This window comes from Magnetospirillum sp. UT-4, assembly GCF_902729435.1.
Lineage (GTDB): Bacteria > Pseudomonadota > Alphaproteobacteria > Rhodospirillales > Magnetospirillaceae > Magnetospirillum.
The window spans coordinates 1-53,485 of the sequence record NZ_CACVCG010000042.1 but is presented as its reverse complement, the minus strand read 5'-3'; the positions used below and the strand labels follow the sequence as shown (position 1 = coordinate 53,485).

59 protein-coding genes (1 of these 59 cut by a window edge) are annotated in these 53,485 nt (G+C 68.8%); 16 read left to right on the top strand and 43 right to left on the bottom strand.

Annotation, left to right across the window (positions count from 1 at the left end; translation table 11 throughout):
- Nucleotides 1-629, bottom strand: the 5' portion of a protein-coding gene (locus tag MTBUT4_RS05550) for a MoxR family ATPase (RefSeq protein WP_173978680.1). Its footprint begins 307 nt before the window's first position; 629 of the gene's 936 nt are visible here — the first part of the coding sequence; its start codon is at nt 627-629; the stop codon falls past the left edge of the window.
- Between the two features lie 108 nt (nt 630-737).
- On the opposite strand from MTBUT4_RS05550, the gene MTBUT4_RS05545 reads away from it, so the two are divergent.
- From MTBUT4_RS05545 to MTBUT4_RS05535, 3 genes are read left to right on the top strand one after another with little or no spacing between them, the layout of a single operon-like run.
- Nucleotides 738-1,283, top strand: a complete 546-nt coding sequence (locus MTBUT4_RS05545) for a DUF1285 domain-containing protein (protein WP_173978672.1) — start codon at nt 738-740, stop codon at nt 1,281-1,283.
- Complete coding sequence (locus tag MTBUT4_RS05540) at nt 1,232-1,918, top strand: CoA pyrophosphatase (RefSeq protein ID WP_173978671.1); 687 nt, start codon at nt 1,232-1,234, stop codon at nt 1,916-1,918. Before MTBUT4_RS05545 ends, MTBUT4_RS05540 begins: the two co-directional genes overlap by 52 nt.
- Complete coding sequence (locus tag MTBUT4_RS05535; RefSeq protein ID WP_173978670.1) at nt 1,915-3,207, top strand: CCA tRNA nucleotidyltransferase; 1,293 nt, start codon at nt 1,915-1,917, stop codon at nt 3,205-3,207. The genes MTBUT4_RS05540 and MTBUT4_RS05535 overlap by 4 nt, the downstream gene beginning before the upstream one ends.
- Here MTBUT4_RS05535 and MTBUT4_RS05530 read toward each other — a convergent pair.
- The 10 genes from MTBUT4_RS05530 to MTBUT4_RS05485 form a co-directional block, all read right to left on the bottom strand.
- Entirely contained in the window at nt 3,197-3,691 is a 495-nt protein-coding gene (locus MTBUT4_RS05530; RefSeq protein ID WP_173978669.1) for a 3TM-type holin, read from the bottom strand. The genes MTBUT4_RS05535 and MTBUT4_RS05530 overlap by 11 nt on opposite strands.
- Before the next feature lie 202 nt (nt 3,692-3,893).
- Nucleotides 3,894-4,448, bottom strand: a complete 555-nt coding sequence (locus MTBUT4_RS05525; protein ID WP_173978668.1) for a hypothetical protein — start codon at nt 4,446-4,448, stop codon at nt 3,894-3,896.
- A gap of 109 nt (nt 4,449-4,557) precedes the next feature.
- A complete protein-coding gene (locus MTBUT4_RS05520; RefSeq protein ID WP_173978667.1) occupies nt 4,558-5,043 on the bottom strand; it encodes a cell wall hydrolase in 486 nt (161 codons plus the stop codon).
- The gene (locus MTBUT4_RS05515) at nt 5,040-5,345 is read right to left on the bottom strand and encodes a hypothetical protein (RefSeq protein ID WP_173978666.1); all 306 of its coding nucleotides are present in this window, start codon (nt 5,343-5,345) and stop codon (nt 5,040-5,042) included. Before MTBUT4_RS05515 ends, MTBUT4_RS05520 begins: the two co-directional genes overlap by 4 nt.
- Before the next feature lie 280 nt (nt 5,346-5,625).
- On the bottom strand, nt 5,626-7,107 hold the full coding sequence (gene terL, locus MTBUT4_RS05510; RefSeq protein WP_173978665.1) for a phage terminase large subunit: 1,482 nt from the start codon (nt 7,105-7,107) through the stop codon (nt 5,626-5,628).
- On the bottom strand, nt 7,104-7,412 hold the full coding sequence (locus MTBUT4_RS05505) for a hypothetical protein (protein ID WP_173978664.1): 309 nt from the start codon (nt 7,410-7,412) through the stop codon (nt 7,104-7,106). The genes terL and MTBUT4_RS05505 overlap by 4 nt, the downstream gene beginning before the upstream one ends.
- A 141-nt stretch (nt 7,413-7,553) precedes the next feature.
- Nucleotides 7,554-9,230, bottom strand: coding sequence for a hypothetical protein (locus MTBUT4_RS05500; protein ID WP_173978663.1), 1,677 nt, complete (start codon nt 9,228-9,230; stop codon nt 7,554-7,556).
- 14 nt (nt 9,231-9,244) lie between these two features.
- Nucleotides 9,245-11,161: a hypothetical protein gene (locus MTBUT4_RS05495; RefSeq protein WP_173978662.1), complete on the bottom strand. Its 1,917-nt coding sequence runs from the start codon at nt 11,159-11,161 to the stop codon at nt 9,245-9,247.
- Nucleotides 11,158-11,727, bottom strand: a complete 570-nt coding sequence (locus tag MTBUT4_RS05490) for a hypothetical protein (protein WP_173978661.1) — start codon at nt 11,725-11,727, stop codon at nt 11,158-11,160. Before MTBUT4_RS05490 ends, MTBUT4_RS05495 begins: the two co-directional genes overlap by 4 nt.
- A 268-nt stretch (nt 11,728-11,995) precedes the next feature.
- On the bottom strand, nt 11,996-12,844 hold the full coding sequence (locus MTBUT4_RS05485) for a hypothetical protein (protein ID WP_173978660.1): 849 nt from the start codon (nt 12,842-12,844) through the stop codon (nt 11,996-11,998).
- Nucleotides 12,845-12,988: 144 nt separating this feature from the next.
- Here MTBUT4_RS05485 and MTBUT4_RS05480 point away from each other — a divergent pair, with 144 nt between their 5' ends.
- Both MTBUT4_RS05480 and MTBUT4_RS05475 read left to right on the top strand, forming a co-directional pair.
- Complete coding sequence (locus MTBUT4_RS05480; protein WP_173978659.1) at nt 12,989-13,333, top strand: hypothetical protein; 345 nt, start codon at nt 12,989-12,991, stop codon at nt 13,331-13,333.
- A 55-nt stretch (nt 13,334-13,388) separates the two neighbouring features.
- Nucleotides 13,389-14,423, top strand: a complete 1,035-nt coding sequence (locus tag MTBUT4_RS05475; protein ID WP_173978658.1) for a tetratricopeptide repeat protein — start codon at nt 13,389-13,391, stop codon at nt 14,421-14,423.
- Nucleotides 14,424-14,468: 45 nt separating this feature from the next.
- Here MTBUT4_RS05475 and MTBUT4_RS05470 read toward each other — a convergent pair whose 3' ends face one another.
- Entirely contained in the window at nt 14,469-14,738 is a 270-nt protein-coding gene (locus tag MTBUT4_RS05470) for a hypothetical protein (RefSeq protein ID WP_173978657.1), read from the bottom strand.
- An 11-nt stretch (nt 14,739-14,749) separates the two neighbouring features.
- Nucleotides 14,750-15,568 (bottom strand): phage capsid protein, encoded by an 819-nt coding sequence (locus MTBUT4_RS05465; protein WP_173978656.1) that lies wholly within the window; start codon nt 15,566-15,568, stop codon nt 14,750-14,752.
- Between the two features lie 360 nt (nt 15,569-15,928).
- On the opposite strand from MTBUT4_RS05465, the gene MTBUT4_RS05460 reads away from it, so the two are divergent.
- Entirely contained in the window at nt 15,929-16,624 is a 696-nt protein-coding gene (locus MTBUT4_RS05460) for a chemotaxis protein (RefSeq protein ID WP_173978655.1), read from the top strand.
- Between the two features lie 380 nt (nt 16,625-17,004).
- Here the strand turns inward: MTBUT4_RS05460 and MTBUT4_RS05455 are convergent, their stop codons facing one another.
- The 13 genes from MTBUT4_RS05455 to MTBUT4_RS05395 all read right to left on the bottom strand — a co-directional run bounded on the left by MTBUT4_RS05455 (nt 17,005) and on the right by MTBUT4_RS05395 (nt 26,552).
- Nucleotides 17,005-17,313: a hypothetical protein gene (locus tag MTBUT4_RS05455; RefSeq protein ID WP_173978654.1), complete on the bottom strand. Its 309-nt coding sequence runs from the start codon at nt 17,311-17,313 to the stop codon at nt 17,005-17,007.
- 218 nt (nt 17,314-17,531) lie between these two features.
- Nucleotides 17,532-18,251: a hypothetical protein gene (locus tag MTBUT4_RS05450; RefSeq protein ID WP_173978653.1), complete on the bottom strand. Its 720-nt coding sequence runs from the start codon at nt 18,249-18,251 to the stop codon at nt 17,532-17,534.
- A 14-nt stretch (nt 18,252-18,265) separates the two neighbouring features.
- Nucleotides 18,266-18,532 (bottom strand): hypothetical protein, encoded by a 267-nt coding sequence (locus MTBUT4_RS05445; RefSeq protein WP_173978652.1) that lies wholly within the window; start codon nt 18,530-18,532, stop codon nt 18,266-18,268.
- Nucleotides 18,519-20,105, bottom strand: a complete 1,587-nt coding sequence (locus tag MTBUT4_RS05440; protein WP_173978651.1) for a portal protein — start codon at nt 20,103-20,105, stop codon at nt 18,519-18,521. Before MTBUT4_RS05440 ends, MTBUT4_RS05445 begins: the two co-directional genes overlap by 14 nt.
- A 1-nt stretch (nt 20,106) precedes the next feature.
- Entirely contained in the window at nt 20,107-20,316 is a 210-nt protein-coding gene (locus MTBUT4_RS05435) for a hypothetical protein (RefSeq protein ID WP_173978650.1), read from the bottom strand.
- A 167-nt stretch (nt 20,317-20,483) separates the two neighbouring features.
- Nucleotides 20,484-22,349, bottom strand: a complete 1,866-nt coding sequence (locus MTBUT4_RS05430) for a hypothetical protein (protein WP_173978649.1) — start codon at nt 22,347-22,349, stop codon at nt 20,484-20,486.
- A gap of 77 nt (nt 22,350-22,426) precedes the next feature.
- Nucleotides 22,427-22,882, bottom strand: a complete 456-nt coding sequence (locus MTBUT4_RS05425; protein WP_173978648.1) for a hypothetical protein — start codon at nt 22,880-22,882, stop codon at nt 22,427-22,429.
- A gap of 289 nt (nt 22,883-23,171) precedes the next feature.
- The gene (locus tag MTBUT4_RS05420) at nt 23,172-23,621 is read right to left on the bottom strand and encodes a hypothetical protein (protein ID WP_173978647.1); all 450 of its coding nucleotides are present in this window, start codon (nt 23,619-23,621) and stop codon (nt 23,172-23,174) included.
- A 285-nt stretch (nt 23,622-23,906) separates the two neighbouring features.
- Entirely contained in the window at nt 23,907-24,356 is a 450-nt protein-coding gene (locus tag MTBUT4_RS05415) for a hypothetical protein (protein WP_173978646.1), read from the bottom strand.
- A gap of 289 nt (nt 24,357-24,645) precedes the next feature.
- Nucleotides 24,646-25,110, bottom strand: a complete 465-nt coding sequence (locus tag MTBUT4_RS05410) for a hypothetical protein (protein WP_173978645.1) — start codon at nt 25,108-25,110, stop codon at nt 24,646-24,648.
- Nucleotides 25,111-25,241: 131 nt separating this feature from the next.
- Nucleotides 25,242-25,637 carry a hypothetical protein gene (locus MTBUT4_RS05405; RefSeq protein WP_173978644.1) on the bottom strand — a complete coding sequence of 132 codons (396 nt, stop codon included), beginning with the start codon at nt 25,635-25,637 and terminating at the stop codon, nt 25,242-25,244.
- A 130-nt stretch (nt 25,638-25,767) separates the two neighbouring features.
- Nucleotides 25,768-26,190 (bottom strand): hypothetical protein, encoded by a 423-nt coding sequence (locus MTBUT4_RS05400; protein WP_173978643.1) that lies wholly within the window; start codon nt 26,188-26,190, stop codon nt 25,768-25,770.
- The gene (locus MTBUT4_RS05395; RefSeq protein WP_173978642.1) at nt 26,187-26,552 is read right to left on the bottom strand and encodes a hypothetical protein; all 366 of its coding nucleotides are present in this window, start codon (nt 26,550-26,552) and stop codon (nt 26,187-26,189) included. Before MTBUT4_RS05395 ends, MTBUT4_RS05400 begins: the two co-directional genes overlap by 4 nt.
- A 121-nt stretch (nt 26,553-26,673) precedes the next feature.
- Between MTBUT4_RS05395 and MTBUT4_RS05390 the strand changes: the two genes are divergently transcribed.
- On the top strand, nt 26,674-27,306 hold the full coding sequence (locus tag MTBUT4_RS05390) for a helix-turn-helix transcriptional regulator (protein ID WP_173978641.1): 633 nt from the start codon (nt 26,674-26,676) through the stop codon (nt 27,304-27,306).
- 12 nt (nt 27,307-27,318) lie between these two features.
- On the opposite strand, the gene ahcY is transcribed toward MTBUT4_RS05390, so the two are convergent.
- From ahcY to MTBUT4_RS05365, 5 genes are all read right to left on the bottom strand, one after another.
- On the bottom strand, nt 27,319-28,710 hold the full coding sequence (gene ahcY / locus MTBUT4_RS05385) for an adenosylhomocysteinase (RefSeq protein ID WP_173978640.1): 1,392 nt from the start codon (nt 28,708-28,710) through the stop codon (nt 27,319-27,321).
- An 82-nt stretch (nt 28,711-28,792) separates the two neighbouring features.
- The gene (locus MTBUT4_RS05380) at nt 28,793-29,224 is read right to left on the bottom strand and encodes a cupin domain-containing protein (RefSeq protein WP_173978639.1); all 432 of its coding nucleotides are present in this window, start codon (nt 29,222-29,224) and stop codon (nt 28,793-28,795) included.
- Nucleotides 29,221-29,826, bottom strand: a complete 606-nt coding sequence (locus MTBUT4_RS05375) for a glutathione S-transferase N-terminal domain-containing protein (RefSeq protein ID WP_173978638.1) — start codon at nt 29,824-29,826, stop codon at nt 29,221-29,223. The genes MTBUT4_RS05380 and MTBUT4_RS05375 overlap by 4 nt, the downstream gene beginning before the upstream one ends.
- Before the next feature lie 243 nt (nt 29,827-30,069).
- On the bottom strand, nt 30,070-30,495 hold the full coding sequence (locus MTBUT4_RS19880) for a type II toxin-antitoxin system PemK/MazF family toxin (RefSeq protein ID WP_173978637.1): 426 nt from the start codon (nt 30,493-30,495) through the stop codon (nt 30,070-30,072).
- A gap of 173 nt (nt 30,496-30,668) precedes the next feature.
- The gene (locus MTBUT4_RS05365; protein WP_173978636.1) at nt 30,669-31,226 is read right to left on the bottom strand and encodes a gamma-glutamylcyclotransferase; all 558 of its coding nucleotides are present in this window, start codon (nt 31,224-31,226) and stop codon (nt 30,669-30,671) included.
- A 19-nt stretch (nt 31,227-31,245) separates the two neighbouring features.
- On the opposite strand from MTBUT4_RS05365, the gene MTBUT4_RS05360 reads away from it, so the two are divergent.
- Nucleotides 31,246-32,271: a DUF2125 domain-containing protein gene (locus tag MTBUT4_RS05360; protein WP_173978635.1), complete on the top strand. Its 1,026-nt coding sequence runs from the start codon at nt 31,246-31,248 to the stop codon at nt 32,269-32,271.
- 16 nt (nt 32,272-32,287) lie between these two features.
- Entirely contained in the window at nt 32,288-33,478 is a 1,191-nt protein-coding gene (locus tag MTBUT4_RS05355; protein WP_173978634.1) for an alanine--glyoxylate aminotransferase family protein, read from the top strand.
- 6 nt (nt 33,479-33,484) lie between these two features.
- On the opposite strand, the gene ptsP is transcribed toward MTBUT4_RS05355, so the two are convergent.
- From ptsP to MTBUT4_RS05305, 10 genes are all read right to left on the bottom strand, one after another.
- A complete protein-coding gene (gene ptsP, locus MTBUT4_RS05350) occupies nt 33,485-35,290 on the bottom strand; it encodes a phosphoenolpyruvate--protein phosphotransferase (protein WP_173978633.1) in 1,806 nt (601 codons plus the stop codon).
- Between the two features lie 217 nt (nt 35,291-35,507).
- Nucleotides 35,508-35,813, bottom strand: coding sequence for an HPr family phosphocarrier protein (locus MTBUT4_RS05345; RefSeq protein WP_173978632.1), 306 nt, complete (start codon nt 35,811-35,813; stop codon nt 35,508-35,510).
- Nucleotides 35,810-36,217, bottom strand: coding sequence for a PTS sugar transporter subunit IIA (locus MTBUT4_RS05340; protein WP_173978631.1), 408 nt, complete (start codon nt 36,215-36,217; stop codon nt 35,810-35,812). Before MTBUT4_RS05340 ends, MTBUT4_RS05345 begins: the two co-directional genes overlap by 4 nt.
- Nucleotides 36,218-36,230: 13 nt before the next feature.
- Complete coding sequence (rapZ, locus tag MTBUT4_RS05335) at nt 36,231-37,142, bottom strand: RNase adapter RapZ (RefSeq protein ID WP_173978630.1); 912 nt, start codon at nt 37,140-37,142, stop codon at nt 36,231-36,233.
- The gene (locus MTBUT4_RS05330; protein ID WP_173978629.1) at nt 37,139-37,573 is read right to left on the bottom strand and encodes an HPr kinase/phosphorylase; all 435 of its coding nucleotides are present in this window, start codon (nt 37,571-37,573) and stop codon (nt 37,139-37,141) included. The genes rapZ and MTBUT4_RS05330 overlap by 4 nt, the downstream gene beginning before the upstream one ends.
- A gap of 61 nt (nt 37,574-37,634) precedes the next feature.
- On the bottom strand, nt 37,635-38,183 hold the full coding sequence (locus MTBUT4_RS05325) for a hypothetical protein (RefSeq protein WP_173978628.1): 549 nt from the start codon (nt 38,181-38,183) through the stop codon (nt 37,635-37,637).
- A gap of 6 nt (nt 38,184-38,189) precedes the next feature.
- Nucleotides 38,190-38,420: a hypothetical protein gene (locus MTBUT4_RS05320; RefSeq protein WP_173978627.1), complete on the bottom strand. Its 231-nt coding sequence runs from the start codon at nt 38,418-38,420 to the stop codon at nt 38,190-38,192.
- Nucleotides 38,421-38,882: 462 nt separating this feature from the next.
- The gene (locus tag MTBUT4_RS05315; RefSeq protein ID WP_173978626.1) at nt 38,883-40,475 is read right to left on the bottom strand and encodes a stimulus-sensing domain-containing protein; all 1,593 of its coding nucleotides are present in this window, start codon (nt 40,473-40,475) and stop codon (nt 38,883-38,885) included.
- A gap of 4 nt (nt 40,476-40,479) precedes the next feature.
- Complete coding sequence (locus MTBUT4_RS05310; protein ID WP_173978625.1) at nt 40,480-41,178, bottom strand: response regulator transcription factor; 699 nt, start codon at nt 41,176-41,178, stop codon at nt 40,480-40,482.
- A 378-nt stretch (nt 41,179-41,556) separates the two neighbouring features.
- Nucleotides 41,557-42,117 carry a copper chaperone PCu(A)C gene (locus MTBUT4_RS05305; protein WP_173978624.1) on the bottom strand — a complete coding sequence of 187 codons (561 nt, stop codon included), beginning with the start codon at nt 42,115-42,117 and terminating at the stop codon, nt 41,557-41,559.
- Between the two features lie 58 nt (nt 42,118-42,175).
- Here MTBUT4_RS05305 and MTBUT4_RS05300 point away from each other — a divergent pair, with 58 nt between their 5' ends.
- Together MTBUT4_RS05300 and MTBUT4_RS05295 are read left to right on the top strand one after the other, a co-directional pair.
- On the top strand, nt 42,176-42,919 hold the full coding sequence (locus MTBUT4_RS05300; protein WP_173978623.1) for a HugZ family protein: 744 nt from the start codon (nt 42,176-42,178) through the stop codon (nt 42,917-42,919).
- A 125-nt stretch (nt 42,920-43,044) separates the two neighbouring features.
- Nucleotides 43,045-44,889 (top strand): phosphoenolpyruvate carboxykinase (GTP), encoded by a 1,845-nt coding sequence (locus MTBUT4_RS05295; protein WP_173978622.1) that lies wholly within the window; start codon nt 43,045-43,047, stop codon nt 44,887-44,889.
- A gap of 55 nt (nt 44,890-44,944) precedes the next feature.
- Here the strand turns inward: MTBUT4_RS05295 and MTBUT4_RS05290 are convergent, their stop codons facing one another.
- On the bottom strand, nt 44,945-45,319 hold the full coding sequence (locus tag MTBUT4_RS05290) for a hypothetical protein (RefSeq protein WP_173978621.1): 375 nt from the start codon (nt 45,317-45,319) through the stop codon (nt 44,945-44,947).
- A 94-nt stretch (nt 45,320-45,413) separates the two neighbouring features.
- Entirely contained in the window at nt 45,414-46,751 is a 1,338-nt protein-coding gene (locus MTBUT4_RS05285; protein WP_217424113.1) for a TldD/PmbA family protein, read from the bottom strand.
- Between the two features lie 291 nt (nt 46,752-47,042).
- Here MTBUT4_RS05285 and gpmI point away from each other — a divergent pair, with 291 nt between their 5' ends.
- From gpmI to MTBUT4_RS05260, 5 genes are read left to right on the top strand one after another with little or no spacing between them, the layout of a single operon-like run.
- Nucleotides 47,043-48,611, top strand: a complete 1,569-nt coding sequence (gpmI, locus tag MTBUT4_RS05280; protein WP_173978619.1) for a 2,3-bisphosphoglycerate-independent phosphoglycerate mutase — start codon at nt 47,043-47,045, stop codon at nt 48,609-48,611.
- A 13-nt stretch (nt 48,612-48,624) separates the two neighbouring features.
- A complete protein-coding gene (locus MTBUT4_RS05275; RefSeq protein ID WP_254434749.1) occupies nt 48,625-50,058 on the top strand; it encodes a murein hydrolase activator EnvC in 1,434 nt (477 codons plus the stop codon).
- The gene (locus tag MTBUT4_RS05270) at nt 50,055-51,443 is read left to right on the top strand and encodes a S41 family peptidase (protein WP_173978618.1); all 1,389 of its coding nucleotides are present in this window, start codon (nt 50,055-50,057) and stop codon (nt 51,441-51,443) included. The genes MTBUT4_RS05275 and MTBUT4_RS05270 overlap by 4 nt, the downstream gene beginning before the upstream one ends.
- A gap of 5 nt (nt 51,444-51,448) precedes the next feature.
- The gene (locus MTBUT4_RS05265) at nt 51,449-52,894 is read left to right on the top strand and encodes a divergent polysaccharide deacetylase family protein (protein ID WP_173978617.1); all 1,446 of its coding nucleotides are present in this window, start codon (nt 51,449-51,451) and stop codon (nt 52,892-52,894) included.
- The gene (locus tag MTBUT4_RS05260; protein WP_371737577.1) at nt 52,891-53,382 is read left to right on the top strand and encodes an RNA pyrophosphohydrolase; all 492 of its coding nucleotides are present in this window, start codon (nt 52,891-52,893) and stop codon (nt 53,380-53,382) included. Before MTBUT4_RS05265 ends, MTBUT4_RS05260 begins: the two co-directional genes overlap by 4 nt.
- The last annotated feature ends 103 nt before the right edge of the window (nt 53,383-53,485 follow it).

The following is a 53,485-nucleotide window of genomic DNA, read 5'->3' as shown; positions in this document are numbered from 1 at the left end:
AGGCGCCGCACCAGGGCCTGCGCCGCCAGCAGCTCGGTGGCGCTCATCACCGGCGCCGGCCTGTCCTCGGCGTTGCCGGTGGTGGCGATCAGCATGCGCCGCTCGGCCTCGATGTCGGGATAGCCGACGTCGATCTGCATCAGGAAGCGGTCCAGCTGCGCCTCGGGCAGCGGATAGGTGCCCTCCTGCTCCAGCGGGTTCTGGGTGGCCAGCACGTGGAAAGGGGCGGGCAGGTCGTGGTAATGGCCGGCGATGGAGACCTTGTGCTCCTGCATGGCCTGCAGCAGCGCCGACTGGGTGCGCGGGCTGGCGCGGTTGATCTCGTCGGCCATCAGCAGCTGACAGAACACCGGCCCCTGGATGAAGCGGAAGGCGCGGCCGCCCGACGCGGTCTCCTCCAGCACCTCGGAGCCCAGGATATCGGCCGGCATCAGGTCGGGGGTGAACTGCACCCGGCGGTCGTCCAGCCCCAGCACCACGCCCAGCGTCTGCACCAGCCGGGTCTTGGCCAGGCCGGGGACGCCGATCAACAGGGCGTGACCGCCCGCCAGCAGCGTGATAAGAGTTTCGTCTATGACCGCATCCTGGCCGAAGATCACCCGTCCGACGGCCGCCCGTGCGTCCGCCATGCGGGCATTGAGCGCCTCGGCCTCGCGGATCACCTCTTCGGCAGCGGCCGGTTCGACTGAGGACAGGGTGTTCAAGGACGGCTCCTCCAGCGGCCGGGTGGAACGGCAATGAAGTCCAGTGGACAGGCAGCGCGGCACCAGGGCCGGCCCGCCAAGAAGGCGCCGCAGGATTGCGGCGATCTCGGCCTTCGCATCGACCGCGGCGGCGGCTGGTTCTACCACGGCTCGCCGATCGACCGCAAAGAGATGGTCTGCCTGTTCGCCGGCATGCTGCGCCGTCACGACGACGGCAGCTACTGGCTCGAGACCGAGGACGAGACCGGCACCATCGAGGTCGATGACGTTCCCTTTCTGGCGGTCGAGCTGTTCACCTTCAGCTGCGGCCGCGACCAGGTGGTCAGCTTCCGCACCAACGTGGACGAACTGGTCACCGTCGATGACGACCACCCGCTGCGGGTGGCCGAATGTCCCGATACCGGCGAGCCCCTGCCATACGTTTATCTGCGCGACGGGCTTGAGGCGCGCCTCGCCCGGCCGGTGTACTATGAACTGGTGGCGCGGGGGGTCGAGGAAAAGGTGGGAGGAGACGATCTCTACGGCGTATGGAGCAGCGGCATATTCTTCCCCCTGGGTCGGCTGAGCGACAGCGACTGACCCGCGAGGCCATCGCGCGCACCCTGGCCGCCTCCCGCCACCCGGCGGGCGAGGCCGGGCGCGAGCGCGGCGATGCCCATCTGGAACGCCAGCTCGGCGGTGGCGCCGATGCCGGCGGCACGGCCCCGACGCGGCCGCCGGTTCCGGCCGCGGTGCTGGTGCCGCTGGTCGAGCGCCCCGAAGGGCTGACCGTGCTGCTGACCCAGCGCACCGACCACCTTGCCCATCATCCCGGCCAGATCAGCTTTCCCGGCGGCCGGCTCGAGGACTCCGATCTCGGCGATGCGGTCACCGCCGCCCTGCGCGAAACCTTCGAGGAGACCGGGCTGGAACCCGAGCGGGTCGAGGTGCTGGGCCGCCTGGACGACTACGTCACCGGCACCGGCTTCATCATCACCCCGGTGGTCGGCGCCATCGCGCCGCCGTTCGAGCTGTTGCCCGATCCCTTCGAGGTGGCCGAGGTGTTCGAGGTGCCGCTGGCCTTCATTCTCGATCCCGAGAACCACAAATTGCACCGGCGGGTGGTGGAAGGCCGCCACCGCCCGTTCTGGGCGCTGACCTGGGAGGAACGGGTGATCTGGGGGGCGACCGCCGGCATCCTGGTCAATTTGTCGGACGTGCTGGGGGGGAAGTGAGCACTCACGTGGCGAAGGGGGCGGAGCCGATCGGCCAGCTGTCGCCGCAGCCGTGGCTGAGTGCGCCCGAGACCCAGCGGGTGGTGGCTGCGCTGTCGGCCGATGGGGCCGAGGTGCGCTTCGTCGGCGGGTGCGTGCGCGACGCCGTGCTGCACCGTCCCATCAAGGACATCGACATCGCCACCCACGACCAGCCGGACAAGGTGATGGCGCTGCTGGCCCGCGCCGGCATCCACGTCATTCCCACCGGCATCGCCCACGGCACCGTCACCGCGGTGATCGGCAAGGCCCATTTCGAGATCACCACCCTGCGCGAAGACGTCGAGACCTACGGCCGCCACGCCTTGGTCGCCTTCACCGACGACTGGGCCGCCGACGCGGCGCGGCGCGACTTCACCATGAACGCCATGTTCGCCGACGCCCAGGGGCGGGTGTACGACCCCTTCGACGGGCTGGCCGATCTGGGCCGCGGCCACGTCCGCTTCGTGGGCGATCCCCAGCGCCGCATCGAGGAGGACGTGCTGCGCCTGCTGCGCTACTTCCGCTTTTATGCCCATTACGGCCGCCCGCCCATGAATGCGCAGGCGCTGTGGGCCTGCCGCCGGATGGCGCCCGAGCTGGTGCGGCTGTCGGGCGAGCGGGTGGCGGGCGAACTGGTCAAGCTGCTGCTGGCCCCCGACCCGGCCTCGGTGCTGATCATCATGCACGCCGACCGCATCCTCGCCCCCATCCTGCCCGAGGCCGAGGAATTCGGCCGCCTCAGGGTGCTGTGCTGGCTGGAGACCCGGGCCATGGTCAGGGACGACGTGGCGCCCGATTCCATGCGCCGGCTGGGGGCGCTGCTGCGGACCGATGCCGAGGGCGCGGCGGCGGTGGGCGAGCGCCTCAAGCTGTCCAACGCCCAGACCACGCGGGTGGTGGCCATCGCCGCGCCCAAGGTCGCGGTCACCTCGGAAATGGACTCCCGCGCGGTGCGCCGCGCCCTGCGCATGGTCGGCGCCGACACCTTCCGCGACCTGGTGCTGGTCGCCTGGGCCACCGCGCGGGCCACCACCGAACGGGCCGATTCGGCCGAGACCGCGCGCTGGATGGCGCTGCTCGACGCCGCCGCCGCCTGGGTGCCGGTGGAACTGCCGGTGCGCGGCGCCGATTGCCTGGACCTGGGCGTGCCCCGCGGCCCCCGCATCGGCGCCGCGCTGGCGGCGGTCGAGGCCTGGTGGGAGGCCAACGACTACCGCCCCGGCCGCGACGAATGCCTGGAGAAGCTGCGCCAGGCGATCACGACCTGACGCCCTGCTTGTCCTGGCTGCGCTTGACCACCGAGATCCCCAGCACGCCCAGGGCGATGCCCCAGATGGGCGAGGTGTTGACCAAAGCGGCGATGATGGACGGGGCCTGGGCCGGCTCGGCGACGATGGCCCAGGCGATGGCGGCCATGGTGGCGGTCCAGGTCAGCGCCATGGCGTAGCCGAAGGTCGGCCGCCAGCGCCGCACGTACCAGTCCTCGGATTTCGCTTCCGTGCGCAGACTGTCGTTGACCTGGGCCAGGGCGGCGGTGGCCTCGGCGGTGTCCAGCTCGGCCATGCGCTCCAGGTGGCGATTGGCCTCGGCCACCTGCTCGGGCGGCACGGAGCGATTGTCGAGGGCGCCGCCGATCTCGGCCAGCGCCCCGGCGGCGGTGCGCGCCGCCGGGTGCTCGATGGCCCCCATTGCCTGCCCCACCGCCTTGACCAGCAGCGGCAGCCCGATGGAGGCGAGAAGTGCGGGAATCATGTCGTTTCTCCAACAAAAAACCCCGCCATATCGGCGGGGCTGCTGAACTCTTGAAAATGAATAACCGCCGTGCTAGGCGGCCTTCTTGCCAGTATTTTCGGCGGCCTTTGATGATATCCGAAAGAACCAAGACAAGTCATGCGGATTGCTGAGCGAACGCATGGCTTCCCTGCAGGCCTCCCTGAGAGCCGCCTTTATGTCTTCACCAGCGTTCATTTTTCACTCCCTCAGTGACATTTTCCAGATGCAACCAATTGCCTTTGACGGCTGCATTAAGGCTGCTTGCGCGGTGACTCAAGCCACGCGCCAACCCAACTGCAAACTGACGGTCCACGTAGTTGCCAAGGTGCATCTTCAGACACACTGATCTCATATCAGCTTGGCAGAGTTCAACCCCTCCGTAAAGGAGGGCTGCGATGATGTCACCCACCTCGTCCGGGTCAACGTCGGCGAAATCAAATTGTGGGGCCAGCATTATCCACACCATACGAAGTGTAGCGTGCGGAGTGTTCGGCCACGCATGGTTGACATGCACCATCCCTTTGAACCGCGTTCCCACAGCCGAATCAGTATCCAGCACAATGTAAATTCCATACCTTGGATCGGAGGGCGATTCCGCCATGATCTTCCTGGCATGGTCCATATAGGGCTGGTCATATTCACCAGATTCCGCCTCGTAATTTCCGAGCTGATCGCCCCACTCCTTCTCAAGAGCTTCAAACAGGCGGTTCTCAGCCGTGGCGCGTTGCAGTTCCAAGGCCAATTCGCATCCTCCTACATTGGGCCGCCAACTGGTGCCAGATTGGAGGCCTTAATTCAACTCAAAAGCTGCGCGGGGTTCCGTCGAAAGGATGGCGGCTGCGTCCTCACTCCACGTCTTTGTAGAACAGGTGGTTGCCGATGTCGGCCGTGGGCGAGCGACCGCGCGCCCAGGGCGGCGACAGCCCGCGCACGTGGTAGTGGGTGGCGCCGCCGGTGGGGTCCTCGAGCACCCCGGCCACGGCGCGGCGGGCCACCCGCACGCACAGGCGGAAAGCGCGGTTCTCGGTGGTGATGGCGGCGCATTTGCCGGAATTGGGGTCGTTCTCGTTCCAGCACGAGAACTGCCACGGGCGCCGGCACACGGTGGCGACGTCGCCGCCCCACCAGTAGCGGCCGCCGGCGGCCTTGGCCCGGGCGACGCGGTTCATCACCACCGCCGCCACCGCCTCGATGCCGCGCAACGGCTCGCCGCGCGCCTCGCCCCACAGGGTGCGGGCGAGGATGTCGATCTCCGAGCCGGGAACCGGCGGCGCTTCAGCCGATTCGCGGTCGGGCACGGCATCGACCAGCACGATGGGGGTGCCCCTCATGGCCGCACCGCCACGCCGGACACGGCGTCGATCTTGGCCTCGATGCGCACCAGGTGCTCGGTCAGGCGGCGTTCCACGTCCTTGAGATAGCCGGTGGTGGCATAGGACTTGGCCACCTCCAGCTTGTAGGCCGACAGCGCCTCGCGCAGCTGCGCCAGCCCGGCGGCGAGACGGTCCTCGATGGAATCGTCGCGCGAGTCGCATTTCAGGCGGTTGCTCCACACCAGCCAGAACAGCCCGCCCAGGCAGGGCAGCTCGACGGCGGTGATCCACCACATCAGATCGAAGGTCCAGTGCTCCATGGGATGGGTCCTTTCAAAGGAGAAAAGCCCCTCCCCTTGATGGGGAGGGGTCGGGGGCGGGGTGAGTTCCGCGACGGCGCCGACGCGGTTCCCCCCCCCCACCCCAACCCTCCCCCGCAAGGGGGGAGGGAGAAGGGAGGGAGGGGTTTTCGCCTTTTTCCTCCCCTCCCCTTGATGGGGAGGGGTCGGGGGCGGGGTGAGTTCCGCGACGGCGCCGACGCGGTTCCCCCCCCACCCCGGCCCTCCCCCGCAAGGGGGGAGGGAGAAGGGAGGGAGGGGGTTACACCTCGAACTCGGTTTCCGCCGTATGCCCGGCCCCCGGCCGCCAGTCGCGGCGGTCGGAGACGGGGATCGCGGCGCGGCCCAGGCGGACCGGCTGCGACAGCAGGCAGCCGGCGACCGCGTCGAGGCCGTCGTCGCGGGCCTTGCCGCCAGGCAGCCATTCCCGCATCTCGGCGATGAAGGGCGTCGCCCAGACCGAGCGGTGGGCGTTGAGGGCGCCGGCCGCCAGCACCGCGTCGAAGGCCTCGACGATGCGCTGGTCCTTGGCCCGCTTGCTGGCGCTTTCCACCACCGCGCAGGGGATGCCGGCCCCGGCCAGCTCGCGCCGCAGCAGGCCGGGCAGGAAGCGGCCGATGCCGTTGGTCTCCAGCGTCACCGCCGGCAGGAAGCAGTCGCGGACGAAGGTCGCGACCTGGCGGCACAGCTGGGTCGCCTCGTCCACGTCCGACCGCGCCGGGTCGTGGGTGAGATAGGCGACGCGGTGCAGCCAGTACTGGCCGTCCTCGTCGGTGAACAATGCCGCCACCACCGAGGAATCGCCCTTGCCGGGCGCCCCGTAGGACGGGTCCCACCAGCACGAGGCGGAAACCAGGCGGCGGCCCATCAGCGACAGCACCGGCAGGCGGTTGCCCTCGGCATAGACCAGCTCGGACTCGTAAAGGCGCAGCCGGTCGGGATCGAGGCGGCCGTCGGCGATGTTGACCGGCTTCAGCATCATCTGGCTGTCGAACTTGTTGGGTCCGGTGCGCCGGCGGATCATCGCCACCTTGTCGGGCGGGAAGCGCTCGGGCCAGGCGCTTCTGCCCCTGGGGTCGAGCAGCGGCAGCTCCAGGCGGTGGAAGCCGTCGAGGAACGGGCGCTCCTCGCCGGCCTCCAGCCGGGGGCCGTCGGCGTAGATGGTGTAGTAGGAATGCGGCGTGCCGACATAGAGCTGCAGCCCGCCCGGCACCAGCACGTATTCGATCTCGCCCAGGCGTTCCCGCAGATCGGCCCGCTTGGGCGCCGAATCGCAGGTGTTGGGAACCTCGACGTCGTCGCAGATGACCATGTCGGCGCGGCTGCCGGTGATGTTGGCGCCGATCCCCTTGGCGATCATGGATGGATCGCGCAGCTCGCCCGGGCGGTTGACGGTGAACTGGTCCGAGGCCCATTGCTCGCGCCGGGCCGGCTTGAGGCCCAGGGTGAGCGGGTGGCGCTCGATGATGCGCTTGACGTTCCTGACCATCTTCTTGGCCAGGGCGAAATCGGCGGCCAGCACCATGATGCGCAGGTTGGGCTCGGCCATCAGCACCCAGGCGCAGAACAGGCCGACGATGGTGGACTTGCCGGAGTTTCGGAAGGCCATCAGCAGCAGCTCGCGTTCCGACGATCTCCAGCGCGCCGCCAGCCAGCGCGCCATCCTGAGGTGATGCCTGGGCGTGCCCTGGCCGACGCGCTGGTTCCAGATCCAGATGAATTCGGGGAAGTCGGCGGCTTTCATGTCTCGTCCTCGTCTTCGTCGTCGAAGCCGTCCAGCGCCGCCCGCGCCTCGGCCAGCAGCCCGGCGACGGGATCGTCGGCGGCGGCGGCGGATTCGCCCTGGCCGCTGGCCCAGCGGGCCAGCTTGACCAGCACCTCCACATGGCCGAGCGCCGCCTTGGCCGCCGCCTGCCAGGCGGCGAAGCCCTTGGCGTCGGCCGGCGGCTCGTCGGCGGAAAAGCGGTCGTAGGACTCGAGAGCCTGGCGGATGCGGCCGGGCAGCTGCGCCGCCAGCTCGGCGCGCAGGGAATCGAAATCTTCGGGCATGGCGTTCTCCGGAAGGCGGAAACGGAAAGGCCCCGCCGAAGCGGGGCCCTTTCCGGGGGTCACGATGCCGGAGCGGGCTCCGGCTTCTTGGGGGTCCTCACCGGCTTGGTGCCGGGGGCGATGGAAAAAGCGGGCATATCCTTACCTCCATTGCATCCAGACGCCGTGCAGGCGCTGTTCCTTGGTGTTGAAGGTCCGGTACCGCCACTTCATCGCCGTGCCGGCCGGCTGGCCGGACAGATCGACGACGGCGGACAGGATGTTGGTGGTGGCGTCGAAGGCGCCTTCGTTCACCAGCGTGCCGGCGCTCCAGGTGGTACCGTTGTCGCGGCTGGCCTCGATGGCGACGTCGGTGTTCAGCGCCACCGCCGCCACCGGCTGGTGCAGCAGGACGAGGCGGGCCTCGTCGGGCTGGGTCTGGGCGGTGAAGGCGGCGGAAACGACGGTGACGTTGGCGGTGGCAGAGGCTTCGTAGGCGTTCAGGTCTTTGACCGCTTGCTGGCCACCGCCCCAATTGTCCTCTCCGGCCGTGACCGCAACATATCGGGCCGACCACGACCCGGTCGCGGTGATCGTCTGCGCAGTCGCGGTGATGTCGGTTTCCCCGCTGCCGGCCTGGGTCCAAATCGTCCCGTCCGTCGAGTAGAACAGGCCCGCTCCGGTGTAGTTGGTGTTTTGCGAACCACCGGCGGCGGCATAAATGCCGATGGCTTCGATCTTCGTCACGGTGCGAACCGATCCGAGATCGAGCTTTGCCAGGATGCGCGCCGAGGTGGCCGTTCCCACCAGGTTGCCCAGCGCCGCACTGACGCATTCGGTCGCCGGATTGTTGTCGTTGAAATTTTCCGCGGTGCCCCCCAGCGGGGCATAGGGGGTGGCGTTGGCGATCCGGGCATAGGCGCTGCCGGCGTTATGAACGTAGTCCCCGGCCGCGTCGTAGGTCGCCCCGCCCAGCGAGGCGATGCCGGTGGTGTCCTCGAACTCGTCGGCGATGCCGTCCACCATCTTCAGCACCGACCACCCCGAATCGATCTGGTCGCGCAGGGTGTTGACCGCCAGATTGGCCTCAAGGAAGGCGAGGCGGTCCAGCACCGAGGAACCGGGACCGGCGGCGGCGATGGCGGCGTCGGTCTCGGCCGCCGAGTAGACCGCCAGATTGGTACGGGCCACCGCCGCATCGGCGAGGTCGGCCAGGTTGGCGGACCTGGCCAGCGGATCGGCGACCGAGGCGGCGGCGGCCACCGCCTGGTCGCGGGCGGCCAGGGTCTCGCCGTGGGCGCCGGCCACCGCCGCCGCAGCCGCCAGCACCTCGGTGCGGGCGCTCGCCAACTGGTCGGGATCGAAGCCGGAATTGACCAGGCCGTCACCGCCCGGATTCCACTTCAGCACGCGGCCGGCTTCGGGTTCGGGCAGGGTGAGGTCGGCCAGCGAGGCCGAGGTGGGGGAACGCTTCACCGCCCGGCCAGCCTCTTCCGCCACCTGCTGCAGCGAGGCGACCTGGTAGTCCATCTCGTCGTTCAGGGTCTTGGCGCGGATCAGTCCGTCGGACTGGAAGTCGGTGGTGCGCACCAGCGGCACCCGGCGGCGCAGGGTCACCCGGACTCCGGCGGAAGGCGGCACCGCGAACAGCACGGTGCCGCCGCTGGAGATGCCGGCCCCGGAGACGGTGAAACCGCCGCCCTGAACGGCATCGTCCAGCCACACCTCCATGTCGGAGGCGCGGAACAGGGCGAAGGGATAGGCGAAGGCCGCCTGCACCCCGTCCGCCACATAGGCGATGCGGGGGGCGACGTCGTTGATCTGGATGTGTTCGGCCATGGTTTGTTCCTTTGCTAATCCGTGATCTTCATCTCGGTGGCCACCGCCAGGATGGTGCAGGGCAGCGGCGTGTCCTGGTGCACCCGCCACAGCGGCTGGAAGGCGTCGCGGCGCCAGCCGATGGCGCGGATCTGGACGTCGCCCGAGAAGGTGGGCGGCGCCGCGTCGAAGGCGGCTCGGCCGAAGCGGCGGAAGGCGACGGGCGTGAGACCGCGCCCGGTGTCGATGTGCAGCGCCTGGGTGTCGAGCAGGCGGAAATTGGCCCGCACCAGCCGCACCACCGTTCCCGGCCCGCCCGCCCCCTGCACCACCGGCGGCAGCGGCGCCACCTCGTGGGCGAAGGGCAGGCCGACCTGAACGGTCCGGGCCGGCTCGGCCAGGGTGACGGCGCCGTCGGTCACCACCGCATTCTCGATGGCGCCGCCATCGGCGAGGATGCGCACGCTGCGCCCCTCCAGGTGGTCGAGTCCGTCCCAGGTGACCTTGGGCTCGGCACTCTCGCCGGTCAGGGCCGCATCCAGGGCGAGGGCAGGATCGAAGCGCTCGACGGTATGGACACCCTCGCGCTCGACCAGCAGGTAGACCTCGCTGTCCACCACCGCCACCGAGCGGAACCGGCCCTCGGTGGAGTGCTGGGTCCAGGCGGTCACCTTCTCGGAGCGGTAGACGGTGACGGTCCCCAGGGTGCCGTCGTCCATCACCACATGGAACAGCCGCCGCCCCGAATCGTAGTCCATGTCCACCGGCGTCTTGACCAGGTGCTTGGCCAGCATGGCGAGGTCGGTGGACTGGTACGCCTGCTCGACGTCGGCGAACAGGAACTCGCGCAGGTCGTTGCCGTCCCGGGAGACGAACAGGGTGGCGCCGTCCACGTCGCGGGGCGACACCGTGCGGTCCACCGGCGAGCCGACCCGGGTCTGGCGGGTCAGCTGGATCTTGGACGGGGTCAGCGGATCGCCCGACACCATCCATTCGGCGCCCGAGGTGAACACCTGCAGATGCCGGCCCGAGAACACCGCGCGGATGGCGTTGACCTGGTCGGACAGCAGGGCGAACTCGATGGCCTCGTCGTCCAGGCCCTCGCCCAGGTCGAAGTTGAACAGGTCCGACGATTTGGACAGGAACAGCCGGTTGGGCAGGTCGCGGGTGCCGCCGATGACCAGGCGGTCCTGGTGGAAGCAGGCCGAGACCGGCCAGCCGCGCAGCGGCGACAGCGCCTGTTCCTCCCAGTCCTTGGTCGCCTCGGTATCGACCAGGGTCTGCTTGACCTCGGCCGTCACCTGGGTCGCCGAGGTGAAGGCGGTGACCTTCACCTCCTTGGCCTTGAGGCGCAGGCGCAGGCCGACATGCCCGGCCTGGAACACGGATGCCGAGGCGGTCAGCGTCACGCTGCCCGAAATCCCCGACGGCTGCAGGGTGACGTCGTCGCCGGCGAACTTGTGGTAGGGCTGCTGGATGACGTCGGCGTCCTCGTCGTCCGCGGTGCCGGCGAAGAACGTCCAGGGGGCGACGGTCCAGGCGGCATGGGAGGTGCGGGTGATGCGGCGCGGCTCGACCTCGGGATGGACCACCAGCAGGGTGTCGGCGGTCTGGGTCCAGGCCAGCTGGCCGACCTGCGCCCCGGTCCACGGGGTGGCGAAATCGGCGACGTGGATGCCGTCGGCATAGACGTCCATGCGCAGGTCGGTCAGCACCAGCAGGTAGGTCTGCTCGGTGTTGAACTCGAAGGCGATCAGCCGGCCGGGGCCGCGGGCGGTATCCACGTGGCGCAGGCCGGCCCGCCGCGACACCCCGCCCACCGGCGCGATGGTGACGTTGCGCAAGCGCATGGCGCCGTTGGCATAGGCGGCGAGGTCGCCGCGCCCCAGCATGTCCAGCGACAGCTCGCCGGCGGTGAAGTTGGTCTTGGTGAGGATGGGCAGGCCGCTCATGACCGCACCTCGACCAGCGGGAAGTCGGTGATGGCCGAGGGAATGTCCTGCTGGCCGTCGATCAGCTTGGCGCGGCGGAACTCGTCCTCGGCCAGGCGGTAGAGCATTTCGGCCCGGCTGGTGCTCTCGGTCAGCGGGATGCAGAACTCGGCGGCGAGGCGGGCGATCAGCGCCTGGTCGAAGAACGGCGGGAAGGCCATCTCGTCGGGGCGGAAGACATAGGTCAGCACCACCTGGTCCGAGTCGCAGTGCAGCCGGTTCTCGGCCAGCCGGTAGGGCAGGCCGAAACCGCGTTCGCCGATGCCGGCCGACAGCGCCCGCAGGAAGTCGGCGGGCAGCTGGAAGGCATAGGTGAAATCGGCCACCGGCGCCGCCGCCAGCCGCGCCAGGGTGGCCTGGCCGGTGGCGAAGTTCCACGGATGCGACGACACCAGGCCGTCGCGGATGGCGGGATACAGATTGGCCGAAACCTCGGCCTCGGCGGTGCCCTCGTCGAAACTGGCGATGGGGGCGGCGCCGATCTTCAGCAGGGCGCGCGAACACAGCGCGATGGCGGACATGGCCATGGCGGGTCTCCTTTGAATAAAGTGTCGTTGCTACGAAAGGGCTGGCACGATGCCCAGTGCAGACGAAGCCGCTATCGCTCTCCGTCGGCATTGCCGTGTGGACAGGGTTTTTTCACCACAGAGGCACAGAGACACAGAGGGGGCACAGAGAAGGGGAAATGTATTTTTCCTCTGTGCCTTCTCTGTGTCTCTGTGCCTCTGTGGTGAATCCCCCGCCCGACACGGGTAAGGGGGTCCGAAAGTTCCTTCCCCCCGCTGGGGAGTCTCGTCACAGCAGCCCCAGCCCGCGCCCGAAGGCCCGGGTCAGCTCGTCGGGGTCCTGGTCCTGCAGGACGGTGCGGAACGCCGCGGTGGTCTTGGGACCGATCCAGTCGTCCACCTTCAGGTTCTGGCCGAAGCCGTTCAGGGTCTCCTGCAGCACCCCGGCCTCGACCTTGGGGCCGCTGTCGTCCTTGCGCAGCAGCGGGCCGAAGATGGCGTGGGTCTTTTCCTCCAGCGCCTCCGCGTTACCGCTGCGCCGGACGTCGCGGGCGAAGGCGTTGAAGCGGCCCAAGGCCAGGCCGTCCTCCACCTTGTGCGGCCCCAGCCGGGCGGCGGCGTGCTTGAGGGCGAAGTCGGTCTGCGGGCCGTAGGCGCCGTCTTCGTCCACCGGGCCCAACGCGGTGTACGGGCCGTAGGCGGGCGAGCGGTCCGGCAGCGGATGAGCCTGGTTCAGCAGATTGAGGCCGCGCTGCAGCCCCTTCACCGCTTCCGCGTAGCCGTCCGCGCCGGCGGCATCGGCGACCTTGGCGCCGATCCGCGCGGTGGCCTGCCACAGATCCTCGCCCTGGGGCGTGGCATGGGGCAACGGCTGGTCCGGGATCGGGCGAATGGGCGTCGGCTCGACGGGCTTGCCGCCGTCGTTGCCCTGCGGGCCGTCGCCGTACATGGCGACGTGCCAATCCTGCACCTTCTCGTAGGTGTGGTATTTCAGCGGATCGCCCGAGCGATGGCCGCGATAATCGCCCTGGGCATGGTTGATCATGTCCATCATCTCGGCCTGGGTCAGCCGCTCCACCGGCTTCAGCAGGGCCGAGCGGCCGGGATTGTCGATGGGCTTGGCGGCCATCGCCACCATGGCCGCCACCTGGGGATCGGCGGGCGGCGGCGCTCCTCCATCTTCGGGCGCGGGGTCAGGGGCCGGATCAGGGGCTGGTGCCGATTCAGGCGGCAGGAACCCGGGCGGGTCGCTGGGCGAGGGAAGCAGATTGTCATCAGGCAATTGCGCCGACTGATCCCACGGGAACCCACCGTCGGCTTCCTTCTCGCCGCCATTTCCACCTTTGGCGTCTTCGAGCTTTTCGATGAGTCCCATCCGGTCTTCCTGCATCTGATGCATTTCTTTCGCTGCGTCGTTATAGGCCCGTTCGAGGGCCCCCCTTTTCTCGGGATTGCGCTCAATGTTGTATTGGCTGAGAAGGAAGCCGAGCTCGTTCTGCTTATCCGCGATCTGGGCGTCGAGGTTCTGAATCTGACCTTGAAGGATATTGACCAAGCCGGGGTTCGGGAGTTTGTTTATCTCCAATCCCGTGTCGCCGGGGTCCGTCCACGGGCGCAGGATCGGTGAATCCACATCGTAACCGGACTTGGGTCGGGTGCTGGTCATGACTGGTGCTCCTTGTATGACGAGATGGCCCCGTGTGCTGGCGGCCATGCTTGCCTTCGGCCTGGCCTGGGGTGGCGCGGCCCGGGGCGAGGAGGCTCGCCCTGCGGACTTCGCCGGGTGGAAGCGGTGGCTTACCGCTCTTATGGACTTCGAACGCTCGCCCGAGACGGCGCAGGCTCTGCTTCGCGAGGCAGCGGGCCTCGGCTATGGCCGCGCCGAATTCGCCCTCGGCGTACTGGCCGCCCGGGACGGCAATGGGCGCGAGGCCATGGACTGGTTCATCCGGGCCGCCGGGCACCGCCACCCCATCGCCATGCTCGAACTGGGTTGCGAAGCCAGCCAGCGCGGCGACGGCGCCGCGGCCGAGCGATGGTTCGGGACAGCAGTCGAAACCTGGCTGGCCCTGGTCGGCCCGCAATGGCACTCAGGGTCCACCCCGGAGCCCGGCGATTTCGCGGTCGGCGACGATTTGGCAGCGCGCTGCCCGGAGGCGGCGACGGCCCGCGACGGGTTCGAGGACCGGTTGGCCCGCCTGGGGACGGCGGCGGCGTGGTCCCGCTACGGCAGGGCGGTGAACGGCCGGACATTCGGCGGCCCCCTGCTCGGCGTCGCCGCGGCCCGGGAGCGGGCGCTGTCATGGCTGATGCGGGCGGCGTTGGCCGGCGATGTATCCGCGATGGTCGACGTCGGCGAGGCCGCCTTGTCCACGCCCGGTGCGGACGTAGCGGGGGCAGTCCGCCTGCTGGAACGGGCCGGGGAGGCCGGCCGTCCCGACGCCTATGTCGCCATCGGCATCGCCCATCGCAACGGGCGGCTGGTACATCCGGATCCCATGGCGGCGGAGCGGTGGTTCGGCCGCGCCGAGGCGCTAACCTACGCGCAGGCCCAAACGGCCGGCGAGGCGTTCCCGGCCACCCGGGTCGGCATGCTTTTCTTTCGGTTGGGCGACGGCATGGGCGAGAACGCCCGCGCCATGCGCTGGTTCCGGCTTTCGGCCGAGGCGGGAGACGCCCACGCGGCCGATATCCTCGCCACCGCGTCCGCCCGCTGACCAATGGGCCGGCCCCCGCGGACGAGGGCCGGCCCGGTTACGCGCCTAGTCGCTGTCGGTGGCGCCGATCTGGGTCATGTCGTTGACATCGACGACACCCGAGGCGGCGGTCGAGACGAAGAACAGGCCCGCCTTGGGCGTGCCGCCGGACTCGACGTTGGCGATGATGATGTCGCCGGCGCGCAGCATGTCGGCGGCCGGGTTGAAGTAGCCGGAGCCGTCCACGGTGGCGGCGGCGTCGGCGGTGGTGTAGTGCCATAGCGTGAAGCCGTTGGCATAGGCGAGGACGGACAGGTCCTTGGAGAGATAGGCCATGGTGCGACTCCTTACGCTTCCAGGCAGCGCAGGGAGACCACGCCGGTCGGATCGATCAGCGCGGAGCCCTGGCTCATCATGTTGTTGCAGAACCAGGCGGCACGGTCGCCGTGGTAGGTGATCTCGCTCTTGACCTCGGACCCCACGGCGTGGCCGATGGCGGTCTTGTGGTACCAGTAGCAGTGGCGCACCGAGCCGGCCTTGGTGAGGCCGGAATGGGGCATCCACAGGGTGCCCAGCCAGTTCTTGGCCTGGGTGCCCTTCCACGGCAGGTCCTCGTCGCCGATGTAGTCGGCGTCCGAGAATTCCGGGATGGCCAGCAGATCGGACCACTGCTTCCAGCCGACCACGGCATAGCGCTCGCCGTCGTCGGGAACGTCGGCCTCGCCCAGCATCTCGAAGGCCTTCAGCACCTTGTCCTTGGTCAGGGCGGTGGTGCCGTCGAGGGCGTAGTTGGTGGACTTGTCCAGCTCGGCGATGATCAGCTCGTCGGTCTTGCGGCCCAGCGCGTAGGCGCCGGCCCCGACCAGCACGGCGCGCTCGTCGTGCTCGACCTTGATCTCGTCCAGCTTGTCCAGCCAGTCGCCGGCGTAATAGTCGTAGAGCTGGCATTCGACCGCCTGGTGGTCGACGTTCATCACCGGCACCTTGCCGTGGCGGGCCTTGGTGCTGGCGGCACCCTTGCCGACCTTCTGGAAGACGGCGATGGCACCGGTGACGTTGTTGCGGGTGCGCACGGTGTTGCGCAGCTTGGTGCCCTGCCGCTGATAGGCGGCGTGGACCTGGGCACCGTAATCCTTTGAATAACCGTTGATGACACTCGTGGACATGGAATGCTCCTGTGGTGATGGAAAGCCATGAGGGTTGGTTCGAGCGCACGCCCGGCCGGTTCTGGCGGAAGCCGCCGTCGGGCGTGCGAGGAACCGCGCCGGGCCGCCGCGTTCCGGTCGGGAACGCGCCCGGTTCTCCGGCGCGGAAGGGAAAAACTCTTCCCTCCCCCGCGCGGAAGGGCGACGCGCGGGGGAGGGGCGGCCAGCGCTCGACGGCCCGCGAAGGGGCCGAAGCGCCGGGGCCACCGGTCGGCAACGACGAGACACAAAATTTGCGCTGTTCCGGGGCGGGAAAACCGTTATCATCCAACGCCAGAGCGGGTCCGCCCGTCAGCCACCAGGGGAATACCGGGCAGCGTCATGACACAGGTCGAAACAGCCGCGCGCACCACTTCCGGCACCCAGCGCACCGAGCGCATCGAGGCCCGCGCCAATGCCCTGCTGGGCGATTGCCGCCGCGCCTTCCACGCCTTCGGCGAGCTCGACGAACTGGCCGAGAACCTGCGCATCCTTTCGCTCAACGCCGAGCTGGCGGCCGGCCGCGCCGGCGACAAGGGCCGCGCCGTCCGCGCCCTCACCCAGTACACCCGCGAGCTGGTCAACCGCCTGGCCCAGATCCGGGGCGAGATGAACCAGCTGCGCCAGCGCACCGACGCCCTGTCCGAGAAGATCGAGGAGGAGCTGCGCCAGCTCCGCTCCATCGAGGAGAACTCGTTCGGCGGCGGTGACAGCGCCGTGTTCGCCGAGATGATGCGCTCGCTGGTGGACAAGCTCGACGACCTCTCGACCAACGTCGAGGAACTGTCGCGCCGCGCCCACGGCGTCGAGGAGGTGGTGAGCCAGTCCGACTCCATCGCCACCAACATCGCCATCGAAGCGGCCGCCGCCGGCGTCCACGAAAAGGAATTCCGCACGGTGTCCGACACCATGCGCCGCTACGTCGATAACCTGCGCACCATGATCGACGAGGCCTCGGACGCCGTCCGCCGCGCCCTGGAAAAGGTCGACAGCCTGCGCCGCCTCGGCATCGAGAACCTGCAGAGCCTGCGCGGGTAGGATTTCGGCAGTTGCTGAAACGAAGACGGCCCCGGGAGCGATCCCGGGGCCGTAAACGTCTTCATCGGGCAGAATAATCATTCCGCCAACAACCTGACGCTCTATTTTTCCTCGGAGCCTTCAGGCGGCACGGAAAAATATGGAGAATTAAGCCCGAGACGCCTGTCGAGCCGCCAAATCGTCGTGGCGTTCATGTGTTCCCGCTGATCCATGGCTTCCGTAACCCATCGCTTGCCGTCAGGCGATATAATCAGCGTAACACTTTCCGGGCCATCTGGGGTGGCAACCAGCTTGCTCTTTACTTTGCACCCTTGGGTTTGAGCCCAAACGATGTAGGTAGCGAATGTAGGGTGATCCCCAAATGGAAAGGCCATGGATGCCTACGCGCAAAGAGCCAGCTCGACTGTAACGTCGCGGTGATTGATCGGAAGGGAGAGCGTCCCTGCAAAAACTCCACTGCGCTTCTTGGTCCACATTTCGTGAAAGCGCTGCGGAGCCGGTTCGATACCGTCGAACGGCTCGCCGTTGCCACGGAGTTTGCTCTCTTGGTACTCGGAAATTAGAGTGGCGAGCAGGCGTTGATAGAGACGGTCGGTATCGTTGGCCTGCGCGCCGATGTCATACTCCAGGCACTGGGCGACCCACGCGTCCCCCTCCTGGAACACAACAACGCGGACTTGCTCAGCCATCTAAAGACCCTCCAATGATAAGAACGACGGACGTTACGTACCATAGATGCACATGGGTTGGCCTACCGTCAACACGTTCCTACGGCGTGCCACCCTGCGTACTCGGCACATCACTACAGGTGGCGTATTCCCTCGCACACGGCACAAAAGCAGCCTATTGCTAACTCGTGTGGAGTGCCCCCCTCCCCCGGCCTTGCGGCCGAGGGAGGCTCGCGCGCCTACTCCCCGTAGATCCGCCGGAAGCCGGCCGAGACCTTTTCGATGAAGGCGGGGTCCTTCTTCTTCCAGTAGCGGGGGTCCTGCATCATCTTCTTCAGCTCGGCCTCGTCGGGCATTTCGTCGCGGGGGCCAGGGGCGGAGCCGAGGCCGGGCTCGCCCGAGGCCATCATCCGGCTCATGGCGATGACGCCTTCCGGCACCTGCGCCAGCGCCTGGTAGATCTCGGGCGGCAGGTTGGTCTGGCCCCAGGCCGAGACCTGGCGGGCGGTCTCGTTCCAGCGGGAATCGCCGCCGAAATGGTCGCGCAGGCGGTCGAGGCCGCGGCGGGTCTGGTATTCGCGGTCGATCTCCTCGATCAGCGGCAGCACCCGGTCGTGGGCGAGGTCGTAGACCAGCTGGGCCTGGGCCGGGGTGAAGCCGGCCTCGTGCAGGCGCTGGTTGATCTCGCCGTCGCTGGCGAACAGCTCGTGGCGGTGGTTGATGGTGTAGCCGTCGGGGGCCTCGGGGATGCCCATGGCGCGGCGGAAGCCGGCGACCTCGTCGTCGTTGCTGTCGGGACCGGGAACGCGGACCATGCGGTGCATGCGCTGCTCCAGGTCGAGATAGGCGCGCATCAGGGCGTCGGTGCGGATACGCCCGGTATTGGCGTCCCAGAACTTCTCGGGCACCCCCTCGGGGCGGCCGGCGCCGGCGGGTTCGAGCGAGTCTTCGTAGTACATGCGGTGTCTCCTTATCAAAGTCCCTCGCGGCCCTGCTGGACCATGGCGAGGATGTGGGCGACCAGCAGGCGCTGGCCTTCGAGCATCCGAAGGGCGGCGTCGGATGAATCCGGTCCCAGGCAGCGCCGGGTGGTGAGATGGGCGAGGTGCTCCAGCACCATGTCCGCCTCGGCCCCCGAGAAGGTCCGCGCGAAGGCGCGGGCCAGGGCGAGGCGGTCGGCCTCGCCGGCGGGCCGGGGCGGCGGGTCGAACCACGACCAGCCGGGATCACGGGACGGCATGGGGCACCTCCGGGGTGGCGGTTGCGGTCTGGCGGGCCAGTCCTTGCGCCAGGGCGGCGAGGCCGGCGGCGGCTTCGGTTCCACCGGCGCCCTGGGCCGGCGCCTGGCTCATCAGCTCGGCCGGCACATTGAAGGCGCGGCCCAGCCAGTGGGCGGCGGCGGAGGCGTCCACCGCCTGCATGCCGAGCGGCCCCAGCTGGGCCAGCGAGCCCAGCCAGGTCAGCATGTTCCGGGCGTCGCGCTGGGCCTGGTTCTGGGCCAGGGGCGAGCGGTACTGCAGATCGACCACCCGGCCGTCGATGACCAGATCGGGGATCTCGCCGCGGCGGCGCAGGACGTGCATCGCCCGCATCACCAGCGGAGTCAGCAGCTCGGATTGCAGGCGGCCATAGGTGGCCCCCAGCAGCCGGGCCATGTCCGAGGCCCGCTCCAGCACCTCGGTGGCGGTCATCCGGGGGGCGTCGGGCTGGCTCAGCTTGTCGGCCAGCAAAGCGTGGCGGATGCGCCCGCGCAGATCATCGAGGACCAGCTGCGAGATGTCGAAGCGCCCGGGCGATTCCAGAGGCTGCAGGCCGGCGCTGCCCACCGCCTTGGGGATGATGGTGCCGGGCACCAGCTTGATGTTGGCCGGATTCAGCACGCCGTCGTCGTCGGCCTGCCAGATGCCGGTGACGGCGATGGTGGCGTTCTTCAACACCAGTTCCACCACCTTGTTGGCGGTCTTGATGTCGGGCAGCGCCTTCATCACCGGGCTGCGGCCATAGACCTCGCCCGGCGCCTTCAGCCAGCGGAAGTTGATGAACGGGCTGACGGCGAAGCGACCCTCGGCCAGCACCTGGTCGTCATGGCCCTCCTCCAGCACCGCGGCGTAGCGGTAGAAATGGCCCGCGGAATCGGGCACCACCGCCTCTACCACCGGATGGCGGCGATCGGGATCGTCCTCGGACTCCTTGACCAGCCGCTCCGGCAGCTCGGCGCCGGGGAAGCGGGCCTTGAGCTGGGCCAGGGTCAGCTCGGTGCGGCGGAAGCTGACGTCCAGGGCTCCGCCCGGCCCCTCCTCCAGCACCACGCTGGACAGCGGCACGGCGGTGAAGCGGAAGGCCGAGGGACCACCGGGAGCGGCCTCCTCGAACAGCAGCGAGGCGGTGCCGCCGGTGACCACGTCCAGGTAGCACTGGTGCATCTCGACGGCGAAGTTGGAGCGGTCGAAATGCGACTGCATCACCGCGCCGATGCGCTCCAACACCGGGGCCGCCTTCTGCCGCTCCTCGGGTTCCAGCTCGGAGCCGGCGGCGAAGCCGAACCATTGCGCCCAGGGCGGGGTCAGCTCCGACAGCAGGCTGGCGGCCAACTGGTCGACGGCGTCGGGGGCGGTGCCGTCGAACAGGCGGTCGCCCTTCTTCTCGCCGGGGGTCGGCTGGTTGATCACGGCGTCGCGCAGCGGCAGGGCGTAGTCGTAGCATTCCTGCCAGTGCGACTCCCACACCGCGCGGCGTTCCTTGGCCTTGCGGTAGCGCTTCAGCAGCTGGTCCGGATCGCGGTCCGGCCCCAGCAGAGTGTCGTCGTCGCTCATGTCATTCTCCCAGCAGGGTCTTGGCCTGGCCCGCCACCGGGGCGAGCACGCCGCGGTCGCCGGTGGCGATCATGCCGGCGCGGCCGCGGCGGTTGCGGGCGATGGAGTCCAGCCGCAGCTTGCGCGCCGCCTCCTCGGGGTCGGGGGCGGCGGGCGGCGGCGGCGGCGGTGCCGGCGCGGGCGGCGTGGGGGCGCTGAACAATCCACCCATGGGGCTCTCCTTCGTTGATGATTTGTTCTATTGGCGGGCCGCAAAAAACCCGCCCTCCGGGACCGGAGCGGCGGGATGCGGACGCACCTGTGGTGGTGCTGGGACCTTTTATACGCGAGGACGGAGCGCCGTGCAAGGACTTCTTTACTAGATACGATATTTTTTCCTCACAGCAGCCCCAGCCCGCGTCCGAAGGCCAGGGTGACCGCGTCGGGGTCCTGGTCCTTGAGCACGGCGCCGAACGCGGCGGTGGTCTTCGGCCCGATCCATTCGTCCACCTTCAGGTCCTGGCCGAAGCCGTTCAGGGTGTCCTGCAGCACCCCGGCCTCGACCTTCGGCCCCTGGTCGTCCTTGCGGAACAGCGGGCCGAGGATGGCATGGGTCCTGGCCTCCAGACCCTCGGCATTGCCGGTGCGGCGGGCGTCGCGGGCGAAGGCGTTGAAGCGCCCCAGGGCCAGGCCCTCCTCCACCTTGTGCGGCCCCAGCCGGGCGGTGGCGTGCTTCAGGGCGAAGTCGGTCTGCGGGCCGTAGGCGCCGTCCTCGTCCACCGGACCCAGGCCGGAATATGGGCCATAGGCCGGCGAGCGCTTGGGCAGCGGATGGGCCTGATTGAGGATGTTGAGACCGCGCTGCAGCCCGGTCACCGCGCTGGAATAGCCCTCCGAGCCGGCGGCCTCGGCCACCTTGGCGCCGATGCGGGCGGTGGCCTGCCACAGATCGCCGCCATCGGGCGTGGTGTGCGGGGCCGGCCGGTCGGGGATCGGGCGAATGGGCGCGGGCTCGACCGGCTTGCCGCCGTCATTGCCCTGGGGGGCGTCGCCGTACATGGCCACGTGCCAGTCCTGCACCCTCTCGTAGGTGTGGGCCTTCAAGGGATCGCCGGACCGATACCCGCGATAATCGGCCTGGGCATGGTTGATCATGTCCATCATCTCGGCCTGGGTCAGCCTCTCCACCGGTTTCAGCAGGGCCGAGCGGCCGGGATTGTCCACCGGCCTGCCCGCCATCTCGACCATGGCCGCCACCTGGGGGTCGGTGCCCAGCGTGTCGGGGCCCAGCGTGTCGGGGCCCAGCGTGTCGTTGCCGGCACCGCCCTTGAGGTCATCCTCCCCGGCACCGGCGATGGGCTCCGGCTGCGGGCGCGGTTCCGGGCCGGCGGGCGGAATGGGCGGTCCGTACTGGGGGAAGGTGGCGGGGAAGGTTCCCCGGTACTGCCTCACATTCGGATCGGCCTCGACCTGCCGCCACTGTTCCCGCTGCTCCGGCGTCCAGTCCTCGAACCGCCCGGCGGCGAGGTCGGCCTCGTCCTTGCGCCGGTCGGCGATACCGGTGCGGCTGGTGGTGTTGGAGGGCGGGTTGGACCCATAGAGGATCTCCTTGCGGAGCGTAACGGGATCGCCATCCAGCAAGGCTCCGGTCGCCTTGGGGGCGGGAACGCCGTTATAGGCCAGCGACGTCAGCGCGATCTCCTGCTTCGAGCCTTTCAGCGCGTCGATATAGGATTCGGTCCGCTCCTTGCTCCAGCCGCGCGCCTTGGCCTGGTCACGCACGGCCTTCATGGCGCTTTGGCGATGCTGGTTCCAGGCGGACTCCGCCTGCCTGGCGATGCGCTCGTCGCTCAAGGTGAAGCCGAACTTGTTGTCGGCGGCGGTTTCCTTGCCGGGCTTGTAGGGCGGGATGAGCTTCTGGGCTTCGGCAGGACGGTCCTTTGCTTTGACATTTGGGTCATTCAGCTTGCCCACGGTGTCGTTGAGAAGCTTCTGTTCCGTCTCCGAGAACTTGTAGGGACGCGCGGGATCACCGCTGATTTCGGCACCGATCTGGTCGAGGTCGCGCAGCTTATAGGTCTTACCGCCGTCGCCGCTGACCGCCAGGGCGATGCCGGTGCCCATGGTGGGGATGCCCTTGCCGTCGGTGTAGATTCGCGGCACCGCGCCTTCGCGGGTCTTGAGATGGCTGCCGACGGTGCGGGCATAATCCTGGGGCGACAACTTGGTCGGCGCCATGGGAAGGCGTCTGGATCTTTCGGACATGGTTGGCCTCCTGTGCAAAAAAAGGCCCGCTCCGGGATGGAGCGGGCCTGTGGGTAAAATACCCTAATGTCAAACGACTATTCAATTTTCTCCATGAGAATGTCGTGGTTCATTTTGTTGAAGATATCCCTATACTTAGCCTCGTACAGTATGTTTATATAGCATTTGTCCTTTGGATAGTCTTCGTCGGCATAGTACTGAGTTGATATCTCGGTATATCCGCCATATTTTGACATTCCCCCAAAATTGAATTCATCCTGCGTAAAACGGTCCCACCGCTTGAACGTCATCTTCTTCTTGCCGCCGAACCACACCAGCACCGCCTTGTCCTTGTCGATGCGGGCTTCCATGATCAGCCCCTCCCACCCGGGCGATGGGGCCAGCGGCTGCGGGTTGCCGAACTTGTCCATGATGTGGGCGGTGCGCCAGGTGCCGTAGACCGGGGCGCAGGGCGGAACCTTCTGGATGGTGGTCTCGGCGCGGACCGGTGTGCCGAAACCCATGAGGGCAAGCACCAGGGCGGCGGCGCACATGACCGACCTCGCCCCGCTTCCCCGTGTGAAAACACCCGCCCCCATTGCCGATCTCCAGGCGCACCTGTAGTGGTGCTGGCATCCCTTATACCCGCGCGGGGCCCACCACGTCAACGGCGATCTTCCTGTTTTGTTCCCGCTATCCGAGCAGTTGCCAGGGCGACAGCTTGGTCAGGATCATGGGGGCGCGCTTGGATGGTGCGGCCATGGCTGGCCTCCTGTGCCAAAGAAAAAGGCCCGTTCCAGGATGGAACGGGCCTGAGGGGTGAAATACCCTAACGCCGGATGGCTATTCCATTTTTTCCATGAGGAGCTCGCGATCCAACGACCCAACGCCACTGCGCTGCAGGTAATAGCTTATTCTCAGGTAGCACATGTCTATTGGATACTCAATTACCGACTCGAATTCTGTTTTTGCAATTAACTCTTTGGCTCCATTGAGGCCGTGGAATGACCCGTCCCATTGACGAAACTTGTACCACCGCTTGAACGTCATCTTCTTCTTGCCGCCGAACCACACCAGCACCGCCTTGTCCTTGTCGATGCGGGCTTCCATGATCAGCCCCTCCCACCCGGGCGACGGGGCCAGCGGCTGCGGGTTGCCGAACTTGTCCATGATGTGGGCGGTGCGCCAGGTGCCGTAGACCGGGGCGCAGGGCGGAACCTTCTGGATGGTGGTCTCGGCGCCGACCGGTGTGCCGAAACCCATGAGGGCAAGCGCCAGGACGGCGGCGCACATGGCCGACCTCGCCCCGCTTCCCCGTGTGAAAACACCCGCCCCCATTGCCGATCTCCGGGCGCACCTGTAGTGGCGCCAGCATCCCTTATACCCGCGCGGGGCCCACCACGTCAACGGCGATCTTCCTGTTTTGTTCCCGTCATCCGAGCAATTGCCAGGGCGAGAGCCTGGCCGGCACCAACGGGATGCGCTTGGATGTTTCGGACATGGTTGGCCTCCTGTGCAAAAAAAGGCCGGTTCCAGGTGGAACGGGCCTTGTGGGTGGAATATACTAATCCCAAACTGCTATTCGGCTTTTTCCATTAAAAGCTCATGGCGCAAAGACCCGACATATCCCTGGCGCAAATAGTATCCAAGCTTTAGGTAACATTTTTCCGTCGGGTAATCAGGTGCTGTATCGAACTCTGTCTTTCCAATTACCTCCTTAACACCATTTAGGCCGATGAATGACCCGTCCCATTGACGAAATTTGTACCACCGCTTGAACGTCATCTTCTTCTTGCCGCCGAACCACACCAGCACCGCCTTGTCCTTGTCGATGCGGGCTTCCATGATCAGCCCCTCCCACCCGGGCGACGGGGCCAGCGGCTGCGGGTTGCCGAACTTGTCCATGATGTGGGCGGTGCGCCAGGTGCCGTAGACCGGAGCGCAGGGCGGAACCTTCTGGATGGTGGTCTCGGCGCGGACCGGTGTGCCGAAACCCATGAGGGCAAGCACCAGGACGGCCGCGCACATGACCGACCTCGCCCCGCTTCCCCGTGTGAAAACACCCGCCCCCATTGCCGATCTCCGGGCGCACCTGTAGTGGTGCTGGCATCCCTTATACCCGCGCCGGGCCCACCACGTCAACGGCGATATTCCTGTTTTGTTCCCGCTATCCGAGCCGTTGCCAGGGCGACGGCTTGGTCGGGGTCACGGGGGCGCGCCTGGATGGTGCGGACATGGTTGGCCTCCTGTGCAAAAGAAAATGCCCGCTCCGGGATGGAGCGGGCCTGATGGGTGAAATACCCCAAATGCCAAGCGGCTATTCAATTTTTTCCATAAGAAGGTGGTGATCCAGAGACCCAACCGCGTCGCTTCTGAGAAAATACCACATGTCCAAATAGCATCTGTCGGATGGGTACTCTATTACGGTTTCAAACTCTGTGGCGACTCCAATATACCCGCCATTACTCGACAGCCCGCCAAATTCAAAATCCGTCTGCGGATATCGGTACCACCGCTTGAACGTCATCTTCTTCTTGCCGCCGAACCACACCAGCACCGCCTTGTCCTTGTCGATGCGGGCTTCCATGATCAGGCCTTCCCACCCGGGCGACGGGGCCAGCGGCTGCGGGTTGCCGAACTTGTCCATGATGTGGGCGGTGCGCCAGGTGCCGTAGACCGGGGCGCAGGGCGGAACCTTCTGGATGGTGGTCTCGGCGCAGACCGGCGACATGACGGCCATTCCGGCCAGCAGCAGGCAGACGGACAACAGGGCTCGGTTCATTCCAATCCCCTCGCGTGTGCTCGCCTGGCTGTTTCGCTTTCCAGGCGCACCTGCGATGATGCTGTCATGGCAGGCGGCGTCAAGTTTCCTGTGACCGCGTGTCCGCCGGGCCGCGGTCGCAGGGCCGGGACTCACCGCCGCGTCTGCAGCCCCTGCTGCAGGCCGGCGGCGGAGGAGCGGGAGTTGGACCAGAAGGTGCGGTCGACCTGGTCGCCCAGCGCCAGGCCGGCCTGCATGGCCGCTCCGGCCGGCGGGAACACCACCGACAGCACGCTGGCGGCCACCTGGGGGCCGTGGGTGGCGGCCAGGCTGGCCGGGCGGCCGGTGCGTTCGGCCTCGATGGCTTCCATGGTGCGGCCGGTCACCAGATGGCGGAAAAAATCCTGGCGGACCTGGGTGTCGCGCAGCGCCGCCTCGGGCGGCAGGCCCATCAACGCCGATTGTCCCACCTTCAGCAGCGAGCGGCGCGACGCGGCCGGGCCGCCCAGCGCGGTGGGGCTGAGGAGTTCACTTCCGAAACCACCCATTGTTCGTTCTCCTGTGCGAAGGAAAAGGCCCGGGCGCGCTGTCGCGCCCGGGTCCCTGTGCAAATGAAGAGGCCCGGGCGCGTTGTCGCGCTCCGGGCCGGGGACGCACCTGTGGTGGTGCTGGCATCCCTTATACCCGCGCCGGGTCCGCCGCGTCAACGACGATTTTCCTGTTTTGTTCCAGGTGGCGGAACAGCTGCCAGGGCGTCAGCACGGCTCCGGCGTGAATTCCCAGGACGCGTTTGACCGATTCGACGCAGGAATAGGGGCGCCACGGGGCGGTGCGGCGGGGTGGTTCGGCGGCGGTGGTCTCCACCACCCGCAGGCCGTGGGCGCGGTACCAGGCGGCGAGGTCGAAGCCGGGCGGCAGGGCGACGCATTCCACCAGGGTGCGGTGGGACAGCGGCTCGACCACCACCCAGGAGTCCTCGCCCTCGGCCAGGGCGACGAAGCAGTGGCGGAAGCCCGGCTTCAGCGCGCGCAGCCACCACAGATCGGTGCGGCCGCTGAACATCACCAGGGCGCGGCGGGGCAGATGGCGCAGCGGGCTCATGCCACGATGCCCTTGCCGCGCAGCACCGTCTCCAGCCGGTCCAGCGCCTCGGTCCACAGCCGCGAATCGATCTGGCTGTCGCCGGCCGCCGGATCGGGCACCGCCAGGCGGGCGCCGAAGCGGCCGAGCACCGACAGGTGGGCGACGGCGAGGATGCCGCGGCGGACCAGCCCCATCACCGCGCGAACGATGTCGTCGGGATCGCAGGGGCGCTCGGCCAGCCCCAGGCCGCCGGCGCAGCGCACCCCTTCCAGGCGCGCCACCTGGCAGCGCGAATACCATAGCCAGGCCTCCTCGGCGCTGGCGAAGGGGTCAGGCATCACCTCGGCGGTCTGCCTGGGAATGTAGCGCGCTCGACCCATTTTTCCCTCCGCTGGATAGTACAATGCAGGAACATTGATTCCACCGGTTGTAGGATTGAGTCAAGGGAAATGGGTTATTTTTCCTGCTGCGTCAGGAAGAAATTTTTGCGACCCTGATCCCATGCTGAGACATGCCGACATCTGGGCCGCCCTCGACGCCCTCGCCCGCGACCACGGGCTGACCGCCTCGGCGCTCGCCCGCAAGGCGGGGCTGGACCCCACCACCTTCAACAAGAGCAAGCGCATCACCCGCGAGGGCAAGCCGCGCTGGCCGTCCACCGAAAGCGTGGCGAAGGTGCTGGAGGCGACCGGCGCCACCCTGGCCGATCTGGTCGCCTATATCGACGGCGCGGCGCCGGCCCGGCCGGCCCCGACGGTGCCGCTGATCGGCTTCGCCCAGGCCGGCGACCGCGGCTTCTTCGACGATGCCGGCTATCCCACCGGCGGCGGCTGGGACGAGATTCCGTTCCCCGAGATCGGCGACCCCCACGCCTATGCGCTGGAGGTTTCCGGCGACAGCATGGAGCCGCTGTTCCGCGACGGTGATGTGGTGATCGTCTCGCCCGTCGCCTCGGTGCGGCGCGGCGACCGGGTGGTGGTGCGCACCACCGAGGGCGAGGTGATGGTCAAGCAACTGGTCCGCCAGACCGCCAAGCGCATCGAGCTGGCCTCGCTGAACCCGGCCCATTCCGGCCGCAACCTCGCCACCGAGGAGGTGGCCTGGCTGGCCCGGATCCTGTGGGCCAGCCAGTAACCGGAAGCGGACCTAGTAGCGGTAGGTGTCCGACTTGAACGGGCCGTTCACCGGCACGCCGATGTAGTCGGCCTGGCGCTGGTTCATGCGGGTCAGGGTGGCGCCCAGCTTGGCCAGGTGCAGGGCGGCGACCTTCTCGTCCAGGTGCTTGGGCAGCACGTAGACCTTCTTGTCGTACTTGCCGCGATTGCAGAACAGCTCGATCTGGGCCAGCACCTGATTGGTGAAGCTGGCGCTCATCACGAAGCTGGGGTGGCCGGTGGCGCAGCCCAGGTTGACCAGCCGGCCCTCGGCCAGCAGCAGGATGCGCTTGCCGTCGGGGAACTTGATCTCGTCCACCTGCGGCTTGATGTTGGTCCACTGGAAGTTCTTGAGGCCGGCCACCTGGATCTCGGAATCGAAGTGGCCGATGTTGCAGACGATGGCGCGGTCCTTCATGGCCCGCATGTGGTCGACGGTGATGACGTCGACGTTGCCGGTGGTGGTGACGAAGATGTCGCCCCGGGGCGCCGCCTCTTCCATGGTCTGCACCTCGTAGCCTTCCATGCAGGCCTGCAGGGCGCAGATCGGGTCGATCTCGGTGACGATGACGCGGCAGCCCTGGGAGGCCAGGGACTCGGCCGAGCCCTTGCCCACATCGCCGAAGCCGGCGACCACGGCGACCTTGCCGGCCAGCATGACGTCGGTGGCGCGGCGGATGCCATCGACCAGCGATTCACGGCAGCCGTACTTGTTGTCGAACTTGGACTTGGTCACCGAATCGTTGACGTTGATGGCGGCCCACAGCAGCGAGCCCTTCTTCTCCATCTCGTACAGGCGGTGGACGCCGGTGGTGGTCTCTTCCGTCACGCCCTTGATGGCGGCGCCGTTGCGGGAATACCAGGTCTTGTCGGTGGCCAGCTTGGCCTTGATGGAGGCGAACAGCACCTCCTCTTCCTCGCAGGTGGGGTTGGCCAGCACCGACAGGTCCTGCTCGGCCTTCATGCCGAGATGGATCAGCAGGGTGGCGTCGCCGCCGTCATCGAGGATCATGTTGGGGCAGCCGCCATCGGCCCAGTCGAAGATGCGGTGGGTGTAGTCCCAGTACTCTTCCAGGCTCTCGCCCTTGACGGCGAAGACCGGGGTGCCGGCGGCGGCGATGGCGGCCGCCGCGTGGTCCTGGGTCGAGAAGATGTTGCACGAGGCCCAGCGCACGTCGGCGCCCAGGGCCTTCAGGGTCTCGATCAGCACGCCGGTCTGGATGGTCATGTGCAGCGAGCCGGCGATGCGGGCGCCCTTCAGCGGCTGCTTCGGGCCGTATTCCTCGCGGGTGGCCATCAGGCCGGGCATCTCGCTCTCGGCGATGTCCAGCTCCTTGCGGCCCCAATCGGCCAGGGCGATGTCGGCAACGATGTAATCGGTCATGGCGAAGGGCCTTTGTGCTGACGGAGTTTGGCCGCTTGTACCAGCCGCCGCCGGCGAAGGCAATGGGGATATAAAGATATCTTTATACCGACATGGGTTCCCAGCCCGGTGGCGCCAGGGTGAAGCCGCCGAAGTCGAAGGCCGGCGCCACCACGCAGGACACCAGCGCCCACTCGCCCAGCGGCTCGGCCGCCTGCCAGGCGAGGGGCGGCACCACTGCATGCGGCGCCTGGCCGTCCAGCACATCGTCACCGAGGACGATGCTGCGGATCGGCCGGCCCGCGTCGGCCAGCGACAACAGCACCGGCCCGCCGGCGTGCCAGGCCCATATTTCGACGGCATCCACCTTGTGCCAGTGCGACCGTTCGCCCCGTTTCAGCAGGAAGTGGATCACCGTGCAGGCGCCGCGCCCGCCGCCGGTTCCGGACTCACGGTAGGTCTCGGCGTAATGGCCGCCTTCGGGATGGGGCTTGAGGCCCAGCCGGGCGATGATCGCGTCGGGATCGGCGCTCATTCCTTCGGCTCGGTCTCCTGGACCGAACGGCGGTTGTGCACGGTGGCGTGCCAGCGGGCCAGATGCGGCCGGCCCTGGCGCCAGTCGGGGACGATCTTGCGGAACTCGATGTAGCCCAGGCTGGCCACCACCGCGATGGGGCCGATCAGGAACACCCCGTCCCAATGGCCGACGGTCCGCTCCAGCTCGTCCAGGCCGCGGTTGACGGCGTTGGTCTGGCGCTCGACCCAGGTCGGCCAGCGCGCCCCCTCGGGCCGCATGTTGCCCTCGATGCGCAGCTGCACCGCCGCCTCGGTGATGCCGTCGGCCAGGGCCTGCAGCTTGAGCTGGGCCCAGCGCTCCGGCCCGGCCTCGGGGAACAGCTTGTGGCCGGAATGCAGGGAATCCAGGTACTCGCAGATCACCGGCGAATCGTAGAGGGTGGAGCCGTCGTCGAAGACCAGCGCCGGCACCTTGCACAGCGGGTTGTCGCGATGCAGGTCGGTGTCGGCGGCCCAGGCATTGGCGGGGGCGAGCTCGAGCTTGTCCTCGATGCCGGCCTCGATGGCGACCATGCGGCACTTGCGGACGAAGGGCGAGGTGATGGAAAAGCGCAGCTTCATGGTGACGTCTCCCTGAACCTTTGCGCCCAGGCTACGCAAGCCCCGGCGGCGGTTCAAGCGGGCGGTCGATCGGGAGTTTGTCGATATGAATTGGAAGGCCGCGAAATTAAAGGCCCCGCCGAAGCGGGGCCTTGCCGACGCCGCGCGCGGGCTTGCAGTCACCCAGTGCGCGGCCGCCCTTGGTAGGGTCTTAGACGCTGATCACCCGAAAGTGAGAGCAGCAGACGGTTGAAATTTAGCAAATCACAGGTGTTTTGTCAAGATTCCCAGGCCTAAGGATGAAAGCATGCACTTGCGAACCTGGCGCAGAAGGTCATCCGGAATTGGAGTGTATCTATATTGTCTCTTTCCGCCTCTATCCTTACCCTCTCTTATGAAGTCAAGTCTATGAAACCCAACGGATACAATCATATCGCCCTTTAGCCATCGCGGATGATTCCCCCAAGAATCGGGAAGCGGAGGGTCAAAAATTATTTGGTGGTGATATGGCATAACCACATGAGGGGCTGTCTCGCTCAACGGAATCACCGTACACAGACCTTTGCGCATGGATATCTTTGGCGTGACCACGATCACGAGGCGCCGCCCAATCATCTCGGGCTCTTTGAATCCTGCATCAAAATTACAGGCAAGCAAGGTACCAATGGGTGGGTGCTCTGTGATGGGCATTAAATTTCAGTCCATGTGCGATAGGCGGCGGGGGAGAGCCACACCGATGCAACTATCGTAATGACCCACTCTCATTTCAGCGCACTTTCGCTAAATGGTACCGGAGTCGCTGACCCATCACCAGGGCGCTTTAGCTTGGCTGGTGGCGACAATTCCGAGTTTAAGCTGAGACACTACCCATCGACCAGGGCGAGCAGGCGGTGCAGGGCGCTGGAGCGGATGCCCAGCGCCTCCATGTGCTCCAGCGTCGAGGCCAGGTAGTCGCGCGAGGTTCCGGCCGGCCCCGCCCCCTGGCCGATCAGGCGGGCCGCCTCGGCCGCCTCGCCGCGCCAGTATTGCCAATGGCCGCGATCGACCACGTAGGCATAGGCCGGCACCCGCCTGCCATCGTCCAGGGTGACCGGCAGCAGACGCGGCAGGTAGACGCCGGTGACCAGCTCGCGCTCGTCCAGCATGGCCTTGACCGCCGGCCAGTCGGCGGTCGCGACCGCCAGCGCCCGGCCCAGGCACGAGCCGCCGCGGTCGAGGCCGAGCACCAGGCCGGGACGATCCGGCGTGCCGCGATAGATGGTGGACAGGATGCACATGGCGCGGTGCCAGCCGGCCAGCCGCGCCGGGCGCACCGCCGCGGGCGCGAAGCCGGGCCGCCACATCAGCGAGCCGTAGGCGAACACCCATACCGTTTCCGCGCCTTGCGCCGCCGTCTCCAGCGGGGTAGACCGGTCCGTCATGCCGTCCACAGGTGCCCCGATGCCCATTCGCCGCCTTTCCCTGGCCGCCGCCCTGGCCGTGGCCGTGCTGGCCGGCCTGTATGCCGCCTATTGGTTCCACGTTGCCGGCGAGGTGCGCAAGGGCCTCGAACACTGGGCCGAGGATCGGCGCGCCCAGGGCTGGACGGTGGCGTGGGAATCCATGGAACCGCAGGGCTTCCCCTTGCGCGTCGGGCTGGCGCTCGCCGCCCCCGAGCTGGCGGTGCCGGGCGGCGTGGCGTGGCGGGGGCAGGCACTGGCCCTGTCGGCGCGGCCGCACGACCTCACCCGCGTCACCCTGTCCGCCCCCGGCCGCCATCGCCTGTCCGGCCCGGCCGGCGGCGCCGAATTCAGCGCCGGCGAATTGCTGCTCGACCTCGACCTCGACCGCGCCGGCCGCATCGAGCTGGCCACCCTGAAGGGCTCCGCACTGGCGTCCGGGAGCACCGCCGTCGCCACCCTGGCCGCCAGCTGGGACCCGCTGGGGGTGGCCGCCCCGGCGCACGACACACCCACCGCCCGCTTCTCGGCGGCGGCCGGGTCCATCCGCCTGCCCGAGGGGCTGGGCGCGGTGCTGGGGCGCGATGCCGCCCTGATCGCCATCGACGGCCATGTGCGCGGGCCGTTGCCGCCCTCGCCCGCCGCGTCCGACCTGCTGGCCTGGTCGGCGGCGGGGGGCGTGATCGAGCTGGAACACTTGGAGGTGGACTGGGAGCCGGTGGCGGTGGAGGCCGACGGCACCCTCGCCCTCGACGGCGCCGGCCAGCCGCTGGCGGCCTTGTCGGCCCGGGTGCGCGGCTTCGGCGCGCTGATGGACCGACTGGCCGAAGCCCGGGTTCTGGACGCGGGCACCGCCGCCGCCGCCCGCATGGTGCTGTCGCTGATGGCCCGCCCCGACGCCCAGGGGCGCCCCGCCGTGCCGGTGCCGCTGACGGTGCAGGACGGCGGCGTGTGGATGGGGCCGGCCCGCATCGGCTCGGTGCCGCCGTTGAACTGGTCGGCGGCCAGTGGTATGACCATTCGATAACCTGGAGTGGAATGCCATGCCGGACCAGCCGATCCGCCCGTTCTCGCCGCCCACCCGCATGCTGATGGGACCCGGCCCCTCGGACGTGCATCCCCGCGTGCTGGCGGCCATGGCGCGGCCCACCATCGGCCATCTCGACCCCGCCTTCATCGGCCTGATGGACGAGATCAAGGCGCTGCTGCACTACGCCTTCGCCACCGCCAATCCGCTGACCATGCCGGTCTCGGGACCCGGCTCGGCCGGCATGGAGGCCTGCTTCGTCAACCTGGTCGAGCCCGGCGACACCGTGGTGGTCTGCGTCAACGGGGTGTTCGGCGGCCGCATGAAGGAGAACGTCGAGCGCCTGGGCGCCACCGCATTGGTGGTCGAGGATGCCTGGGGCGATCCGGTCGACCCCATGAAGGTCAAGGCGGCGCTGGCCGCCCATCCCGGCGCCAAGGCGCTGGCCTTCGTCCATGCCGAGACCTCCACCGGGGTCGAGTCCGACGCCGCCACCCTGTGCCGGCTGGCCCGCGAGGCCGGCGCCTTGTCCATCGTCGATGCCGTCACCAGCCTGGGCGGCATCCCGGTGCCGGTGGATGAATGGGGCGCCGACGCGGTCTATTCCGGCAGCCAGAAATGCCTGTCCTGCGCCCCCGGCCTGTCGCCGGTGACCTTCTCCCCGCGCGCCGTCGCGGCGATGGCGGCGCGCAAGGGCAAATGCCGGAGCTGGTTCCTCGATTTCGCCTTGGTCACCGCCTATTGGGGCAGCGGAGCGAAACGCGCCTATCACCACACCGCCCCCATCAACGCCCTGTACGGCCTGCACGAAAGCCTGGTGATGCTGCACGAGGAAGGGCTGGAGGCCGCATGGGCCCGCCACGCCCGCTGCCATGCCGCCCTGGTCGCCGGGCTGGAGGCCATGGGCCTGCCGCTGGCGGTGGCCCCCGCCCACCGCCTGCCCCAGCTCAATTCCGTGCGGGTGCCCGACGGCATCGACGAGGGTCTGGTGCGCGCCCGCCTGCTGGAGCGCTTCGGCCTGGAGATCGGCGCCGGCCTGGGCGCCCTGGCCGGCAAGGTGTGGCGCATCGGCCTGATGGGCCAGAGCGCCACCCCCAGCCACGTCCTGGCCTGCCTGACCGCGCTGGAAACCGTGCTGTCCGGCCTGAACGCCCCCATCCGCCCCGGCGCGGCGGTTCCGGCGGCGAATGCGGCGCTGTTCGGGTAGCGCGCCCTACCCCTCACCCTCGTTGAAGCTGTCCAGCAGCTGCGAGATGCGGGCGCTGTCGCTCTGGTCCATGATGACGCGGGCGCGGCGGGTGGCGGCGACCAGGTCCATGGTGCGGATGCGCTGCTTGACCACCGGGATGTTGGTGGCCGACATGGACAGCTCGCGGATGCCCAGGCCCAGCAGCAGCGAGGCGAAGCGCGGGTCGCCGGCCATCTCGCCGCAGATGCCGACCGGGATGCGGGCCCGCAGCGCCGCCTCGGCCGAGAACTGGATCAGCCGCAGCACCGCCGGATGCAGCGGGTTGTAGAGATGGGCGACGGTTTCATCGGCGCGGTCGATGGCCAGGGTGTACTGGGTGAGGTCGTTGGTGCCGATGGAGAAGAAATCGGCGTGCCAGGCCAGGGCGTCGGCGCCCAGGGCGGCGCCAGGCACCTCGATCATCACTCCCAGCGGCGGCAGCGGGTCGGCCATGGCGAGATGGCGGCGCTTCAGGCTCTTGACCGCGCGGCCCATGGCGTCGCGCACCGCCACCATCTCCTCGACGGTGGCGACCATGGGCACCAGGATGCGGATCGGGCCCAGGGCTGAGGCGCGCAGGATGGCGGCCAGCTGGGCGTCCAGCAGTTCCGGGCGGGCCAGCGACAGGCGCACGGCGCGCAGGCCCAGCGACGGGTTGGGGCCGGGATGGATGCCCAGGCTGCGGGCCAGCTTGTCGCCGCCGACGTCGAGGGTGCGGATGGTCACCGGCCGCCCGCCCATGCGCTCGACCAGCTCCTTCAGCACGGCGAACTGCTCGTCCTCGCCGGGGATGTCGTCGCGGTTCATGAACAGGAATTCCGAGCGCAGCAGGCCGATGCCCTCGGCCCCGGCGGACAGCACCGAATCCACCTCGGACGGCAGCTCGATATTGGCCTGCAGCGCGATGCGGGCGCCGTCGCGGGTGACCGCGGGCACGTCGCGGAGGCGCGACAGCGCCCGCCGCCCCCGCAGGAAGTCGGCGCGCTTGCGGCGGTAGGTTTCCAGGGTGGCCCGGGCGGGATTGAGGATGACCCGGCCCTCGCGGCCATCGACGATGGCGACGTCGCCGGACCGCACCTCCTTCAGCAGCCCGGCCACCCCCAGGACCGCCGGCAGCCCCAGCGAGCGGGCCATGATGGCGGTGTGGCTCTCGGCCCCGCCCAGCACGGTGGCGAGGCCGGCCACCTGCTTGGGGTCGAGCAGCGCGGTATCGGCCGGCGTCAGGTCCTCGGCCAGGATGACGGCATTCCTGGGCAGCACCTGGAAGGGGCGGTAGGGACGGCCGGTGAGGTTGCGGATCAGGCGGCGCCCGAGGTCGCGGATGTCGGCGACGCGGGCCGACAGGTAGCTGTCCTCCATGGCCTCGAAACCGCGCGCGATCTGGTCGATCTCGTGCTGCACCGCCGCCTCGGCGTTGATGCGGTCGGCCTCGATGCGCCGCTGCACGCCGCGGATCAGGCGCGAGCCGCGCAGCATCTGCTGGTAGGCGTCGAGCAGGTAGCCCAGCTCCTCGGCGGCCGAGCCGTCCAGCGTCTCGGCCTTGGCCTGCAGTTGCGCCACCTGCCGGCCGGCCTTCTCGGCGGCCTCGGCGAAGCGGATCTTTTCGGGTTCGACCCGGCCGGTGGCGATGCGGTACTCGAGCACCGTCACCGCCTCGGAATCATGGCGGTGGACGATGCCGATGGCGATTCCGCGGGCGACGCCCATGCCGTCCAGCACCAACTCGGCGGCGGCCGGTCGGTTCGTGGCGGCAGGGGGCGTGTCGGTGCCGGTGTTGTCGGCCTGGGTCATCCGTCTCCTTCTCGAACGCAGCCATCCCTGGGTGATTTTTTGTTCGTTGAAACTGGTCGGGGCCCTTCACTAGCCTCACCCTGAGGAGCGCCCCGGGCGCGTCTCGAAGGGCGAGGCGGGCCAAGGACCGCGCACGGGCCTCGTCCTTCGAGACGGTCCTTCGGGCCTCCTCAGGATGAGGCCCGACGGAAACGGCGACGCTCGGCCCGCAAACACCCTAATCCTCTTCGTCGAACTTCTGGGCGATCAGGCCGCACAGGGCGTCCAGCGCCTCGGCCGCCTGCGGCCCGTCCGCCGCCAGCTCGATGCAGCATCCCGGCGCCGCCGCCAGCATCATCAGCCCCATGATCGACAGCCCCGACACCTCGGTGCCGCGATGGGACACGCTGACCTGGGCGTCGAAGGTGGCGGCCAGTTTGACGAACTTGGCCGCGGCGCGGGCATGCAGGCCGCGGCGGTTGCAGATGGTGGCCTGGCGCTTGGGCGCGTCGCCGACCGGGGCGGCGGGGGTTTCGGCGTTCATTTGCGGTCCTGGGTCAGCAGCTTCGAGGCCACGTTGATGTATTTGCGCCCGGCGTCCTGGGCCGAGGCGACGGCGTCCATCAGCGGCTCGGTGTGGCGCACGCTGGCCAGCTTGATCAGCATCGGCAGGTTGACCCCGGCGATGACCTCCACATGGGCCTTGTCCATGATCGAGATGGCGAGGTTGGACGGCGTGCCCCCGAACATGTCGGTGAGCAGCACCACCCCGGTGCCGTCGTCGCAGGCGGCCACGCTGGCCAGGATGTCGTCGCGGCGCCGCTCCATGTCGTCGTCGGGGCCGATGCATACCGAGGCGACGTTGGGCTGCGGCCCGACCACATGCTCCATGGCGGCGACCAGCTCGTCGGCGAGGCGGCCATGGGTTACCAGTACCAGTCCGATCATTGCCATCCCCTTGTCATGCTCCCCCCTCCTCGAGCTCGCGGTGCCTGAGCTCGACGCGGGCCCCCTGGTCCCGCAGCCATGCCGCCAGCCGCTCGGCGACGAACACCGAGCGATGGCGTCCGCCGGTGCAGCCCACGGCGATGGTCAGGTAGCTCTTGCCCTCGGCGGCGAAGCGCGGCAGCAGCGGCGCCAGCAGGCCGGTGAGGGAATCCATGAAGGCCGGGAAGACCGCATCGGCGGAAACGAACGCGGCGACGCCGGGATCGCGCCCGGTCAGCGGCTTCAGCTCCGGCACGTAATGGGGATTGGCGAGGAAGCGGGCGTCGAACACCAGGTCGGCCTCGCGCGGCAGCCCGTTGCGGTAGGCGAAGGAGGTGACGAACACCAGCAGGTCCTTGTCCGTGTCGAGCCCGAAATAGCCCGACAGCACCCGCTTGAATTCGCCGGGCGCCAGGCTCGAGGTATCGAACACCACATCCGAGCGGCGCTTCAAGGGCGAAACCAGGGCACGTTCGTGGCGGATGCCGTCGATCAGCGGCCGGTCGGCGGCCAGCGGATGGCGCCGCCGGGTCTCGGTGAAGCGCCGGCGCAGCACTTCGTCCTCGCAATCGAGGAACAGCAGACGCAGATCGAGGTCGGCCCCGGCCATCAGCTTGTCGATCTCGGCCAGCACCGGCTCGACCCCGAAATCGCGGCTGCGGATGTCGATGCCCACCGCCAGCGGCCGCTTCAGCCCGCCGCCCGGCTTGACCAGGCTGTCGAGCAGGGTGACCGGCAGATTGTCCACCGCCTCGTAGCCCATGTCCTCGAACACCTTCAGGGCCGAGGTCTTGCCCGCCCCCGACAGGCCGGTGACCACGACCACCCGGCCGGCGGAGCCGGAGCGCAGCGCGGGATCGCGGGAAACGGGAGGGGCTTCGGTCATGGCCGGCTCATTATATCTCTTGTCGCCGAAAGCATCGCAAGGCGAACCTTGGCGGCGGCCGAGGCTTCGAACGGGGCCAAGGCCAGGGCCGGCACCCGCACCCCCAGATACGCTGTGGCGACCGGCTCGGGCAGGCGCTCGACCCGCTCGGCGGCGACCAGATCGATGACCAGGGCCAGCGGCGCCCGCTCGCGGTGGGGCAGGCGCATGATGCCCAGCCCGCGCACCTCCAGCATGCCGGCGATGGTGGCCGGCGACGCGGCGAACAGCCGCCCGCCCTCGGCCGACAGCTCGGTCCGGTCGTCGGCCACCAGGGTGGCGCCATGATCGATCAGCCGGAGCGCAAGGTCGGACTTGCCGCTGCCCGAGGGGCCGCGGATGAGGACGGCATGGCCGCCGATCTCGACACTGGTGCCGTGTACCAGCTGCATGAAAGGAGGGTGGAGCGGGACGGCGGGGGAGTCAAGGCAGCGGGAAGGAATGGTCGCGACCTTAGTGGCGGCGCGAACCTCCCCATCCGAGAATTCGGTCAAGCAGCGAGCGGGTGGAGGGCCGCTTGCGCGCCAAATTGGTCCGGGCGTATTCGCGGTACCGATGAAGTCTCTCCGCGACCGCCACGATATGGGCGTCCAGGTCGTTCTGGCGTCCGTCCATGAACTGGCGGATGGCATCCTCCGACAGTTCCTTCGCGGCATCGACCTTTTGGTCGATGATAAAGGCCAGGCACAGGTTGCCGTGATGACACTCGTCCAGGTCCCAGCATTCCTTGCAGCGGGGATCCCGGGTCGGAAGTCCGACCGTCGCCATGCCGCGCAGCATCAAGGCATAGCTGACCTTGAGCGGACTCTGCCCCGAGGTCGAGAACGGCTGGCGCATCCATACGGATGCCAGCAGCGCGATCTTTCGGTTGAGCCCTGTCCGCCGCCCGACGTCCTGGACGACCTTGCCCGCGCGCAACTCGTCAATGGCGATTTCCAGGAAGTCTCTTTTGCCAACGGCTGCAAGCCGGAGCGCAATGAGCTCGTGCTTTACGGACGGCATACTGCGTCAGGCCTTTGAGGCGCCCTTCTTGAGCCGGGCGGTGGCATACTTCAGGGCCTGACCGCGGTCCATGGACGGCAGTTCCTTGACCATGCGGGCGACATCGTCGTCAATGGCGGCGAGATCGGCCTGCTGTTTTGCGGTCAGGGTCCGTGGCGGCGGCGGCGCGGCATCGGAGGAGGGCAGAATGACCCCACTCCCGGCATCAGGTGTCCTCGCCCGGGAAACCTTGCCCACACTTAACCGCCGGACAACCAATTCTACCATACGCACCTCTCGGCACCACCCCGGGCGCCACCATTCACCCCACCGATGAATCGGCGCCGGATTTCGACCATAGCCGAATATCTTCCGTGCCGCAAACATTTCAAGTTGTAACGCCACGCCCCAACAGCGCCCCCCCGGGCCGGAAATCGCCGCCCGCCCGGCCTCGACTCAGGGCGAGACCGCGCAGCAGGATGTGAAAATTTTCTAGCGATATAGCCATGTGAAATATGTGGATAACCCTGTTCATAACCATGCCACACACATCAGCAGGTCGGTTGCCAGGAATTTTCCGTGAATACTGTATCAGGAAAGCCCACGGTCGAAACTATGTTTCACGGCATATTTTCAAGTGAAAATAAATTAAGATATGTAAGAATGGCTACGATGCTTGTCCAATTCCAGATGACGGGCGGACTGGCCGGAAGCCCCCCCTCATCCCGCCGGCAGCTTGACCACCAGTCGGGTCCCGCCCTTCGGCATGTTCTCGGCCCAGATCAGGCCGCCCAGGGCGGTGACGATCTGGCGGCTGATGGACAACCCTAAGCCTGAGTGTGTGCCGAACTTCTCGGCCTCGGGCCGTTCGCTGTAGAAGCGTTCGAACACCGCCTCCAGTTTGCCCTCTGGGATGCCGGGACCGTCATCCTCGACACTGACGCGCACATACTTGCCCTCGCGCTCGGCGACCAGGCGGATGGTGCCGCCCTCGGGGCTGAACGACACCGCGTTGCCGATCAGGTTGCGCAGCACCTGCACCAGCCGGCCCTCGATGCCCTGGACCACCAGCGGATCGCCGTTGGCCGGGACCTCGACCACGAAGCGGGGGCCATCCTCTTCGGCGGTGGCGCGGTAGATTTCGCCCAGGGTCTCGACCATGGCGCGCACCGGCACCGGCTCGGTCTCGGCGCGGCTCATCTCGGCGTCCACCCGCGAGGCGTCAGAGATGTCGGTGATCAGGCGGTTGAGGCGTTCGACGTCGTCCTGGACGATGGCCAGCAATTTGCGCTGCTGCGCCGGATCGCTGACCCTGGCCGCCGTCTCCACCGCCGAGCGCACGCTGGTCAGCGGGTTCTTGATCTCGTGGGCGACGTCGGCGGCGAAGCGCTCGATGGCATCCATGCGGGTCCACAGCGCCTCGGTCATCTCCTTCAGCGCCAGCGACAGCTCGCCGATCTCGTCGTGGCGGTCCGAGAAGTCGGGAATGCGGTGGCGCCGCCCATGGCCGTGGCGCACCTGCTCGGCCGCCACCGCCAGCCGGCGGATCGGGCGGGCGATGGTGCCGGCCATGTACAGCGACAGGCCGATGGTGATGGCCAGGGCCACCGCGAAGACCTGCAGGATGGCGAGGCGGACCTGGAACAGCGAGCGGGCGACGTTGCGGCCGTCATGGCTGACCATCAGCGCGCCGACCACCTGCTTGTAGCGCTGCACCGGCACCGCCACCGACAGCACGATGCCGCCGCCATTGCGCGCCCGCACGCCGGTCTCGACCCGCCCGGCCAGGGCGGCCATGACCTCGGGATAATGGTCGGCGCGCTGCTGCAGGGATTCGCTGTAGAGGGGCAGGCTTTCGTCCTCGGGCATCCAGGTGGTGAGCCGGTCCCACACCCCCGACAGGCGCGCCCGCCAGCCGCGGCCGGCCAGCTGCTCCAGTTCCTCGATCTGGATGTTGCCCTTGGGCGACAGCAGATAGCGCGAATCCGCCGCCAGCTCGCCCACCGCATCGAACAGCCGTGCCCTCAGGTTGGCCGGCTTGGCCAGGCGGCGCACCATCTGCTGCGCCAGCTCGTTGTTGAGTTCGAGGAAACCCATGGCCTGTTCGCTGACCGCGCCCTCGCCCACCGCGCCGGCGACCATCTCGGCCTGGGTGGCGAGGCCGGCCAGCTCGGCGCGGATCAGGCCCTGCTTGTAGCGGTCGAGATAGAGCAGCCCGGCCACCAGCAGCACCGGCGCGATCAGGTTGACCGCCAGGATGCGCCGGGTCAGCGGCGAGCCCAGCGGCCGCCACTTGCGACGGCGCCGAGGCATGGCCTCAGGCTTCGTCACGGTAGCGGTAGCCCACGCCGTACAGGGTCTCGATATGGCCGAAGCTGTCGTCGACCTCGCGGAACTTCTTGCGCAGCCGCTTGATGTGGCTGTCGATGGTGCGGTCGTCGACGTAGATGTGCTCGCCATAGGCGGCGTCGATCAGCTGGTCGCGGTTCTTGACGTGCCCCGGCCGGCTGGCCAGCGACTTGAGGATCAGGAACTCGGTGACGGTGAGATCCACCTTCTGCCCCTTCCAGGTGCAGACGTGGCGGCCGGGATCAAGCACCAGCTCGCCGCGCACCAGGGTCGAGCCCGCCGCCGGCTCGCTGCCGTCGGCCATCTCCAGGCGGCGCAGCAGGGCGCGGATGCGTTCGATCAGCAGCTTCTGCGAGAACGGCTTCTTGATGTAGTCGTCGGCGCCCATGCGCAGGCCCATCAGCTCGTCCACCTCGTCGTCCTTGGAGGTGAGGAAGATCACCGGGATGGCCGAGTTCTTGCGCAGGCGCTGCAGCAGCTCCATGCCGTCCATGCGCGGCATCTTGATGTCGAGCACCGCCAGGTCCGACGGCTGCGCCGCCAGCCCGCGCAGGGCCTCGGCGCCGTCGGTGTAGGTACGCACCTTGAAGCCCTCGGCCTCCAGCGCCATGGAAACCGAAGTCAGGATGTTGCGGTCGTCATCGACCAGGGCAATTGTGTGCACCACGAATCTACTCCCGAAGAGACGGCCACCAAAGGGTTACCGAATCGGAAAGAGCTGGCAAGCCCGCGGGGGCGGGATACTCCCATTGCGGAATCTGGCCCCCCATTGTGGCGAAATTGGCGCCGGGGCCAATGGGGCGAAAATCGACCGCCATTCACACCGTTTTCACAAAAATGCGCACAGCCGCTCACATGGCACATGAAATTCATTCTCAATGTGATGTCATATTAGGCCTCAGTCGGAACGGCCCCCCAGCCCCCCCCCAAGCCGTTCCGGCCTTCAGCCCCCCTTCCCAGCCCCCCCCCGGGAAGGGGGGCGACTATTTTCCGGGTCCGCGGCGACACATTCCCTCGCCCGCAGGCGGGCGAGGGTTGGTTCCCGCTATTGTCCGGGTCCATGCATGCTTTCGTGCATCTCGCGATGGGCGGGATCGGCCATGTGCTGCTGGTGCATGGCCGGGTCGTGCACCATGCCGTCGGGGGCCATGGCCTCGGGTCCAGCGGCGCCGATGGGGCGGACCGCGACCTCGACCGTCACCGCCCCGGCCTTGGCGAAGCGCAGGGTCAGGGGGAAGACGCTGCCGGCCTTCAGCGGCGCCGACAGCCCCATCAGCATGACGTGCAGGCCGCCGGGAGCGAATTCCACGGTCTGGCCGGGGCGGATTTCCACGTCGGCCAGCGCCACCATGGACAGCACCTCGCCGTTGCGGACATGGGCGTGCAGTTCCGCCGTCTTGGCCACCGGCGAGTCCGCCCCCACCAGCCGGTCCGGCGCCTCGCCGCGATTGCGGATGGACAGGTAGGCGCCGCCGATGGGCGGCCTGGGCGGCGTCGCCCGCGCCCAGGCGCCGGTGACCTCGATGGTGGGTTCGCCGGCGTTTCCGGCAAAGGCGGGGCCGGCCAAGGCCGGCGCTGCCAACAGGGCCAATGCGAAAGCGAGCATTCCCACGCGGTGTCTCATCTGCGAAAATCCCTTTTCCTGTCACCAGCCGGATGATGCCATGAACCAGTCCGCCGCGCATGATCCCGGTCAATTGCCCGCCGACAATCGCCGGGCGCTGCGCCAGGTCGCCCGCGCCGCGCGCAAGGCGGCGCTGGCCACCGTGCTGGCCGAGTCCGGCGGCGCCCCCTATGCCTCGCTGGTGACGGTGGCGCTGGACCACGATTTCGCCCCCATCCTGCTGCTGTCGGGCCTGGCCGACCACAGCCGCAACATCGCCGCCGATGCCCGCGTGTCGCTGCTGTTCGACGGCACCGACGGCCATCCCAATCCGCAGACCGGGCCGCGCGTCACCCTGACCGGGCGGGCCGCCCGCAGCGACGATCCCCGCCTCAAGGCCCGCTTCCTGGCCCGCCATCCGGGGGCGGCCATGTACGCCGATTTCGGCGATTTCGGGTTCTGGCGGGTGGAGCCCGAGCGGGCCCATTTCGTCGGCGGCTTCGCCCGCGCGGTGTGGTTCGACGCCCCCTTCGGCCTGTCCCCGGCAGTGGCGGACCTGGCGGCGGCCGAAGCGGACATGCTGGCGCACATGAACGACCACCACGCCGATTCCGTCGATCGCATCGCCCGGGTCCATGGTGGCGCCGAGGGGAGCGGCTGGCACCTGGCCGGGCTGGACCCCGACGGCATCGACCTTACCCGGGAGGAGCGGTTCCTGCGCATCGCCTTCCCCGCCCCGGCGGAGGGGGCGGAGGCGGCCAAGGCGGCGCTGATCGCCCTCGCCCGGGGTGGAGCCCAGACCTAGACTTTCGGGGCGGTAACGGCACGGCAAAGGCATTGCCCCGGGTCCACTTCGCCGTTATCTTCGGCCTCCTCATTCGAGTCCGGCGGACTCGGCGACACCCTTCGCAAGGGACGGAGACAGCGGACATGAGCAAACTCGGTATCCCCGGCGGGACGACCATCAACGCCAACCTGCTGGCGTGGATCGACGAGATGGCGCGGCTGTGCAAGCCCGAAGCCATCCACATCTGCGACGGCTCCGAGGCCGAATACGACGCCCTGTGCGAGCTGATGGTCGCCGGCGGCACCATGACCAAGCTGAACCCCGCCAAGCGCCCGAACTCGTATTACTGCCGCTCGGACCCGCGCGACGTCGCCCGCGTCGAGGACCGCACCTTCATCTGCTGCCACAACAAGGACGACGCCGGCCCCACCAACAACTGGGTCGACCCGCGCGAGATGAAGACGCGCATGGAGGCGCTCTACGACGGCTGCATGACGGGGCGCACCATGTACGTGGTGCCGTTCTCCATGGGGCCGCTGGGCTCGGACATCGCCCATATCGGCGTCGAGATCACCGATTCCCCCTATGTCTGCACCAACATGCGGATCATGACCCGCATGGGCCAGAAGGTGCTGGACCTGATCGCCAAGGACGGCGATTTCGTGCGCTGCGTCCACTCGGTGGGCAAGCCGCTGGCGCCCGGCGAGAAGGACGTGGCGTGGCCGTGCAACCCTGACAACATCACCATCAGCCACTTCCCCGAGACCCGCACCATCTGGTCGTTCGGCTCGGGCTACGGCGGCAACGCGCTCTTGGGCAAGAAGTGCTTCGCGCTGCGCATCGCCTCGACCATGGCCCGCGACGAGGGCTGGCTGGCCGAGCACATGCTGATCGTCGGTGTCGAGAACCCGGCGGGCGAGAAGACCTACGTCGCCGCCGCCTTCCCCAGCGCCTGCGGCAAGACCAACTTCGCCATGCTGCAGCCGCCCAAGGGCTTCGACGGCTGGAAGATCTGGACCGTCGGCGACGACATCGCCTGGATCAAGCCGGGCGCCGACGGCAGGTTCTACGCCATCAACCCGGAAGCCGGGTTCTTCGGCGTCGCCCCCGGCACCGGGGCCGACACCAACGCCAACGCCATGGCGGCCTGCGCCTCCAACTCCATCTTCACCAACGTGGCGCTGACCGATGACGGCGACGTCTGGTGGGAGGGCATGACCGCGGACAAGCCGGCCCACCTGATCGACTGGAAGGGCCGCGACTGGACCCCCGACTCGACCGAGCCGGCGGCCCATCCCAATGCCCGCTTCACCGCCCCGGTGGGCCAGTGCCCGACCGTCGATCCCGATTGGGAGAACCCGGCCGGCGTGCCCATCTCGGCCTTCATCTTCGGCGGCCGGCTGTCCAAGACCATGCCGCTGGTGTACCAGTCGTTCAACTGGGCGCACGGCGTCTATCTGGCCGCCACCATGGGCTCCGAGGCCACCGCCGCCGCCGTCGGCCAGGCCGCCATCCGCCGCGATCCCTTCGCCATGCTGCCGTTCTGCGGCTACAACATGGCCGACTACTTCAACCACTGGCTCTCCATGGGCCGCACCGTCAACAACCCGCCGCCGATCTTCCGGGTCAACTGGTTCCGCAAGGATTCGAACGGCAAGTTCATGTGGCCGGGCTTCGGCGAGAACATGCGGGTGCTGACGTGGATCGTCGATCGCGTGCACGGCCGCGCCCCGGGCATCGAAAGCCCGTTCGGCATGGTCCCCACCTACGACGACATCCCGTGGGACGGCCTGGACTACCCCAAGGACAAGTTCCAGGAGCTGATGAGCATCGACCGCGAGGCCGGCATCGCCGAGGCCCGCAGCCAGGAGGAACTGTTCGACAAGTTCCTCGACCGCCTGCCCAAGGAGTTCATCTACCTGCGCGAACTCCTGAAGTCCCGCCTGTGGCGCTCGCCCGCCACCTGGAACCTGGCCGACGAGGCCTGACATGCGAAGGGGCGCCGGAAGGCGCCCCTTTTCATTTGGGCACGATAAGGGGCGGTCAGTCCGCCTTGTCGGCGGCGTAGTCGCTGACCACCCAGGTGCCGTCCAGGGACTTGCAGCCGGTGACCTCGCGGGCGGTCACGTCGGAGCCGTCGGTGCGGCTTTGCGCCAGGCCTCGGCAGGCGCGGCCGCCGCGGTCCTGGTAGGCGGCCAGGGTGGGGCGGGCGCTGCCGAAGCTGCTGTCCGAAATCTTCCACTCCACCGCCTTGCCCTGCTCGAGCGCGGCGATGGTGGACAGCGCGTGCTGTTCGTCCGAGCGGAAGCCGAAATACGCCGGGGAGCTGCCGGAGCCGCCCATCCCGTCGCGCACCGGGCCGTTGCAGGCCGCCACAAGGGCGGCGACACACAGGGTGAAGGCGGTCTGGCGGAGCATCAAACAGTCCCCTGAACGTGTGCGGGGTGCCCCCGCACCCCGATCGAGGCGGAAACCTTACCAAAGGGTTAAGGCCGTGAAAAGCGGCTTGCGCTCAGGCCCCCGCCACCGTCATGCCGTCGATGCGCACGGTGGGGCAATCGACACCGTAGCGGAACACCAGATCGCTGGCCGGGACCAGCCGGGGAAACATGTCCTTCAGGTTGCCGGCGATGGTCACTTCCGACACCGGATAGGCGATCTCGCCGCCCTCGATCCAGAAGCCGGCGGCGCCCCGCGAATAATCGCCGGTGACGCCGTTGACGCCCTGGCCGAACAGGTCGGTGACGTAGAACCCCGATGGAATGTCGCCGATCATCTCGGCCACCGTCACCACCCCCGGCTCCATGTAGAGGTTGCTGGCCGAGGGCGACGGCGGCGAGGCGGTGCCGCGGCCGGCATGGCCGGTGCTCTTCAGCCCCAATTGCCGGGCCGAGCGGCAATCCAGCAGCCAGCTGGCCAGGGTGCCGTCCTCGACCACCGCCAGCTTCCGCCCCGCCACCCCTTCGCCGTCGCAGGGGCGCGAGCGCAGGCCCCGCTTGCGGTGGGGATCATCGACGATGCGGATGCCCGGGGCGAACACCTGGGTGCCCATGCGGTCCTTGAGGAAGCTGGTGCCGCGCGCCACCGCGGCGCCGTTGACGGCGCCGGCCAGGCTGCCCAGCAGGCCGCGCGACACCCTGGGATCGTAGATCACCGGCACCTGGCAGGTCTTCACCTTGCGCGAGCCCAGGCGGCGCACCGCGCGGCGCCCGGCCTCGTGGCCGACGTCCTCGGGGGGGCGCAGATCGGCGAAATGGACCGCCGAGGTGTAGTCGTAGTCGCGCTCCATGCCCGAGGCGGCCTCGCCGGCCAGCACCGAGGCCGACAGCGACGACGAGGTGACGGCATAGGTGTGGGCGAAGCCGTTGGAGGCGACGAAGGCCATGGCCGACCTGGCCCAGCCGGCATCGGCGCCTTCCGAATTGGTCACCCCGGTCACCGCCCGGGCGCTGTCCTCGGCGCGGCGGACCATGTCGAGCAGGGTCTCGGCCGACGGCTCGGCGGCATCGCAGGACTCCAGGTCGGGGAAGTCACGGGCCAACTCGTCGGGGTCGGCGAGACCGCCATAGGGGTCCTCGGGCACCGCCCGGGCCATGGCGACGGCGCGCTCCACCAACTCGTCCAGGGCGGCGGCCGCGCGGTCCGACGACGACACCATGGCCTGGCGCCGGCCGACCAGCACGCGCAGCCCGATATCGCCGGATTCCGAGCGCTCCATCCGCTCCAGCGCCCCCAGGCGGATGCCCACCGACAGCGACACCGAATCGACCAGCACCGCGTCGGCGGCATCGGCGCCGGCGGCGCGGGCCTTGGCCACCAGCCGTTCGAGCAAAACGAGGGAATCGGACATGGGGGCCTCCGGCGTGAGGGTCCAGCTTGGGCGGCGGCGGGAAGCGACAAGGCTAGCATGGGCAGGATTGGGCGTCATCCCACCACATGGCGCCAACCCCATTGCAGCAGTCCGGCATTGACGGCCGGGGGACGGCACCCGACATCCGGGACCTGGCCGTGCGGCGGCCCCGACCGGGTAGGATAGCTGCCCGGCACGAAAAGGTGTAGGCTGCGCCTTGCCCGCGCCGCCGCTGTGGCGCCCCGACGTCCGAACCTCTAAATTCGCCGCAACCCCAAGATTGGCCGCGCCATGACCCAGACCTCTTCCCGCCCCCGCCCCGTCGTGTTGTGCATCCTTGATGGCTGGGGCCACCGCGACGAGCGCGAGGACAACGCCATCGCCCTTGCCGACACCCCCAACTGGGACCGCCTGGTGGCCACCTGCCCCCATGCCCTGCTGCAGACGTCGGGCCTGTCGGTGGGGCTGCCCGACGGCCAGATGGGCAATTCCGAAGTCGGGCACATGAACCTGGGCGCCGGCCGGGTGGTGATGCAGGACCTGCCGCGCATCGACCTGGCGGTGGCCGATGGCTCGCTGGCCGCCAACCCGGTGCTGCGGGAGGCCGTCGCCAAGGTCAGGGCGGCGGGCGGCGTCATGCACCTGATGGGGCTGATGAGCCCGGGCGGCGTGCATTCGCACCAGGACCACCTGGCGGCGCTGGCGCGCATCATCGCCGATGCCGGCGTGCCGGTGCGGGTCCATGCCTTCCTCGACGGCCGCGACACCCCGCCCTCTTCGGCCAAGGACTACATGGTCCGCTTCCTCGCCGACATCGCCGGCGCCGACATTCGCGTCGCCACGGTGGCGGGGCGCTACTACGCCATGGACCGCGACAAGCGCTGGGACCGCGTGCAGCTGGCCTGGAAGGCCATGGCGGCGGCCGAGGCGCCGGTGGCGGCCGAGCCGGCGGGGGCGATCCAGGCCTCGTACGAGGCCGGCAAGACCGACGAGTTCATGCTGCCGGTGGCCATCCAGGGTTATACCGGCATGAAGGACGGCGACGGCCTGCTGATGGGCAATTTCCGCGCCGACCGCGCCCGCGAGATCCTGCACGCCCTGGTCGATCCCGCCTTCGACGGCTTCGCCCGCGAACGGCTTCCCGCCTTTTCGGCCAGGCTCGGCCTGACCGAATACTCGGCCGACCTGAACGCCTTCCTGGCCACCGTCTTCCCGGCCGAATCGCTGGAGCGCATCATGGGCGAGGTGGTGTGCGACGCCGGCATGAGCCAGCTGCGCATCGCCGAGACCGAGAAATACGCCCACGTCACCTTCTTCTTCAACGGCGGGCGCGAGCAGGTGTTCGCGCACGAGGACCGCATCCTGGTGCCCAGCCCCCGGGTCGCCACCTACGACCTGCAGCCCGAGATGAGCGCGCCCGAGGTCTGCGACCGCCTGGTCGAGGCCATCGGCTCGGGCAAGTACGACCTCGTCGTCGCCAACTTCGCCAATGGCGACATGGTCGGCCATACCGGCATCCTGCCCGCCGCCATCAAGGCCGCCGAGACCGTCGATGCCTGCCTGGGCCGCCTCGAGGCGGCGATCACCGCCGCCGGCGGCACCATGCTGGTCACCGCCGACCACGGCAATGCCGAGCTGATGCGCGACCCGTCCACCCACCAGCCGCACACCGCCCACACCACCGGCCCGGTCGATGCGGTGCTGGTCAATCCGCCCGCCGGCATCACCGGGCTGGCGGCCGGCCGGCTGGCCGACGTGGCGCCGACCCTGCTGGCGCTGCTGGGGCTGGCCCGGCCCGCCGAGATGACCGGGCGGCCGCTGCTTCTGCCCGAGGCAGCGGGGACCCGTGCGGCGGAATAACGCGCCCGCCCTCGTGGTCGTTGCCGCCCTGCTGGCGGCGCTGCCGGCGCGCGCCCAGCCGGTGCCCGACCCGGCCGCCGCCGCCGCCGACCGCCGCCTGCACGAGCTCGAGGACGAACTGAAGCGCAGCCGCGGCGAGCACGAGCAGATCCGCCGCAAGGCGCGCGAGATTTCCGACGAGCTGGCGCGGCTGCGCAGCGACATGGTGGCCGCCGCCCGCGCCGCCCAGGAAAGCGAGGAGGTGCTGTCCGAGCTGGAATCCCAGCTCGAGGACCTCAAGCAGATGGAGGTCGATAAGGGCGAGGCGCTGCGGCGGCGCTCGGCACAGATGACCGGCGTGCTGACGGCGCTGCAGCGCCTCGCCTGGCGCCCCACCGAGGCGCTGATCGCCCAGCCGCAATCGCCCGCCGATACCGTGCGCTCGGCCATCCTGCTGCGCGCCGCGGTGCCGCAGATCGAACGTTCGGCCCAGGACCTCAAGGGCGAGATCGAGATCATGGGGCGCCTGCGCACCGAGGTGGCGGAGCAGAAGAAGCGCATCGCCGCCACCGCCGGCCGCCTCGAGGCGGAACACCACCGGCTGAAGGACATGTGGGACAGGAAGTCGCTGCTGCAATCGGCCACCCTGGCCCAGGGCGACGCCGCCGAGCGCCGGCTGCAACAGCTGGCCCACGAGGCCGAGGATCTGCGCGACCTGCTGCTCCGCCTGGAAGAGGAGCGCCAGCGCCGCCTCGCCGAGGCCGCCGCCAAGGCCGAGGCCGAGCGGGCCGCCCGCGAGGCCGAGATCGCCGCCCGCAAGGCCGCCCGCGAAGCCGAACTGGCCGCCCAGAAGGCGGCGCGCGAGGCCGAGATCGCGGCGCAACGGGCGGAGAAGGAACGCCGCGAGCGCGAACTGGCCGCCGCCCGCGCCGCCCGCGAGGTGGAAATCCGCGCCCAGGCGGAAGCGCGACAGAAGGAGCTGGAAGCGCAAAAGGCGATGCATGCCGCCGAGGCCGCCGCCCGCGCCGCCGCCGCCGCCCGTCCCATGGGCGCCGAGAAGTCGTTCTCGGCGGCCCAGGGCAAGATGCCGTTTCCCGCCCGCGGCAAGGTGGTTGGCCGCTTCGGCCAGCCCAACGCGGTCGGCGTGGTGTCCAAGGGACTCAGCATCGCAACGCGACGCGACGCCCAGGTGATCGCCCCTTACGATGGTCAGGTGGCTTTCGCCGGCCCCTTCCGTGGGTATGGGCTGCTCTTGATCATCGAACACAGCGAAGGCTATCATACGCTGCTTGCGGGGATGGCCCGGATCGACGCCAGTGTCGGCCAGCGCCTGCTGGCGGGCGAGCCCGTCGGCGTCATGGGGCGGGACGAGTCCTCTCCCTCTTTGTATGTCGAGCTGCGCCGCCAGGGGCAGCCGGTCAACCCGTTGCCTTGGCTCACGGCACAAAAAAGTAAGGTTAGTGGATGATTCGCAAGACCCTGATCGCGGCGGGCAGCGCCGCGTTGCTGGCGACCACCGTGCTCACCCCGGCCGAGGCCGCGACCGAGCGCAAGGAAACCTATCGGCTGATGGAACTGTTCGCCGAGGTGTTCGAGAAGGTGCGTGCCGACTACGTCGAGCCGGTCAAGGACGAGGAGCTGATCGAGGCGGCGCTGAACGGCATGCTGACCTCGCTCGATCCCCATTCGAGCTACCTCAACGCCAAGAACTCCCGTGACATGGACATCAGCACCAAGGGCGAGTTCGGCGGGCTGGGCATCGAAGTCACCATGGAGAACGGCTTCGTCAAGGTGGTCTCGCCCATCGACGACACCCCGGCCTACCGCGCCGGGCTGCAGCCGGGCGACTTCGTCACCCACCTGGACGGCGAGCCGGTTCTGGGCCTGACCCTGTCCGAGGCGGTCGAGCGCATGCGCGGCCCGGTCAACACCGACATCCGCCTGACCGTGCGCCGGACCACCACCGAACCGTTCGACGTCAAGCTGACCCGCGCCGTCATCCGCATCCAGACGGTGAAGTCCCACGCCGAGGGCAATATCGGCTATGTCCGCATCAGCCAGTTCAGCCAGACCACCGATGCCGACCTGCGCCGCCATGTCGCCCAGCTGAAGAAGGACGTCGGCAAGGGCCTGACCGGCTTCGTCATCGACCTGCGCAACAATCCCGGCGGCCTGCTGGACCAGGCGATCCTGGTGTCCGACGATTTCCTCGACAAGGGCGAGATCGTCTCCACCCGCGCCCGCCGGGTCGAGGAGACCCAGCGCTTCAACGCCCGCCCGGGCGACATCACCGAGGGGCTGCCGCTGGTGGTGCTGGTCAATGACGGCTCCGCCTCGGCCTCGGAGATCGTCGCCGGAGCGCTGCAGGACCACCGCCGCGCCCTGATCCTGGGCACCCGATCGTTCGGCAAGGGCTCGGTCCAGACCCTGATCCCGCTGCCCGGCCACGGCTCCATGCGCCTGACCACGGCGCGCTACTACACCCCGTCGGGCCGCTCGATCCAGGCGGTGGGCATCGAGCCCGACATCAAGGTGCTGCAGTCCAAGGTCGAGCCCATCGCGGTGCCCGAACGCGACCGCCGCTCCGAGGCCAGCCTGCGTCACGCCCTGCAGAACCCCGACGGCAAGGGCAAGGACAAGGCGGCCCCGGCCCCGGCCCCCGTCCCCACCCCGTCCGAGCCCCAGTCCAAGGCGCCGCTGCCCGGTGCCCCCGAGGGCGCCGCCGCCGACAAGCCGGCCGGTGCCGGCGCCATGGTGGCCATCAAGATGGGCGATCCGGCGCAGGACTACCAGCTGGCGCGGGCGCTGGACCTGATCCGCGGGCTTTCCCTCTATCGCCCGCAGGCCAACTAGCCCTCATGGACTCCTTGGACGACGAGGAGGATTTCGATCTCGACCGGCTGGTGGTGGCGGCCGAGCCGCCGCCACCACGCCGCTTCAACGCCCGGCCGCTGCTGATCGGCCTGGCGGTGATCGTCCTCGGCAGCGGACTGGGCGCCGGCGGCTATGTCTTGATGAACGCCGACAGCCGCGACGTCATCGCCATGCTGGACGTCGCCGACACGCCGCGCCTGGCCATGGACATGCCCGGCCGCGGGCAGCCGGCAGGCGACCTCCCGCCCGAGCCCCGGCGGGCCGAGGGACCGGGGGAATTGCTGACGCCGCCTCCCGCGCCGTCCCAAGGCTCTGCCGCCGCGCCCGCCCCGCCGCCTGTCGCCGCCGCGCCGCCGCCGCCCCCGGCCCCACCCGCCGCCGCCCTGCCGCCGCCGCCCTCGGCGCCACCCGCCGCCGCCCCGCCCGAGGTGAAGCCGGCCGCCGAAGCCAAACCCGAACCGGCCGCCGCGCCCGCAATCTCTCCCGGCGCCACCCCTCCCGGCGCCACCCCTCCCGCCACGCCGCCTCCCACCGGCGCCGCGCCGGCCGCCCCGCCGTCCCCGGCCGTCGCCCCGGTGGCGCCGGTGCCGCGCAATCCCGAGGCGCCCGCCAGCTATGCCCAGCTGCCGGCCCGCATCGGCGAGGTCAAGCCGCTGCCGCCGGCCCCGGTGGAAGGCCTGGTCCAGCAGGGCCGCAACGGCGCGCTTCCGGCGATCGGGCGCGACGGCAAGCAGCCCTGGCAGGTTTATTCCCGCCCCTTCGAGGACGTCCAGGACCGGCCGCGACTGGCGGTTCTGGTCACCGGCCTGGGCCTCGACAAGGAGGCCACCGACGCCGCCATCGCCAAGCTGCCGCCCGAGGTCACTTTGTCCTTCAGCCCCTATGCCGGCGGCCTGGACAAGTGGATCAAGAAGGCCCGCGACGGCGGCCACGAGGTGATGCTGGACCTGCCCGCCGAGGCTTCCGGCTTCCCCGCCCGCGATCCCGGGCCGATGGGCCTGCGCCTGGCGCTGACGCCCGAGGACAATCTGACCCGCCTGGAGCGGGTGCTCGGCCGCGCCGCCGGCTATGTCGGGGTGTGGGTGAACGCGGGACCCTATACCCGCTCGCCCCAGTTGGCCGCCACCCTGGCGGCGCTCAAGGCCCGCGGGCTGCTCTATGTCGGCGAGGGCGCGGCGGAGGAGCCGCGCCCGCCCGCCCTGGCCCCCGCCGCCGCCATCGATACCGAGCCGTTCCGCGACGCCATCGATTCCCGCCTCGCCCGCATCGCCGAGGCGGCGCCGGAAAAGGGCCGCATGGTGGTGATGGCCGGGCCGCGCCCCATCACCTTCGAGCGGCTGGTGGTCTTCCTGGCGGCCCTGCCCGACCGCGGCATCACCCTGGCCCCGGTCTCGGCCGTGGTGCGCCAGGGCACGGGAGGGAAATCGTGAGCAAGCACCAGCAGCAGCCGCCCTACGAGCAGCGCCCCTATCGGCCCGGCATCGGCCTGGTGCTGCTGAACCGGGACGGACTGGCCTTCGTCGGCAAGCGCATCGACACCCCCGGCCCGGCCTGGCAATTCCCCCAGGGCGGCATCGATCCGGGCGAGGAACCGGCCCAGGCCGCCTTGCGCGAACTGGGTGAGGAAATCGGCACCGACAAGGCCGAGATCATCGCCGAGAGCAAGGGCTGGATCGCCTACGACCTGCCCCGCGAGATCGCCGACCGCGCCTGGAAGGGCCGCTACCGCGGCCAGCGCCAGAAATGGTTCGCACTGCGCTTCACCGGCAGCGATGCCGACATCAATGTCGGCACCGAGCACCCGGAATTCTCGGAATGGCGATGGATGCCGCTGGCCGAAGTGCCGACCCTGATCGTGCCGTTCAAGCGCGACCTCTACACCCGCGTGGTGGCCGAGTTCGAGGGGCTGGTGGGGTAGATTTCCCGGCCGCCCCGGATCCGGAGCCTCACCCTGAGGAGAGCGCGCAGCGCTCGTCTCGAAGGGTGGGGCGGGCCATGGGCGCTGGTGCGACGGGCCTCGT

What these genes read in the sequence shown, in the direction of transcription:
- MTBUT4_RS05545 (WP_173978672.1), top strand. Translation starts at nt 738, where the DNA reads ATGAAGTCCAGTGGACAGGCAGCGCGGCACCAGGGCCGGCCCGCCAAG.
- MTBUT4_RS05540 (WP_173978671.1), top strand. Translation starts at nt 1,232, where the DNA reads ATGGAGCAGCGGCATATTCTTCCCCCTGGGTCGGCTGAGCGACAGCGA.
- MTBUT4_RS05530 (WP_173978669.1), bottom strand. Translation starts at nt 3,691, where the DNA reads ATGATTCCCGCACTTCTCGCCTCCATCGGGCTGCCGCTGCTGGTCAAG.
- MTBUT4_RS05520 (WP_173978667.1), bottom strand. Translation starts at nt 5,043, where the DNA reads ATGAGGGGCACCCCCATCGTGCTGGTCGATGCCGTGCCCGACCGCGAA.
- MTBUT4_RS05515 (WP_173978666.1), bottom strand. Translation starts at nt 5,345, where the DNA reads ATGGAGCACTGGACCTTCGATCTGATGTGGTGGATCACCGCCGTCGAG.
- terL (WP_173978665.1), bottom strand. Translation starts at nt 7,107, where the DNA reads ATGAAAGCCGCCGACTTCCCCGAATTCATCTGGATCTGGAACCAGCGC.
- MTBUT4_RS05505 (WP_173978664.1), bottom strand. Translation starts at nt 7,412, where the DNA reads ATGCCCGAAGATTTCGATTCCCTGCGCGCCGAGCTGGCGGCGCAGCTG.
- MTBUT4_RS05500 (WP_173978663.1), bottom strand. Translation starts at nt 9,230, where the DNA reads ATGGCCGAACACATCCAGATCAACGACGTCGCCCCCCGCATCGCCTAT.
- MTBUT4_RS05495 (WP_173978662.1), bottom strand. Translation starts at nt 11,161, where the DNA reads ATGAGCGGCCTGCCCATCCTCACCAAGACCAACTTCACCGCCGGCGAG.
- MTBUT4_RS05490 (WP_173978661.1), bottom strand. Translation starts at nt 11,727, where the DNA reads ATGGCCATGTCCGCCATCGCGCTGTGTTCGCGCGCCCTGCTGAAGATC.
- MTBUT4_RS05485 (WP_173978660.1), bottom strand. Translation starts at nt 12,844, where the DNA reads ATGGTGGCGATGGCCGCCAAGCCCATCGACAATCCCGGCCGCTCGGCC.
- MTBUT4_RS05475 (WP_173978658.1), top strand. Translation starts at nt 13,389, where the DNA reads ATGACGAGATGGCCCCGTGTGCTGGCGGCCATGCTTGCCTTCGGCCTG.
- MTBUT4_RS05470 (WP_173978657.1), bottom strand. Translation starts at nt 14,738, where the DNA reads ATGGCCTATCTCTCCAAGGACCTGTCCGTCCTCGCCTATGCCAACGGC.
- MTBUT4_RS05465 (WP_173978656.1), bottom strand. Translation starts at nt 15,568, where the DNA reads ATGTCCACGAGTGTCATCAACGGTTATTCAAAGGATTACGGTGCCCAG.
- MTBUT4_RS05460 (WP_173978655.1), top strand. Translation starts at nt 15,929, where the DNA reads ATGACACAGGTCGAAACAGCCGCGCGCACCACTTCCGGCACCCAGCGC.
- MTBUT4_RS05455 (WP_173978654.1), bottom strand. Translation starts at nt 17,313, where the DNA reads ATGGCTGAGCAAGTCCGCGTTGTTGTGTTCCAGGAGGGGGACGCGTGG.
- MTBUT4_RS05450 (WP_173978653.1), bottom strand. Translation starts at nt 18,251, where the DNA reads ATGTACTACGAAGACTCGCTCGAACCCGCCGGCGCCGGCCGCCCCGAG.
- MTBUT4_RS05445 (WP_173978652.1), bottom strand. Translation starts at nt 18,532, where the DNA reads ATGCCGTCCCGTGATCCCGGCTGGTCGTGGTTCGACCCGCCGCCCCGG.
- MTBUT4_RS05440 (WP_173978651.1), bottom strand. Translation starts at nt 20,105, where the DNA reads ATGAGCGACGACGACACTCTGCTGGGGCCGGACCGCGATCCGGACCAG.
- MTBUT4_RS05435 (WP_173978650.1), bottom strand. Translation starts at nt 20,316, where the DNA reads ATGGGTGGATTGTTCAGCGCCCCCACGCCGCCCGCGCCGGCACCGCCG.
- MTBUT4_RS05430 (WP_173978649.1), bottom strand. Translation starts at nt 22,349, where the DNA reads ATGTCCGAAAGATCCAGACGCCTTCCCATGGCGCCGACCAAGTTGTCG.
- MTBUT4_RS05425 (WP_173978648.1), bottom strand. Translation starts at nt 22,882, where the DNA reads ATGTGCGCCGCCGCCCTGGTGCTTGCCCTCATGGGTTTCGGCACACCG.
- MTBUT4_RS05420 (WP_173978647.1), bottom strand. Translation starts at nt 23,621, where the DNA reads ATGTGCGCCGCCGTCCTGGCGCTTGCCCTCATGGGTTTCGGCACACCG.
- MTBUT4_RS05415 (WP_173978646.1), bottom strand. Translation starts at nt 24,356, where the DNA reads ATGTGCGCGGCCGTCCTGGTGCTTGCCCTCATGGGTTTCGGCACACCG.
- MTBUT4_RS05410 (WP_173978645.1), bottom strand. Translation starts at nt 25,110, where the DNA reads ATGAACCGAGCCCTGTTGTCCGTCTGCCTGCTGCTGGCCGGAATGGCC.
- MTBUT4_RS05405 (WP_173978644.1), bottom strand. Translation starts at nt 25,637, where the DNA reads ATGGGTGGTTTCGGAAGTGAACTCCTCAGCCCCACCGCGCTGGGCGGC.
- MTBUT4_RS05400 (WP_173978643.1), bottom strand. Translation starts at nt 26,190, where the DNA reads ATGAGCCCGCTGCGCCATCTGCCCCGCCGCGCCCTGGTGATGTTCAGC.
- MTBUT4_RS05395 (WP_173978642.1), bottom strand. Translation starts at nt 26,552, where the DNA reads ATGGGTCGAGCGCGCTACATTCCCAGGCAGACCGCCGAGGTGATGCCT.
- MTBUT4_RS05390 (WP_173978641.1), top strand. Translation starts at nt 26,674, where the DNA reads ATGCTGAGACATGCCGACATCTGGGCCGCCCTCGACGCCCTCGCCCGC.
- ahcY (WP_173978640.1), bottom strand. Translation starts at nt 28,710, where the DNA reads ATGACCGATTACATCGTTGCCGACATCGCCCTGGCCGATTGGGGCCGC.
- MTBUT4_RS05380 (WP_173978639.1), bottom strand. Translation starts at nt 29,224, where the DNA reads ATGAGCGCCGATCCCGACGCGATCATCGCCCGGCTGGGCCTCAAGCCC.
- MTBUT4_RS05375 (WP_173978638.1), bottom strand. Translation starts at nt 29,826, where the DNA reads ATGAAGCTGCGCTTTTCCATCACCTCGCCCTTCGTCCGCAAGTGCCGC.
- MTBUT4_RS19880 (WP_173978637.1), bottom strand. Translation starts at nt 30,495, where the DNA reads ATGCCCATCACAGAGCACCCACCCATTGGTACCTTGCTTGCCTGTAAT.
- MTBUT4_RS05365 (WP_173978636.1), bottom strand. Translation starts at nt 31,226, where the DNA reads ATGACGGACCGGTCTACCCCGCTGGAGACGGCGGCGCAAGGCGCGGAA.
- MTBUT4_RS05360 (WP_173978635.1), top strand. Translation starts at nt 31,246, where the DNA reads ATGCCCATTCGCCGCCTTTCCCTGGCCGCCGCCCTGGCCGTGGCCGTG.
- MTBUT4_RS05355 (WP_173978634.1), top strand. Translation starts at nt 32,288, where the DNA reads ATGCCGGACCAGCCGATCCGCCCGTTCTCGCCGCCCACCCGCATGCTG.
- ptsP (WP_173978633.1), bottom strand. Translation starts at nt 35,290, where the DNA reads ATGACCCAGGCCGACAACACCGGCACCGACACGCCCCCTGCCGCCACG.
- MTBUT4_RS05345 (WP_173978632.1), bottom strand. Translation starts at nt 35,813, where the DNA reads ATGAACGCCGAAACCCCCGCCGCCCCGGTCGGCGACGCGCCCAAGCGC.
- MTBUT4_RS05340 (WP_173978631.1), bottom strand. Translation starts at nt 36,217, where the DNA reads ATGATCGGACTGGTACTGGTAACCCATGGCCGCCTCGCCGACGAGCTG.
- rapZ (WP_173978630.1), bottom strand. Translation starts at nt 37,142, where the DNA reads ATGACCGAAGCCCCTCCCGTTTCCCGCGATCCCGCGCTGCGCTCCGGC.
- MTBUT4_RS05330 (WP_173978629.1), bottom strand. Translation starts at nt 37,573, where the DNA reads ATGCAGCTGGTACACGGCACCAGTGTCGAGATCGGCGGCCATGCCGTC.
- MTBUT4_RS05325 (WP_173978628.1), bottom strand. Translation starts at nt 38,183, where the DNA reads ATGCCGTCCGTAAAGCACGAGCTCATTGCGCTCCGGCTTGCAGCCGTT.
- MTBUT4_RS05315 (WP_173978626.1), bottom strand. Translation starts at nt 40,475, where the DNA reads ATGCCTCGGCGCCGTCGCAAGTGGCGGCCGCTGGGCTCGCCGCTGACC.
- MTBUT4_RS05305 (WP_173978624.1), bottom strand. Translation starts at nt 42,117, where the DNA reads ATGCTCGCTTTCGCATTGGCCCTGTTGGCAGCGCCGGCCTTGGCCGGC.
- MTBUT4_RS05300 (WP_173978623.1), top strand. Translation starts at nt 42,176, where the DNA reads ATGAACCAGTCCGCCGCGCATGATCCCGGTCAATTGCCCGCCGACAAT.
- MTBUT4_RS05295 (WP_173978622.1), top strand. Translation starts at nt 43,045, where the DNA reads ATGAGCAAACTCGGTATCCCCGGCGGGACGACCATCAACGCCAACCTG.
- MTBUT4_RS05290 (WP_173978621.1), bottom strand. Translation starts at nt 45,319, where the DNA reads ATGCTCCGCCAGACCGCCTTCACCCTGTGTGTCGCCGCCCTTGTGGCG.
- MTBUT4_RS05285 (WP_217424113.1), bottom strand. Translation starts at nt 46,751, where the DNA reads ATGTCCGATTCCCTCGTTTTGCTCGAACGGCTGGTGGCCAAGGCCCGC.
- gpmI (WP_173978619.1), top strand. Translation starts at nt 47,043, where the DNA reads ATGACCCAGACCTCTTCCCGCCCCCGCCCCGTCGTGTTGTGCATCCTT.
- MTBUT4_RS05270 (WP_173978618.1), top strand. Translation starts at nt 50,055, where the DNA reads ATGATTCGCAAGACCCTGATCGCGGCGGGCAGCGCCGCGTTGCTGGCG.
- MTBUT4_RS05265 (WP_173978617.1), top strand. Translation starts at nt 51,449, where the DNA reads ATGGACTCCTTGGACGACGAGGAGGATTTCGATCTCGACCGGCTGGTG.